This is a genomic window from Oceanobacillus piezotolerans (assembly GCF_003665065.1).
Taxonomy (GTDB): domain Bacteria; phylum Bacillota; class Bacilli; order Bacillales; family Amphibacillaceae; genus Oceanobacillus; species Oceanobacillus piezotolerans.
The window spans coordinates 346,029-403,699 of record NZ_RCHR01000004.1 but is presented as its reverse complement, the minus strand read 5'-3'; the positions used below and the strand labels follow the sequence as shown (position 1 = coordinate 403,699).

Genomic DNA, 57,671 nt, shown 5'->3' with positions numbered 1-57,671 from the left:
AATCCAACGAACCCAACCACGAATAGTTGATGCACGTCTTCCAAATGTGCTTTCTTTGCTTATGTGATATAGTTTATGATATTTCATTCTTGATATTATAAAATGTGTAGGAACAATTTTTCTTCCTTTTTTCTTTGTGCTTTCTATCTTTACTGTCTCATCATATATTTCCTTAAAGATTTTGTGCTGAAGTATCTTTTCAGCTAGTGTTAAGTATTTTTGTCTAAAAGGTAGTTCCATAACTCTCCTACCTTCTTCATTCAAAGCAATATAGGTATCTTTTCCGAGCGAATAACTTTCAGCTAACCCTAAATAAATACAACTATTTGCATAATAGTCACTTTGTCTTTTGTGAAAATCAAATAGGTCTGAAATTTCTTGTTTATTAATATCCCTATCATATAGAAATCCTAGTAAATCTACTACTTTCTTAAATTTATCCGCTTGTGGGAATGGAACTTCTGGCTCTGGTACAAACTCAGTAGCATTTTGAACAACAGCATCTATATCCTTTATGGTTATCGATTCGTGTGGGATAATATAATCTTTTTGTTTAATTAATTTAAACGAATTAAATGTTTCTTCATTTGAAAATTCATACATAAAAAAACTAAATTTATCATTTGAATATGTAAAAAATACCGGCACAACATCTTTATCTATCTTATTCTTCCATACACGATAAGGATAGAATAATTGTCTTACATTGAAATCTGTAACGGTTTCATTTTTGGCTTCTATGACTGCAAATTTAGTTCTTCCCTCATAACCGCCATCAATTTCAATCTGGGCCGATTCAACATTGATGAGTGTGTGACCCACACCATTCCATATGCGGAATTTGAACTTACCAGAACCCATTCTATTACTAACAGTATGTTTAGTCTCTTCACCTAAAAAGTCATCAATCATTCCACTATGATATGCAAAGTGTAAAGACGAACTTTCACTATACAGGTTTTTTGCATCAATCGTTTGAATTGTATAAGGAATGTTTAACTCTACTGGTTCCATTTTTTTATATGTTACATCAGCAAACATTTGAAAACTACCAATTATATATTTACTTCTTGAAATCGGTAAAATACTTAAATTATTTTCTTTAAAAATATCTGGTAAATTATTTTCGTGGTCAAACTTACACATTAATCGAGGTTCTCTATACTTTCGTATAGAAGACGCCTCAATAATGTAATAACCATCTTTATCGATTTCAACAAGAATATTGTATTCTTTAAAAATTTTGTTCCAGGCTTTATCGTTCTTTGTTTGTGCCATCTGCAATCACCATTACCTCTGTTATTTTCCCTCGTCCTTCTTTTTTTGAATTTACGTTTCTACTTGCTTCGACTTTAATAATTTGTACACCAGGATAATTATAAAGTTTATTAATAAATAAGGTATCGCTATTACTTAAAATTACATAACAGCCCTTTTCGTACAATTTAATAAATAAATTCCTTAACCTTACTTGATCCCAATCACCGAAGGAATCCTTAGTATAACTTGTAAAAGAGGATGTTTCATTCAAAGGGTCATAAGGTGGATCAAAGTAAATTAAATCTCCGGCTTTTGCCCCTTTTACAGCAGACTCAAAATCTTTATTGGTAATACGAACATTATTTTTATTTAGGTATTCATGGCATCTTCTAAGAACTGATTCGTTAACATAATCAGGATTCTTGTATTTACCAAAAGGAACATTAAAATACCCATTACTATTTACACGATATAATCCGTTATAACCGGTTCTATTTAGATAAATAAAACGAGATGCTCTATCTACATCACTTTTAGTAAAATAATCATCACTTCTGTCTTCTGCTCTTACCTTATAGTAATATTCTTCCTCGTTTCTATGCTCTTTTAATTTCCTTATTAATTGTTCAAGTTTTCTTTTACTTTTAATAACTTTATATAAATTAATCAGCTCTGCATTTGAATCGTTAATAACCGCATTCTTTGGTGCTAAATCAAAAAGCACAGCACCCCCACCAACAAAAGGTTCGTAGTAAGTGCCAAAAATAGACGGGACATATTTTCTTATTTCATGTAAGAGCTGACGTTTTCCTCCTACCCATTTAATAAATGGTTGTAAATTGTCCATCTTCGTACCTCTTCTCAATAAAAAAATTGGTAATTCTATACATTACCAACAAGTGACTAGTTTTATTATTTTATTATACAGTAAGATTATCTAGCTAGCAAAGGAAACGGAACTGATGTTCGTTAATCGTGTATTAGTATGTTTGAAAAAATTTGATTTTTTCATGGTTTTAATAAGGTTATTATATTTTTACTAACCTTCTAGAAGTTCCTATTCTGTCCCAATTAAAAATTACTGTAATAGTGGTAAGTATAAAATAAAAATACTATATTATCAAAAATTAGACTAACGTTAAGAAGTAACTATTAATTTTTACTAAAATCTAATGACTCTGTACATCTTTAAGTTAGAACTTATACCTGAAGCTAGATACTTACTCTCGATGAACAAATGGGATTTTAAGGTGGTCTTCTTGATTAGGAATTAGTATGATAAAATGGTTGTTGAGCGAATTCCTTTTACATAAAATAGAGATAGGAGAAGGTGTGCTTTGTTGATAGATGTATTAAGTATTGCGTATAATACGGTCTCAAAAGAGGAAGATCCTAACATTCCATTTCCACAAGCTGATACTTTCGATAACATAATAAAATTATTAAATCTTTTATATAAAGGAGATTTAAATAAGTACAAAATAACTGACCATTTTAAATTCACTTCAAGACAAACAGATTATTATACTAACTCTGCTATTTACTTAGGATTTGTAGAAAAAAGACATATTGAAAAATCGGTATATTTTACCCTTTCAGAAAAAGGTTATCAAACTTTTTCTTTACCAGAAAAAGAAAAACACTTGGCAATCATTAAATCAATCTTTGAGCACTCTGTCTTTAAAAGGGCATATATAGAGTGGTATGAAGAAAAATTTATCACAAAAGACCGTGTTGTTGAAATTATGTTAGAAGAAGACTTGAGAGTAGCATCTGATTCCACTTTATATAGAAGAGCAAGAACCATTATCTGTTGGATTGAGTGGATTAATGATATTGAAAATAAAATGATTAATAATTCTAGCTTGTAAAACAATTGTTTTCAAGCCTTTTTTAATTCACTGAGTATGAGAGGGTTGACTACTTTATGTACACCCAAGATTAAACTCCCAAGTTTTTTTTAATTATATGTTAAAATAATTATATACTTTAGACCTAGAAATTTTATTAAGCTCAATGAGGGGTGAGTATTTGAGTTTTAAGGAATTAGATATTTCATTCCAATACCGTTCTGACAATGAAAGCGGTAATATAATAAATGACTTTTATATACCTGTCCTTGCTAAGTCAGTTAATTACAAGAGAGCGGTTGGTTACTTTACTAGCCACTCACTTTCACTTGCTGCTAAAGGAATTATCGAATTAATGAATTGTAATGGGAAAATGCAATTAATTGCATCACCGAAACTCAATGAGGAAGATATAGAATCTATACAAAAAGGGTACGCAGCAAGAGAAAATATCGTAGAGAAATCTTTATTAAGGGAAATAAACAATATAACAGATGAATCATCTCTAGAACGTTTGAACTACCTGGCTTGGTTAATAGCAAATAATCAATTAGATATTAAGATTGCAATGTTAAGAGATAAAAATTCCTTTGGGATTTTCCATGAAAAAGTAGGGATATTGGAAGATAGGGACGGAAATCATATCGCTTTTACTGGATCTTCTAATGAAACAGAGGGAGGGCTTCACAGTAATTTTGAATCAATTGACGTTTTTTGTTCATGGAGAGGGAATGAGTTGCACAGAGTTGAAAAGAAACTGGAAAACTTTCAATCATTATGGGAAGACAAAACAGAAATGGTTCAAGTATTTGAATTCCCAGAAGCTGTAAAAGAAAAACTGTTAACATATAGAAAAACAGATTATAAAAAACTTGACCCAGAAGCAAATAGAAGGAACGAATTGAAAATAGAAGGTCTAAATCATCCTAAAATTCCTGATGTAATTAAGTTACGAGACTATCAAAAAGAAGCCATTATCAGTTGGTTTAAAAACGATTGTCAGGGATTATTAGAAATGGCAACTGGTACTGGAAAGACTATTACTTCTATTACAGCTGTAACTAAACTCTTCGAAGTAACAAACAGACTTTGTGTCGTTATTGTCTGTCCTTATACTCATTTAGTAGACCAGTGGGTCAAAGATTTAAAACTTTTTAATATGAACCCAATAGTTGCCTATCACTCTAGAAGCTTATGGGAAGAAGAGCTAAGGAATAATATTTCCGCTTTTAATGCGAAGGTAACTGATCATTTTTGTGTTATTATGACGAATGCGACTTTTTCATCACCAACTATGCAAACTTTACTAAACGAATTACATGCTGACACAGTATTTGTCGCCGATGAAGCCCATCACTTAGGTGCTGTTAATCAGAGAAAAAGATTGATTAAATCTATCCCGTATCGACTAGCTCTAAGTGCTACCCCAAACCGCTGGTATGATGAAGAAGGTAGTAATGAATTGTTGGCATATTTTGGAAACAAGGTCGTTTTTGAGTTCGGCCTCGAAAAAGCTATTGGAAAATTTTTAACCGAATACTTTTATTATCCTGTCCTTGTAACATTAGATGAAGACGAAAGTGAAAAGTATTTTGAAATTACTAGAAAAATAAGTAGAATTTTTAACCAAAAAAATGAGGATAAAGAACAAATTCTAGAAAGCTTATTGATAGAAAGAGCAAGAGTGCTAAGTGCAGCTCGTAATAAATTATATAAGCTTAAAGATTTGTTTAGCGAATTTAAGGATAGTAAATATAACATTGTATATTGTGGGGATAGTACAGTTGATGATGACAAACAAATTGACAAAGTAGTAAAAGTATTAGGGAGCACTCTAGATATGAGGGTACACACGTTTACTTCTAGAGAAGACAAAGAAGAACGAAAAGTTTTACTCAATAGATTTGAATCGGGTGATTTACAGGCATTAGTTGCAATTAAATGTTTAGATGAGGGCGTAGATGTTCCTGCTACACAAAGGGCCTTTATTCTTGCAAGTAGTACTAATCCAAGAGAATTTATTCAAAGACGTGGGAGAGTTTTAAGAAAGTATCCTGGAAAAAAATATTCCTATATATATGACTTTATTGTAATTCCTAGAAATTTGGAAGAAATTCAGAGGATAGAGCCCGAACTCTTTAACACTGAGCGTAATTTAGTCAAAAGAGAGTTAACAAGAGTGGTAGAATTTGCAGATTTAGCAGTAAATGGGCCAGTTGCCCATGAAACCCTTAACACACTGAAAAAAAGTTATAATTTATTAAATTACTAATGGGGTGCTTTAGATGGAAAATGAGAAGGAAAGAATACACAATCTTTTAAACGAATTACCTGATGAACATACACTAATATTAAAAGAAATCTTACAAGCAGAGAAGGACCTTCTTCATAAAAAATCGCTACAAGGAACAACGATAGTAAGTGAAATAGTTAATATTATTAAAGAAAGGATAAAAGAATAATGCTTATAGAGTCCATTAAGTTACATAACTTTCGACAGTATTATCAGACTCAAACGATTGATTTTTCGACCTCTCTCACAAGAAATATTACTGTTATACATGGTGAAAATGGTTCCGGTAAAACTGCATTATTAAACGCGTTCGGCTGGTGTTTATACGGTATTTTAAATTTACCTAACGAAGATAAAATCATAAATGAACATGCACTTAGTACTGCTAGAAAAGGCGAAATAGTTGAGGCCTTTGTATTGATAAAATATAACCATAATGATAAATCATATACTTTGAAAAGAAGTGTTAAGGCTGAAGTCGGAGAAAACGAAGTTTATTATTTTGAACCTGAGCTTTTATTAGAATATAAAAATAATGGTTTATCAGATATTATAAACAATCCTCAGATTGAAGTGGAAAGAACTCTACCTTCGGATTTACGTTCCTACTTCTTCTTTGATGGTGAGAGAATTGATAATTTATCAAAGGAAAGTGGTACAGATGATATCAAAAATGCAATTAAGTCCATTATGGGGTTAGAGATACTTGAGCGTGCTATATCACATACTGGAAGTGCAAGGAAGAAATTTAGAAGTGAAATGAAGAGATTTGGTGATACAAAAACCAATACCTTAATAGAGGAAATAGAAATTCTAGAAAATAGAGAAAGTGAAATTCTATCCGATTTAGACTTACAAAAGCAGAATTCTATTCTTAATGATAAACATATCAAAGAACTAGAAGCGCGCTTAAAAACAATTGAGGGTGCTAAACAACTTCAAGAACTTCGAGATAAAAAAAATCTCGACCTTAATGATGTCAAAAAAGAAATTTATGGTATACAAAATCATCTTAATGAGGTAATAGCTAAACAAGGTTACTTAGCGTTTAGCTACCCTGCTTTACAAAAAGCCGAACGAATTCTTAAAGAGAAGAAAAGTGATGATGTTATTACAGGAGTTTCAGAAGACTTTATTGATAATTTAATAGAACAAGGTACATGTATATGTGGAAACCATATTAGAGAAGACTCTGTTCACTATAACCATTTGATTACTGCAAAAAAATTAATTAATTCTACTCCTATTGAGCAAAAGGTTATGGATTCCTTAATGAATCTTGGAGTTATTCGTGAGAAGAAGGAATCATTATTTAAAGAAATTAAACAGCTAAAAGAAAATGAACTAATTAAAATCCAACAACAGAAAAAGTTAACTGAAGAAATTGAAGAAATTAGTCTAAAGTTATCAGAAAAAGATTCTGAGGAGATTAGTGAGTTAGAAACTAAACGCGTGAAATTAACTCGACAAAAATCAGAGATTGATAGAAAAATTGGCCAGTTAGAAAATGAACAAAGGAATGTTCAGAGAGAATTAAAGGAAAAGAAATTAGACCAGTCAAAATTAGATAATCAGGCAGACAAAGCTAAGTTAACGCAAAAACGCATAAGTGCTTGTGAGAACTTAGAAGAAGTTATGAAGGAAATTTTAAGGATCCGAGAGGGGTTAGTCCGAGCTGAACTACAAGATAAAATAAATGAAGTTTACAATAAATTTCTTCGCAAAGATTACAGTATTGAGCTAACCGATAATTATGAACTTCAAGTTATTAACCCAAAAGGAAATATTGTAGGGATGTCCCAAGGAGAAAGACAGATAACAAGCTTGTCCTTTATTGGAGCTATCGTAAATATTGCGAGAGAACAACATAAAAAAGAAGTGAAAAATGAATTTGAAGATGGTGGAATATATCCTATAGTAATGGACTCCCCGTTTGGAGCTCTTGACTCGGATCACCGAGAGAGAGTTGGGCAAAACATCTTTAAACTAGCGGACCAGATTATTGTTATTGTTTCTACTTCCCAATGGCGAGGAGAAGTGGAAAAGCAAATGCATAGTCAAATTGGCAAGGAATATAATTTGGTATATAACGACCCTAGGATTAATAAGGATAAACCATATGAGTTTACTGCTGTTAAGGAGGTAAAATAAGGTGATACGACGACGAATTAAACGCCCAAAAGAACAAGATTCTACCTATCGAAGATTAACAGATAAAGATGAATTCGGTTTATTTAACTCATATAAAGAGGTCTTCATGCTTGCTGGAACGATTGGATTCCTTGAGAAGAAAAGAAAACCTTTTACATCTTCAGCTGAGGGGCTATTATGGGATAATTTTAGTTTAGAAACAGATGAACCTACGATTAATATGGTTGCCCTTACTGAAACACAAGATGTAAACATATTGCAAGATGATGATGAAACGTTTGATAAGAAATTAAGGATATTTGAGGAATATGCAGCTGGTGGAATTGAAATCCTTGAGCAAAAACTATTAGAACAACCAAAGTACATGTTGAATAACCTTTTTGACATGATTATGAATATGGAAAATGATGCTTCTGAAAAAGAGAGAAACTTAAAGGGTATTGCAGATATGATTTTTTAGTTAGAGTTGGGAAGTTTATATAACTTCCCTATATCATTTTGTGATTGGAGAATGATATGGATATTTTAGATATTGTGAATAATTTTATTAAGAAGAAACAGGAAGTTAGCCCAGAAATTATAATTTCGAAACTAAACAATGGTGTTTCAGAAGAAGAACTCCTTAAGGAGTATGATATGACAAAAGAAGCGCTTGCCAAAATGTTTAGTGAAGCGGGCTATTTTTTTAATTCATCAAAGAGAATATGGTCTAAGAGAGCTGATACTCTCACACTTGATGATTTATGTAACATTGTTTCAAAGATGTACAATGAACAAGTTTCATTATCTTATATTGCTGAGAGCTATAAATTATCTGAAAAACAACTAATACAGGTACTAGAAGATAATAATTTTAGAAATAGATGGACCGTTACCGGAAATACCTTACCAATAAATGATTCTTTCGGAAAGGCAATGCGTTATCTTCACCAATTAAATATTGAAAGAAAAAGTGTTGAGGAGATAGCTAGAGGTGAAGGCAAACCAGTCTCGTATATTGAAGAACAATTAAAAAAGGCAAATTATAGGAAATTCTGGGTCTTAGAGGGTAATACTACTGCTAATTATGCAATACCTACTATAAAAGATAATAAAGTTCTCTTGGATTTAAAAACTGGTGAACCGAATGTTTTATATATAAATGGAAGAAACTTCTTCACTTTAAAACAAGTAGCAAGAACTTTAGGAATAAATGCAAAATTAATAAGAGAAAAATACAATGATGAATTTAATAACAATGTGCATTACGTGACTCCTATGAAATACTTTAATACTGATGAAATCGAAATCTTTAACGCTTGTCCCCATATAAATTATATTCGATTTGAAGCATTATATACTGAGATAGGATTATCTCTTTTCGCTTCACTTACAAATACAACAAGCTTATCTCGTAGAAAAATTGTAGAATTAGAAAATCTATTAATGAATTCACGAGGACAAGAACAAACAGAAGAAAAGTCTACGTTATCAAACGTGGCTACTATTTCTGATAACCAAGGTAGTAACAAAACATCTGATACAAATAATAGTGATAATGAATTAAATCCGAAAATAATTGTTCAAACAGTAAATGCTGGTGAAAGTCTTACAGTAATAGCAAAAAAATACTCGGTTCAGGTAAGTCAAATTACTAAATTGATAAGAAATGCTGGATATCAATTTAATTCATTCTTTAAAGTGTGGACCGAAAAGAAGGAGAACACACTTATAGAAGCTTCGATTAGAGAGCTAAACAAGGGTATTACTCTATACGATTTCTCCGATAAATATGTGAAAAACAAAAAAGAGAAAATTCTATTTGCAGACGAGTTAAGAAGAAAAATTGAGGATCTTGGTTATAATTTTGACCAAAAAACTAAAAGATGGGTCTTGAAAAGTAATAAATCTTTAACGAATCAAACAGTTAAAGATGCAGCTACTAATTCATCACCATTTAAGGAAACAACAGGTGAAAGATTGGTTAAACCAAATAATACACCGTTAAAAAATGAAGAAGATGCTAGCGGGAATAACAAGCCTATAATTTCTACCGAAGAAATTATTGGAAAGTTGTACAGTGGGTCTACTTTAAAGACTATTGAGGAAGATACAGGTATTGCAGCAAATCAGTTAAGAATTCAACTGAAAGCAGATGGATATAAATATGATAGTTTTTTCAAGACCTATATAAATAGAAACAAGGCAGTATTCCTTAAGAATATTGCTGAAGATATCATTAATGATAAAACCTCTGTTGAGCAAGTTGCTTCTAAATTTGGTGTATCAAAAGACGAGCTAGAAGAATTATTGGAAGCATATGGATACAATATTAAAAATAAAAATGAGCCAGAAACAGAATCAATTGAAGGAACAGTAGTTGAAACTAAAAAAGCAATTCAATACCAAGAGAATGAAGATGATGCTGGTTTAGTAGAAAGTAAAGATATTATTAGAGCTACTGAGACTGTCATTGACATGAGTCTTTCTCGGGAAGAAATACTTCTTATAAAAGAGCTTTTAAGGGATAAAGAGAAGGAAAAAGATGAGGTCAATTCCGGTAAGCAATCAGTTAAAATTTATTTAAACCAAAAGCTACTTGAGAAGGTTGAAGAATTTACAGAGAGAAACAATATTACAAAATCAAATCTTGTTGCAAAGGCCCTTGAAGAATATTTGGATAGGTTAGATTTTAAGAATGAATTTTAGGAGTCTCAAACTATAGAGATAACGTTCAAACTAAATTGAATATCAACACGAGATCCATTCATCTATATCTTCAAAGACTATTAATCCTAGAGATTGAGATAAGGTTAAGAAGAATTTTCACTTTAATGCAGTGTTAGAAGGGACACGTAGGAGCCGAACGCTGGGTTCTATTATTGTAGAGGATTTAGGTAGAGAGATTGGAATCCCAGCCTCAAAATGACAGTCTTATTGGTACTCCTATGCAATCAAATCTGCCAAAAGGTTCTAGCCTTAATCAGGCAAGAACCTTTCTTATATCTTTTAATATAACCTAAACAACTAAATTCTCCTTTTCCATCATCAAAATCAACTCCAAAGCAGACATCTCAGGCAAGTAACTTAAAAATTGTTCTGCTTCATTGAACGAAGAGAAAGAAAATACTTGTAACTCTGCTTGCGAGTAAAACTTTCCATCTGTTTCTTTATTTAATCGATAAACTCTCAGAATAACATTCCGTGATACTTCATGATAATTTTCCCCTAATATCAAAACGCCAAGAGTTGTATTGCTTGGACTAAAAAACGTGGATAGAAGGGCATATTCTTCTAATAATTCGTTATCAATAACTACTATTGGTTCCATAAGGCACCTACCTTTAATTTTAAGTATGTACTCCTATATTCGGCAGATTATTAGAGTATCCTTCAAAGAGAATGTAAATTTAAATTAATATGTCTAAAGTGAATCTTAAGATATTAGTAATCCTTCCATATTTAGACAAATATCCTGAGAATTACTTAAAAATAACTCCAAACACATTTCTGCTCTTTTATATTGTTTTCGTAAAATATAAGGTGAAACATCTATCAAAAGTTGGGTGTCGTTAGAAAAAGTGATGATGGAGGAATCAGATTGGTTCTTAAGAGGATGTTTTTCTATCTCTTTTACATGCTTATAGAATATCCAACAACAATTGGAGTGGGAAGTTGAGTGAGTAGGAAAGGAAATAATGTGAAGGCTTGGATTAATTGGAATAGGGATTTTACGTTTATAATTCATTTGGTGCATTACAGCTTTTCTTCTTCCTTCATAGGTTGAAAGATAGACTAGGCAAGCCTTTTTAATTAAATCTATTGGTGTTTGATTAATGAAAAGCTGTTTGTCTTTTTCGATAATAATGGTCTTATAATCTTGATGCATGATTGGTATTAGAGCTGCGGTTTGCGGGTTAATGCTGTAATCAAGGATAGTTTGCTTCATTTGAGGACACTCCTTATTTTTGAGGTTTTTAAACAGGAAAGAAAGAGGAAGTGTTCAGGTGATTATTCATTTCTGTGAATCGTTTCGAACACTTTTGTGGTTATATTTAGGATTTGCAGATGTTAATAATAGACTGGAAAGATCAATCGTCTTCGGCTTCTCTTCTTGCTTTTTCAACCACCCATTCAAAATGGTCGGTTAATTCCTTTAGTTGTTTAGCGTTCAGTTTTTGCCATTTCTCAAGATGGAGAATGTATGGAGAAGTGATGCCTACCTTTTGAAAAATGGCAAGCAGTTCATTCAATTTATCTACCTTAGCAGCTTCTTTCTCGTCTTGCTTATACTCTACTCCTGTAATCAACTTATCCAGAGAAACGTTGAAAATCTCAGATAACTTGATAAGGGTTTCGATATTAGGAGTTCGTTCTCCCTTTACATATAAGCCAAAAACATTGTCGGAATAGCCAAGCATTGTGCTTACTTCTTTTTTACTATAGCCAAACTGGTCCGCTAACTTTTCTAATCGTAATCCTAAGTCATTTACCATTCATACCACATCCTGTTTGACTAAAAACTACCATAATCTTCTATTAATATTCGGAAAACACACAAACTGTGAGTTAATAGATTTTTTTCTTTAAAAACACACAAAATGATATTTTTTTTAAAAATGCTCTAACTTAATGATTTAGGTACAAAATTTAATTTTGTACCTGCTTTTTTGTGCCTTTTTCTTTTTTTGTCAAAAGAACGAGAAGTTAGGCGATTTGTGATAGGGATGGTATTTTTCTATGGTATGGGTAACAACGAGAAATACAACAGGATAGAAAAAGTAATAGAAAGGATGATTGAATGGACAAAAACAAGGTAACATTTGAAGAGGTTTTTAAACAGAATGAAAACAGAATCCACTATCATATCCAAAAGCTAGGTATTCGTGATTCAAACCGGGAGTTTTACACGGGAGGATTATATGCCATGTGGATGGCTTATAAGAAATACGATCCAAACAAAGGACCTCTCTCCACTTACTTTAACTACACCATTCGTAACCATCTCATCGATATGCTCCGGAAAGAAACCATAATCCATGAGAATAACAAAAAGCTTAAGCAGGAAGTTATTACAAAAAGATATAAAGGGAATCACAACAGTAACACCAACCTTCCAATTATGAATCCCTCTGGTATGCATATAAAAGGGCAAGATGAATGGAAACCACTCTTTTCATTGCTAACCCAAAAGCAACGAAAGTGGGTGAATTATCACATTATATTAGGACTTTCCATAAAGGAAATTGCGGAACGAGAAAGTGTAACTGTAGAAGCAGTGAAAGGATGGGGAAAAGAAGCTAGGAGGAAATTAAGAACTTGGGCAAAAGATAATGAAAATATGCTGAAATAGGGAGTGAAATGGATTACCTACTCCCTTTTAAAACATCTAAAAATTAATATTCGGAACTCGGAAAGGATGTAAGATATGAATTATTTAAAAGAACTCAAAGCTTTTAAAGAATGGGTCACCTATCAAGAGATTTCAACAAATTCGATTGCACTATGGCATACGCTCATGTTAATTAACAATGCAACGGGCTGGAAAGAGCGATTTAATGTACCTAGTATAACAATTACACAGCATTGTCGATTATCAAAGCAACGCTTGTCTGAAGCAAGATTACAGCTTGTAGAACTTGGTCTTATCAAATACGAATCTGGTAGAAAAGGGAAAGCTCCTGTATATGAAATGATTCCTATTGAAGAGCCTTTGTACAAACGGGCAAGTGACCTGTCCGCTGATCAACCTCAACAAATTTCTAGTGAAAATGCTGGACTAATATCGGACAATTCTATACTTAAATTGCATCAAACATACGGAGCAAATTCGGATCAATCCCGGACTATACTTAAACATAAACCAAAACAAGACAAAAACAAAAATAGCAGCGACAGCAATGGGCCAGAGAATAAAAATCCTTTTATCGTCTATGAACAAAACTATGGAATCCTTCGACCTTATTCAAGAGAAGCAATGATTTCATGGTGCGATGAGATTGGGGATCAAATTGTTATTCATGCTATTGAACTGGCAGTGAAACGTGGCGGGAGGTCTTTTAGCTATATAGAAGAGATCTTGAAAGACTGGTCAAATGCAAAATTAGAAAGTATCGATCAGGTCCTTGCTTATGAGCAAGAGAAAAAATTAAATAAGAAAAATATGAGACCTTTTGAGCAGCGTAAGAGTGGCAAGCAGGAAGCACTTTTCACAGAGTTAAGAGAGGAGGCGAAGGTAAATGATGCAAAAAGAAGCAGTTGAGATTTTAGAAACAATTTCTGAGTTTTATCCAACGTTTGAATTAACTAAACGTAAAGCAAAGGTATTGATCTCGCATTTATTGCTAATGGATTACGAAGGGGTAAAAAACAACTTGATTATCTATATTGCTAAATCTCCATATGCACCGAAACTGAGTGATATTGCAGTGTACCCACCAGAACCGAATATGCATCTAGAGAAGTGGAAGAAGTGGGAGGAAGAAGCAAAAAAAGTACCTGAAGAAGTAAAACAGAATTTTCGAGAGCAATTTGACAAATTACTGAAGGAGATCTCTCCTAATGAATAACGTAAATTATGAAGCAGAAGCTGCAGTGCTTGGAACAATTCTAATTGATGGGACACTTTTTCAAACTTTGGAAGTACAAGAGGAACAGTTTTATTTTACAAAGCATAAGCGAATCTATCAGGCTATGAAACAGGCTATTGTTAAAAGAAAGTTTATTGACTTGGTAATGGTAACGACAATGCTCGGTGATGAAATCAAACAGGTGGGCGGTACAACCTATCTTCTCGAAATGGCAGAATCTGTAGCAAGTACAGCTAGCTTGAAACAGCATGAACAACTACTCTTTGACGCCTATCGAAGAAGGCTATCGCTATCTGCAGTGAAAAAATATACAGATGAACCGAGTGATGAAGCATTAGATATACTTCTTAAAGAGTTAGAATCCTATCGGGACATTGGGGCGTTTTATGAAGAAAAGTCAACAAGAGACCATTTACTAGAAATCAGTAAAGAATTGAGCAATCCAAGTCCTGAAGAATTGGGATATAAGACAACATTATCTTCCTTTGATTTAATGACGGGAGGATTACAAAAGGGTGACCTTATTATTATTGCTGCCAGGCCTTCTGTGGGGAAAACTGCATTTGCACTGAATCTCGCGGCGGGTCATTGTAAAAATAGGGGAAGGTCTATTATTTTTAGCTTGGAAATGGGGGTCAAGCAACTGTTAAGAAGAATGATTTCTGCGGAGGCAATGCTAGATGGATCGAAATGGCGTAAAATCCATTCTGTGTTTTCAGCGGAGGATTATGAGCATGCAATAAGTGCCATTGGTCTTCTTTCTACGTGGAAGCTGGAAATCATCGATACCAAACGCACAATAGCAGCTATTCGCTCAACTATTCGGAAAAGGTATCATGATAACCCCAAGGAAAATCAACTTGTTATTATTGATTACTTACAGCTAATCACCCCAACAACTAATCGAAAGGAACGGCGTGACTTAGAGATTGGTGAGATTACAAGAGAACTAAAACTGCTTGCTGTTGAGTTGCAAATCCCCATCATTTTACTTTCACAATTATCTAGGGGCGTGGAATCGAGAAATAATAAGCGCCCACTCATGTCAGACCTTAGAGAATCAGGCAATATCGAGCAAGATGCCGATCTCATAACCTTCCTTTACAGAGATGATTATTATGATAGACAGTCAGGAAAGGCGAATATTGTTGAGGTTAATATAGCAAAGCATCGGAATGGGCCTACTGGGACGGTGGAGCTAAAGTTTAGGAAGGAGTTTGGGAGGTTTGGGGAGTTGGGGGAAGGCTAGAGTTTTAGAAAAAGATAAGTTCTTTGATATATTTTGTTCAGTCTTAAATGAGATTTTTCTTATGAATTTCTTTCTAATCAATTAAAAATATAAATACAGCTCCATATAGAATTTCATAGTGAGTCCCTTATTAAATCCCTCCATTTAAACATTTCATTGGAAATATTAAACTTAATTCGGCAAAACGTGGGTAGGCTTTAAACGAACAAAGCTTTTTCCCATAAATACATGATTTCGGATTTGGAGTTTCACAACTTTTTAAGCTTGATATCACGTTTTTAATATATTTTTTGATTTTACTACTACAAATATCAGTAAATTTATCCAACAAGCTAATTAATCGAACAAAGAACCGTATTTTTGGTACAATAGATATTACTTAGAAAGACAAAAGGAGAAATATAATGTACAACATCATAGATTTGTTTTGTGGTAGTGGTGGTTTGTCATATGGATTCAACTTAGCTGGATATAACACTTTATTAGGAATAGATAACGACAAAGCTGCAATTAAAACATTTGAAGAAAACCATAAAGGAAGCAAGGGTATTTGTGGAGATATTACGAAAATAACTACCGAGGAAATTTTAGAAGCGGTGGAAGGGCAAGAAATTGATATAATTGTTGGTGGTCCACCCTGCCAAGGCATGTCTTTAGCAGGTCCTAGAAAACTACAAGATCCCAGAAACAAGCTTTATCTTTCATTTATTGATAAAGTTAGAGATATTCAGCCCAAGGCTTTTGTAATTGAAAATGTTCCAGGTATGATTAGCCTATTTAAAGGAGCAATCAAAGATAGTATAATAGAAGAATTCGAAAAGCTAGGTTATACCGTGAACTACCAAATATTAAACGCTGCTGACTATGGGGTACCACAAACTAGAAAGAGAGTGTTCTTTGTTGGACTAAAAGATGGAGAAAGATTCTCTTTTCCAGAACAAGAAATTCTTTTTGAAAACGATTGGATTACTGCAGAGCAAGCTATCAGTGATTTACCACTCCTAGAAAGCGAACTGGGTGAGGATATACAGGGTTATATATGCCCACCTCAAAATGATTTCCAAGAATATTGCCGAAAAGAGTCAGACGTTGTTTATAATCACATTGGAACTAACCATAATGAACAAACAAAGAAGATAATTAGCCTAGTTCCTGAGGGGGGTAACTATAAAAACCTTCCTGAAGAATATAGGAATACTAGAAAATTTAATGTTGCATGGACAAGATATCATAGTAAAAAGCCCGCACTAACAATTGATACTGGTCATCGTCACCATTTTCACTATAAAGCTAATAGAGTTCCCACCGTTAGAGAGAATGCTAGATTTCAGTCTTTTCCTGACCACTTTATTTTTTACGGTAATAAGACTGAGCAATCTAGACAGGTAGGTAATGCTGTACCTCCTCTACTTGCTAAATCAATAGCAGAGCAGTTACTTCAATTATTAGATAAAGAGGTGTTAATTAAAAATGGCGGATTACAAAATACCAGATGAGTATTTTTTTCGACTACATCATCCTAGACCTCGCTTTAAAACTGATATTGAAAATGTACTAATATATATAGCGAATGAAATAACTTCCATAGGAAGAAAAAATGCAGATGAATTTGTCCGAAAACTTAACGCTTCAATCAGAAGATATCCTGGTAATCTGTCAAAAACTCAAAAGACAATTGATAATTGGAGAACAGAGATAGATGCTTTATTCTGTTTTATTGAGCAGGATGGGTTATTCTTACAACCGAGTAACAGAGCTATTGAACTAGCAGCTAATCAGGATCTTGTCAAATTCTTTAAGCTTTTCTGTTATCATTTCCAATATCCTGGAGGTTTTGTAAAACCAAAGGTAAACCTTAAATATTTGAAAGCTGGCATAAATTTTCGCCCTGCCTCATATCTGCTACAAATGATGCATTTTGTTGAAAATGAATTCAATGTAAGGGCAGGAATATCAAAATCTGAAGCAACTCATTGTATTTTTAATGATCTAAGGGTGACAAGAGACGGCCGTTCAGTTGAGAAAACATGGGACTTAATAGTTAATAATAGAAGAAAAGAACTCGATTATGATTGGACTGGAGATGTAGTTCGTTATGCTGGAGACATACTTGATTACATGACTCAAGCCAATTTGCTTGTTAAAAGACCTAACGGAAAATATTATATTAATCATGTTGAGGATTTAGCTGTACAAAGATTTATTAATCATACAGATGATCTTTTTGATTATTACAATTACTTACCCTCCTCCATAGAAAATATTACACTTAGAGATGTAAAAGAAATAGAGAACGAATGGATTCAATATTTTAATACAGAACGAGAAGATAGCTTTTTCGATACAGACATTCTAGCCTTGATGACAGAATCGTCCGATGAATACAATGAATTAAAAGCATTGGTCGATCTTGATAAACTTATCGAAGAGAACGATTTATCAACAACAGGTGCTATCGGGTCTATTGGTGAGAGTTTAATTCTTAACCATGAGAAAAAGAACATTTGTAACATGGGACGTTCAGATTTAAAACACTTAATACAGCGTATTCCTACAATTCTAGCAATTGGTTATGATATTAATTCACGGGAAATTGATGAAAAGCACAAACATATTGAAGTTAAAACAACTGCTAGTTCTACCCCAGTTGATTTTTATAGATTCCACTTAACGCCTAATGAATGGACGGCAGCTGAGAGTAGTAATGATAGATATTTTGTATATAGGCTTATGGTTAATAAAACTGGAGCAAAATTATTTGTGATCCAAGATCCGGTTGCCGAATACAAAACTGGTAATTTATCTGCTTCACCTCGTAATGGCATGGATATATATTTTGATCCAAATAAATGTGGTAAAGAAGTAAAGTTAATATTGTAAGATAGGAATGATAATAGAATGTATAACGTAGTTTCATTATTCTCTGGTTGTGGTGGTGGAGATGTTGGTTTAAAGGGTGGATTTGAATTTCTCGGCAAAAAATACGAAAAACTACCGTTTAAACACGTTTATGCTAATGAATACGATGCAAAAATTGCTGAAATATTTAATGCCAATTTTGATATAGAAGCTGATGTTAGAGATATCAGAGAAGTACCTGAGGAGGATATCCCACAACACGATATTCTCGTCGGAGGCTTTCCCTGTAATTCCTTTTCTATAGTAGCGCAAAATCCAAAAAGATTAGGAATTAAAAATGATGATGGAAAGCTCTTTTTTGAAATGGTTAGAATGCTTAAAAAATGGCAACCAAAAGCATTTATTGCTGAAAATGTTAAGGGTATCTTATCTGCTAACAAAGGAGAAGCATTCCCTCTAATAATAAAGGAGTTTGAAGAAAGTGGCTATATCGTTAAGCACTGTGTTTTAAATGCTGCAGATTTTGGCGTTCCTCAAAGAAGATATCGAGTTATAATTGTAGGCATTAGAAAAGATATTGAGACTGAATATGAATTTCCCCTGTTCACACATTCAGAGGATGATGGTTTATTTGGAGAAAAACATATCCCATTAAAGGAAATTATCTTTCCCGAAGAAGAAATAGATGAAAAATATTATTTTAGCGAAAGAGCGGTACAAGGCATGTTGAGGGCTAAAAAAGAAATGAATAAAGGGCGAGCTCAAGATATAAATAAACCCTGTAATACTGTCGGAGCTCACTTGGCAAAGGTTAGCTTAAATAGTACAGATCCTGTATTGAAGATTAACGGCCGTTATAGAAGGTTTACTCCTAGAGAAGTTGCTAGAATTCAATCGTTCCCAGACACATTTAATTTAGTTAGAGCTGAAGGTACTCAATACAAGGCTTTAGGGAATGCCATTCCTCCAGTGCTAATGTGGCATGTTGCTAAGAAGCTTGCAGAAGCTCTAGGAAAGGAAAATATTATTCGTGAAGCAGCAGTCCTATAAGGTTCTGTTGCTCTTTTCATATAATTATTAATCATCTGTCTGCTATCCACTTTTGTATAAAAGATAGAGAAAAGCCAACTTCCTATTATGGTATATTTAAATATGCGAGGAAATAATTTAAAAAGAAGTTTAACAACTGCTCATATAATACTTGTGTATATAACGGAGATAGATTGCATTTTACCTTTGAATGCGGAGATATTAATTCCAATAGCAATTGAGAAACTTCCTTTCAAACTATCTTTTTGAAAAAATCTAACATATGAACGAGTTTGTTATGAGAATGCCAAAATTGTATTGAATTTATTATTCACAGCCATATGATAACAGTTAGCGCCAGCTCAAATTGATAAAAGAACAGAATAATTGGGTCTTAATAATGATAATGGGGGAAAAATATGCAACCGATTAATCACGATATTAAATTGGAGTTATTGAAACTAGTTAAGAGAGCTGAGAAATATTCTAAAGATCATTTAGTAAATACATTTGTTGATACAGGAGCATTGGCCACCCTTCTTACAACGATTGATAATCAAATCCTCTATGGTCGAAGAGGTACTGGTAAAACACATGCTTTAGCATATCTATCCAATGTTGCCGATGGACAAGGAGACTATGTTGTTGACATAGATATGTCAAATATTGGTTCAACAGGTGGAATATATGGAAGCTTTGATATTCCTGTGACTGAAAGAGCTACCCGTTTATTAGTTGACACCCTTATACAGATACATGAGAACTTATTAAATAAGGTTATGGATGATGTGAATAAGGAGCTTGATCCAAATCTCCTTCCTTTACTTGATGAATTAGCAGATGCTTTATCACAGGTTTATGTTGAAGGAAGTACTGAAATAACACAGGGATACGATAGAGAATATCAAGATACAACTAACGATAGCATAGATGGCAGTGTGAATAAAAAGGGTATAGAACTAAACCTTTCCATGCAACAAACAACTAACCAGAGACACAACCAGAGTGTTAGCAAAATGCAATCAGGGGTTATTAGGCATAGAGTACACTTTGGAAGTGTGCAATCTGTTATGAAGAAGATATTAAAAAAACTTAATGGTAAAAGGCTCTGGATACTAATTGATGAGTGGAGTGAGATTCCCTTAGAATTACAACCATATCTAGCGGATTTATTAAGGCGGTCTATTTTTCCGTTATCCGATATTACTGTCAAAATTGCAGCTATAGAACAAAGATCTAAATTTAAATCTAAAAGTACGAATAGAGATTACATTGGGTTAGAAATTGGTGGAGATGCCTCTGCTATCCTTAATTTAGATTCAATTATGGTATTTAACAATGATCAAGAAAAGGCCAAGGATTTCTTTGAGCAGCTGCTTTATACACATATAAAAGCATTAATCGAAAGTAAAACAGGTGAAGCATTTGAATTAAATAGTGAGAAAGTAATTAATGAAATATTTACACAACAAAAAGCTTTTGAAGAATTTGTAAAAGCAGCAGAAGGAGTACCTAGAGATGCAATAAATATCATTGGAATAGCGGTACTAAACTCGGGAGATAACAAAATTTCTATACCAAATATACGTTCAGCTGCAAAATCATGGTACAATCGTGCTAAAGAAAGAGATATTATTAATGCCGAATCAAAAAAATTATTACGCTGGATAATTGAAGAAGTTATTGCACATCGTAAAGCGAGAGCCTTTCTTTTAAAAACAGATACTTATGATGAATTAATAAATGATTTATTTGACGCGAGGCTCATACATGTTTTAAAAGAAAATGTTTCAGCAAGGGATAGAGTAGGAGAACGCTTTGTCGTATATTCAATAGACTATGGGTGCTATGTTGATTTACTTCAAACAGCAAATGCTCCTCAAGGGTTATTTGAAGCTGTAGTTGATGATGAAAGTGAAGTATACGTTGAAGTTCCTAGTGATGATTATAGATCAATAAGAAGAGCAATCCTTAACTTAGAAGAATTTTATGAATCAACGAGTGAGCAAGAATAGGTTGCGTGCAAATATAAATTATCAATTAATATTGGTCACCAAAATGGTCACATACATTAAGAAACATCAGTTAACAAATAATTATTTTAAGGCTCTTTGGGTAACTGCTAGTAACTAACGGAAATATCACAATGTAAATTGACAGGGTAGAGGTAGTTGGTTCGGGTCCAATCGGAATCACTAATCTAGAGAAGCGTCAATCCTCTGTATAGCAAGGGGATGGCGCTTTTTCTTTGTTTCTTGAAAATGTAATTTTCAGCCTGTATATTTATGCATTGTACAAAAATTGTACATACCATGCTCATAAGGTTAGCTCATCCAATGATTCCATGCGGTTTACCCGGGTCCATTAATTCCAGAAATTCTTATCAAATCTGTCCGCCGATCGTCGCTGCATTTCTTGATTCGTGTGTGAATAGATATCTAATGTGATACCAACTCGCGTATGGCCCAACCGTTCACTGACGATTTTTGGATTTTTATACATTCGCATAAGGATTGTTGCATGTGTATGCCGCAAATTGTGAAAGGGGATATAAGGGACATTTGCTTCCTCAATCAATCGTTTATATTTCCGAAGCAGATTTCTTGGATCAAGATAGTTACGATTTCTCAAAGTAACGACTAAATCAAATTCGGTAGTCTATTGATGTTTTTATCCCCCACAGACCTGTTCACTTTCCTCTCCTGCTGTGTTTAAAAGGCTAGGAAGGACCAGATTTTTATTTAAACAAGCTAGTTCCTAAGAAGCAATTATAAGACCACCTGTTTGATTTTATGCACAAAGGGAATTGAATAATAAGAGCCAAAAACACTAGAAAGGATGATTTCATGCCTAAGAAAATTATTGGCGGTGTATTCGCAAACGCTCAAGATGCAGAGATGGCAATAAATCAATTGAAAGGTCTTGGATATCAAGGAGAAGATATCTCTGTTTTTGCAAAAGATAAGGACGAAGTAAAAGATATCGAGAATCACACAGATACAGACGTAACACCAGAAAAAGGTGGGCGAGGCAAAAATGCTGGGAAAGGGGCAGGTATCGGAGCAGTTTCCGGTGGTGTACTTGGCGGGATTGTCGGGTTAATTGCGGAAGCTGGACTGTTAGCCATTCCTGGGATTGGACCTCTGGTAGCGGCAGGACCAATCGCAACGACACTTGCTGGTCTCGGAATTGGAGCAGGTAGTGGAGGAATAGTTGGAGCGCTTGTTGGATTAGGAATTCCGGAAGAACAAGCGAAAGAATATGAAGGATTCTTAAAAGACAACCGAATCATCGTGATGGTGGAAGCAAACGAAGAAAATCAAAGTGATGTATACCGTATTTTCATTTCTAACAAGACAGAAAATACAAGCATGTATCCGGAAGAAATACTTATTACTGAAAACAGAACTTACTAGACATCTGTAAAAGCAAAGAAGTCAATTAATATTCTTGGAGAGATTAGCGGAGATGCCAGCAGTCAGCGGACTGCTGGCATCTTTATGTTTAAGCGAAAATGGATGGTTTAACAAAATTGTAGATACCTGCTTCGATTTGTTTTAAAATTACATCTTAATAAAGAACCCGGGCTTTTTATCAGCCGGGATCTTATCTATTAAGTAGTTATTCTCTTATCTGAACGTTTATTAAGGAAGAGACAATCCTACATTAGGACTAAATTCCTCATTTTAAGGCAATATCCCATGTTTACTTGTCATATTATACCCTCTTCATGTTTAAATGCCACTTTTCCTCCTAAAGTAACCGTTTTTATACAGTTTTAACTGTACAAACGGTATTTGTAATATTTGCTGAAACTGTTAGAATAATAAGGTGATTAAATATTTTGGGAGTAGACAACAAATATAATTTTGTTCAATATTTCACTATGAACTAAAAGAGAAGAGGCAGCAGAAAATTTCTTAGCAGGAGGTGTTAACTATTATCGATTTCTTTCAATATTTTAGTAATAATTACAGTCAAATTCTGGAATATACGGTGGAGCATGTTCAATTAGTGGGACTTGCTATTATTGTTTCCATCCTTATTGGTGTGCCACTTGGTGTTTATTTAACGACAAATGAGTACTTAGCTGAATCTGTGTTACAGATTTTTTCTATTATCATGACTATTCCCAGTATCGCTCTATTTGGTGTTATGATTCCTATCTTATCCACCATCGGACAGGGTATTGGATTTCTCCCCGCATTTATTGCACTAGTTTTATACTCTCAATTGCCTATTATCCGGAATACATACACAGGTATCAATGAAGTAGATCCAAATATTCGAGATGCAGCGAAAGGGCTTGGGATGACGACGCTCCAACGACTAATAAAGGTGGAGATTCCAAATGCAATGCCACTTATTATGGCTGGAGTTCGTACAGCAACCGTTCTGAACATTGGGGTTGGTGCAATTGCAGCATATATCGGAGCTGGTGGCCTTGGCTCGTTAATCAACCAAGGAATCTCAAGATCAAACACAACGATGGTCCTTGTAGGTGCAGTTGTCGTATCCATTTTGGCCATTGTCGTTGACCAGCTATTAAGATACTTCGAGAAAAGGTTTACTCCTAAAGGAATATAAATAGGAAGTTAGGTGATAAGGTGTTAGAATTCAAAAATGTTTCAAAGATATATAACGGAAATAAAAAAGCCGTTGATCATGTGAATTTCAATGTAGATGAGGGGGAACTTGTTGTCTTGCTCGGTCCTTCTGGTTGTGGAAAAACTACCCTCTTACGTATGGTAAATCAGCTGGAGTCCATTACAGAGGGAGACATTCATCTGAATAACAAAAGTGTAAAAGAATCCAACAAGATTGAGATGCGCCGTAAGATTGGCTATGTCATTCAAAGTAATGGCCTGTTTCCCAATATGACGATTGAGAAAAATGTCATGATTGTTCCTGATTTACTAGGCTGGGACAGGAAAAAGCAACTGGACCGATTTAATTATTTAATGGAGCTTATCGGTTTGCATCCTGATGAGTATCGCAAACGCTACCCTCACGAATTATCAGGTGGACAGCAACAGCGTGTCGGAGTTGCACGGGCACTTGCAGCGGATCCGCCAGTCATGTTGATGGATGAGCCTTTTGGAGCACTGGATCCAATTATTCGTACAAAGATTCAAGATGAGTTTTTACAGATTCAAAAGGAAATTAAGAAGACTATTTTATTTGTTAGTCATGATATCGATGAAGCGGTAAAAATGGGGGACAAAATTGCGTTGTTTCGTGATGGGCAACTGCAACAGTACAATCATCCTTTTGAAATACTTCATCGCCCTGCCAATGAGTTTGTTTCCGAATTCGTTGGACAAGATCGAGTATTAAAAAGCACTAGCCTATATTCCGTCAAAGACCTTGTTGACAGTGTTTCATTGACTGGCTATCAAAAGGCGGGCAGTGTACAAACGGTTCAGGAAGATACTTCATTGCGTATTGTCATTTCAAAACTCTTGAATCAAGAGGCAGAACAATTAGCCGTAGAGGATACCAAAGGAAAAATTAAAGGGATTCTAACCCTCGATTTAGTAGAAAAATTCCTTTACAAACAAATAAAGGAAACTCCTAAGAGGACGGGGTGACATCGTGAAAACTAAGAAAAGAATCGCTTGGATTGTAAAAATTCTGTTTTGGCTGATTGTCATCACCTTTTTTACATGGACCATCATGAATGATATGTTTCGCCCTATTGTCGAGGACTTTGGTGAATTTACCCATTTACTTGGTCAGCATATAATCATTGTTTTTATATCGGGATTACTAGCTATCTTGATATCCATTCCACTTGGTATTTTGGTAACAAGGAAAAGCTTCCAGAAGTCCGAGTTTTGGATTGTAAATATGGCAAACCTTGGCCAAACCATTCCGAGTTTAGCAGTTTTAGCACTTGCGATGGGATTTTTGGGTATTGGGATGAAAGCAGCGATTGTTGCTTTGTTCATCTATTCCCTGCTGCCAATTTTACAAAACACCATTGCAGGTATACGGTCTGTAGATAAAAATACGATTGATGCTGCTCGCGGAATTGGATTAACCCCTTTTCAAATATTAATAAAAATTGAACTACCAAACGCGGCATCATCGATTATTGCTGGAATCCGTACTGCCCTTGTCATCAACATTGGAACGGCAGCACTTGCCTACCTTATTGGTGGTGGCGGACTTGGTGCATGGATTTTCACTGGAATTCGGTTATTTGATAATGCTTTCTTAATTTCTGGCGCAGTTCCAGTAACATTGCTTGCTATATTAGTTGATTACTTCTTTAAAATCATGCAGCAAGTTCTTGTACCAAAAGGATTGCGACTAGCTAAAAAATAATATTTTGGAGGACGAAAATGAAGAAATTAAAATTACTTATTACGCTATTGATAGCAGGTCTTGTACTAGCAGCCTGTGGTGGCGGCAGTGATAAAGAAATTACAATTGGATCGAAAAACTTTACAGAGCAATACTTACTTGCAAAAATGACGACATTTATATTAGAAGATAATGGATTTGAAGTGGACGAAACCACCGATCTTGGTAGTACTGCCTTACGACAAGCATTAGAGAACAAACAAGTCGACCTTACTTGGGACTACGTTGGTACCGGTCTTGTTACATATTTAGGTGAGGAACCAATGACAGATCCACAAGAGGCATATGAAAAGGTAAATGAAATTGACCAAGCAGAAAACGACATTATCTGGACAAATCTAAATGATGTAGATAACACATATACTCTTATGATGCGCCAAGCTGACGCAGAGGAGTTAGGAATCAAATCGATTAGTGATCTTGCTGCTTACATTAACGAAAATCCAGGCGAACTTACTATGGCTTCTGATGCTGAATTTTCTAACCGTGATGACGGTCTTCCTGGTGTAGAGGAAATGTACGGATTTGAGTTCCAAAAAGGGAATGTCATTGACATGGAAACAGGCCTTAACTATAATGCACTACGCGACGGCGAAGTGGAGGTATCTGTAGGTTTTGCAACCGATGGTCGAATTGAGGCATTTGATTTTATCAACCTAGAAGATGATAAAAGTTTCTTCCCTTCCTATAACGCAGCGGTAGCCATGACTACTGAAACGAACGAAAATTATCCTGAACTAGAAGAGATTCTTGCACCTCTATCCCAAACACTAGACAGCGAAACGATGAGAAAGTTAAACTATGAAGTCGACATTGAAGAAAGAAGCGTCGACGAAGTAGCTAAAGAGTACTTAACGGAAAATGGATTGATTGAGAACTAATTTATAATTATAAGAGAATGAGATGGAAAAATGAAAGGGTAGTCGTCATTATGACGGCTACCCCTAATTTATTATTTTTACTTGGATGAAATTAGTTCTGCGACGAGGATATAACGTTCCGGTGCTGCTCCGATAAAATCAAACGGGTAACAAGTGGAAACAGTTAGTGTTGCTCTGGGTTTGGGTACGATTACGGTCCTGTCATTCGCTTCAACAATCCGTACTTTTTTCACTTTATACGTAAATTCTCCAGCAGAAGTTTGAACTATAAGCAGGTCACCTTTACCAACCTCACCCAGCTCACGAAATATGGTATCACGATGCCCTGACAGGACTGAATTATCTTCTTCACCAGGCAAAACACTACCTGCGAAATGTCCTACTCCTTTTTCCAGTTCATCTTCATCTGTTCCATGATAGATTGGCAGCTTTGCCTCCAACTTTGGAATAATGAGCTCACCAATATTTTCTCCCTGTTCAGGACGTTCAGAGTAAAGAGGAACCTGTTCTTGTTCTTCAATTTGTTCCTCCTCGATAGTTGCTGCTTTCAAATCTGACTTGATTTCATAGTCTTGAGCATCTACTTGACCTGTTTTAAAGAGCAAATAACCTTTTAAAAAAGTATAGGCATTCGTACTGCCAAACCATAGTCCAAATACAATCAACATAATAGATAGTGAAAGAAGAAGAATGTGCTTGCTTCTTCTTCTTTTGTTTGGCTTTCTCATTCTTTAGTTTCCTTTTATACGAAGACGTCGGAATAAGAAAACGCCAGCTAAAACAAATGCAAGTCCAACTAATGCATTTCCAGCATAGTCAGAAGCTGTCGCTGGAAGCTCGCCGCCTTTGACTGTTTTAACAGGTGGTTTAGCAGTTTTCGCCTCTTTTGCCCCTTCAGCTGCTTTTAAGGCTGGAGATGCTTTTTGATTTTCCGTCAGGATTTCCTCAGCTTGCTTTATGTCTTTACCAGTTTCCTGAATTAGGTCGGAGCCAAACATGTCTGCTGTTAACAAAATATCAGCAAGGAACTCTCCTTGCTTGTTGTATATTTCGATTAACAGATCATAACCTTTTGTAGTGTCCATTGTCATCAAAGTCTCAAAAGATACGGTTTGTTTTTCACCGTCTTTTACAAGATAATACTTCGTTTCTACTTCAAAGAGATTCAGCATGTCATAAAAAATATCAAAAAGCTCTGCAATTTGTTCTGCCGAAAGTTCTCCAGCAGTTTCAAAATCTTCAAACGCCATCATTCTTTCGCTTAGCTCTATTAGTTTATCTAAAAAAGCAGGGTCTTCATAATCAAGCGTTTCAAGATGTGCAAACAGTTTCTCCAGTTCCTCATTAGTTAGACCAATTTCAGTGAAAAGACCATATATTTCGTCTAAATCTAGATCGTCTAAATGAAAATCAACAGCAAGGTAAAGGTCTTCAATATACTCATAGTTTTCAATTGAATCGTCATTTTCATTTAAAAATTGTTCTAATGCCTCTTTTGACTCAAAGCCATAATCATCTAGAAGCTGCTGAAGATTGTCTTCATCAATCGGAGTACCTTCCCATCCGTTTAAATAAAAATCAACATATTCATGAAGTTCTTCAGAAAATATAATCCATGTGCCTTCCAATACATCCTGTCCTTCTTCTAAATCACCATACTCAACAAGAAGTTCATTTAACTCTTCCCGACTTAGGCCGAATTCTTCTAGTACTAGCTGTACAGATTCTTCCGAAAGTGGTGTACCAAGCTCGTCCACTGACTCAAAATATTCTAAATCCCATTCTTTGCTTTCTAAATAATCGACATAATCTTGCTTATCCCAGCCAATATCCTTTAAAAACTTTTCAAACTCTGGTTCATTAAGCTCAATTGCATAAGTCATAACAGGTAAAACACCAATGCCAATAACAATAGTCAAAAGTACTGAAAATAAGTGCTTCATTCCTTGCCCCCTAGTTTTTATATCATTTATAGAGAATAGTATAATTCAAAAAAGTAAATTTTGGTATCATATTTTTTTAAAAATCAAAAAATAATTTATCTAAGGGAAAAAGAGTCAGACGCCCGCCTCGTTAAAAGTGAGGCGGGCGTCTGACTCTGTCAACCTTCAAGGAGTTATAAGGGTCGGTACCCCTATCATCTAGTAATTGCAAAGTAGGGGAATGATACCAAAGCTAAAGCCTACCTCTCCCCAACAAACCTAACCGCAGCAATATGCGTCCGCGACAACCGAATAACCTCCTCAATAAACTCCTCCTGAGAAGTCTCAAACCCCGTACTAATCCAATTCGATAGTAAACCAAAAAATCCATATGCCGTGTAACGTTTAAAATAATCCATATCTACCGGCAAATGATTAATCGTCTCAAACTCAAACTTTTCCTGATAGATTTTTAAGATTGTCTCTGGAAATCTGGTATGCAAATCTGGTATGGTATCCTGATAGGTAATCAATTCGAAAAAATTCCGGTTCTCATAGATATAGGAAATAATGTTAAAGGATTTTGCCGTCAGATGATCGGTATTTACTTTTTGTTTCAATTGATAAGGTTCTCCGACCGCTTCCATTAACCCATCGAGCAGGCTGCAAAGTAGATCTTCTGCTAATTCGTATTTATCCTGGTAATGCGTATAGAAAGTGCTTCGGTTGTATTTTGCCTTATCGACGATATCTTTGACGGTAACAGAATGGAAACCTTTTTGTTTTGTTAAGTCAGTAAGTGCTAATTGAAAATGTTCTTTTGTTCGGTTTTTTCGTGGAGTGGATAGTTGTTCTATCATTCTTGGCTGCCCCCTATAACATTATGATATTAAATATCTGATAAATAGACAAAAACGCATCAATTGTCTATTAAATAGACAGAAAAGAAAACATTGATGGTTGGCTTACTAATAGTAACCTACTATAATAAAGATGTAAACCTTTTCAAAGAGGAAGGTTCATAATTTTATTATAACAGGGAGGATCAACAATGGGAAAACTACAAGATAAAGTAGCTGTTATTACTGGTGGAGTATCAGGTATTGGGGCGGCAACAGCGCGTCTATTTGCGGCTGAAGGAGCGAAATTAGTTTTAGTAGATTTTAATGAAGAAAAAGGTGCTGCATTTGAAGCCGAATTAAAATCTGAAGGTACAGAAGCTGTTTTCGTGAAAGCGGACGTAACGAATGAAGAAGATGTTAAAAATATATATAGTACTGCTCTATCAACATATGGTAAAGTTGATGTTCTATTCAACAATGCTGGTATCGGTGCAGTAAAACCAACCGAAGAATTAACGTATGCTGAATGGAGAAAAACGGTAGAAGTTGACTTAGATGGTGTATTCTTAGTTGCACAAGGCGCTATCAAAGAATTCTTGAAATCTGGTGGCGGTGTTATTGTCAACACAGCTTCTATGTACGGCTGGGTAGGATCACCTGGTAGTGCGGCATATAACGCAGCTAAAGCTGGTGTGATTAACTTAACTCGTTCACTTGGCTTAGAATATGCTGAACGCAATATCCGCGTAAACGCACTATGCCCAGGATTTATCGAAACACCAATCTTAGGTGAAACAGATAGACAATTCCTAACAAACGCAACACCAATGAAACGTCTTGGAAAACCAGAAGAAATGGCGAAAGCAGTATTATTTATGGCTAGCGATGATTCTAGTTTCATGACTGGTAACAGTTTAATTGTTGATGGTGGTTATACAGCACAATAATAGATTGATAAGAGAAAAGAATCCGTTCTGAATTTTATTCAGGATGGATTCTTTTATTGGGAAATAGTAGTGAACGGTCTTCGGAGGTAGGGGGCAGATTATCGTAATCACAACCGTCAACAAGAGATAATGAGTTTTTCAGTGTCTCTTTTATTCAATAATTGATTATAGTCAACGCAAGGTATCATCGTTGACATAGTTTTTACCACTGAATGATGAAAAATATACCAAAGAATGGCAGGCTGTTACCAATTCAAATTTCTAGTGTTAAAAATATAATTTGAGAAATAAAAATGTTCTACTAGTTATAAAAATTTGACTGATTTTCAATTAGATTAGTCTTCCACAAACGGGCCAGATAACTTACCACTATATGTTATATATATAATCCTCAGGCAAAACTCTTTTAAGAAATCGTTGTGTTCTTTCTTCTTTCGGGTGTTGGAAGAATTCATTAGGTGGGCCTTCTTCTACTATAACGCCACCATCCATAAATATAACTCTATTTGCTACATCCTTTGCAAACGACATTTCATGGGTCACGACAAGCATGGTTGTTCCTTCTTTTGCGATTGTTTTCATTACTTCTAGCACTTCTCCAACCAATTCTGGGTCGAGTGCTGAGGTTGGTTCATCAAAAAGGATAATGTCAGGATTTAGAGAAACGGCTCTTGCAATGCCAACTCTTTGCTGTTGACCACCAGATAATTCTCCAGGATAGGCGTCGTATTTTTCGAATAAACCAACCTTATCTAATGCATCTTTTCCAATTTTATTTGCTTCTTCTTTCGTCATTTTTCTTCCGATGATGAGTCCTTCTGTTACGTTCTCCAATGCTGTTTTATTATTGAAGAGATTATAGTTTTGGAAGACGAAGGCCGTTCGTTTTCTTATTGAATAAATTTGTTTCTTAGACGCTTTTTTGAGATCCACCTGAGTATCTCCAAAAATGGCCTGTCCTTGATCCGCCTTTTCTAGAAAGTTGATGCACCTTAGTAATGTTGTTTTACCAGACCCACTTGGTCCAAGGACGACAACGACATCCCCTTTTTCAATCTTTAAATCTATTCCATTCAAAACGATATTATCTCCGAATGATTTGTGTATATTCTTAATCTCTAACATGATTTCACCTCCGAAAATAGATCTATGCAGTAGGTGCGATTTGGTATTTCCTTAAACGTTTTTCCAATCGTTTAAACAAGTATTCTACTAAACTACAAATGATGAGATAAATAATAAAGATATCGAGATATGCTTCAATATAGTTATAGCTTGCATTTGCTGCGACTTGGGCTTTTAACGTAATTTCTGGTAAGGACATGGCATAGCCTAATGATGTTGCTTTAATTAGATTGACGGTTGCATTACAAATGTTAGGTAATGCAACAACTAATGTTTGCGGAACGATAATTCTTCTAAATGCTTGAACGGTTGTTAACCCAACTGAATGGGCAGCTTCCAATTGTCCTTTACTAACAGTGTTAATGGCAGAGCGGAATACCTCAATTAATGTTGCTGTCGTATTTAATGAAAAAACGATAAGTGCATACCAAATTGGATTTACATCATATACATCCATTTGGATGTTATATTTTTCAAAGATGGATGCAAGCAATAGGGGGACACTATTATAAATGATAAAAATTTGTACGATGACAGGTGTCCCTCTTACAAAGGAAACGTACACACGGGAAAATTGATTTAAGACCAGCATTTTATTTATTCTTGTTAAGGCAAGTATAAAGCCTAAAGGCAAGGCAATAGCTAATGAAACTACTGTAATAAGTATTGCAACTGGAACCCCTGTTAAAGCTACAAAAAAAGTATCTATTAGAAACTCAAAGTCCAATCCATTTGACACTCTGTCACCCCCTGCTTATGCTGCTTTTAAGCCTTTATTCCCTTTACTAAACACTCTTTCCAATTTTAAGAAAAATTGTTCGATGATAATTGACAGTACCCAGTAAATGATAGAAAGTCCAATATAGATTTCAAGTGCATGGGAATTGTAGTTACTCGCAATAATAAGGTTTGCTTTACCCATCACGTCAATTAGCCCGATAGTGTATGCTAGGGCACCTTCTTTCATTAATTCTAGCAGCGCATTCCCAAAGTTAGGTAAAGCGACAACAAACGCTTGAGGGAAAATAATTCTTCGGTAAGCTTGCATGTTACTCAACCCAACGGATACAGCCGCTTCATATTGCCCTCTATCAATAGATTCATAAGCTGAACGGATGACTTCAGACATTAATGCTCCAAATTGAAGGGTGAACGTAATCACAACAAAAAAGACAGAGCTCATATCGTTGAGATTGACACCAAAATTCATAGCTATAGCTGGAACACCGTAGTAAATTAAGAATAGTAGAACGATCGATGGTGTACAACGTAATACAGTTGTATAACCATGGGCGATGTTTTGAAAAACTTTATTTTCTCCGAGTTTCATAATGGCTAAAATTAACCCTAGCAGGCTTCCGAATAGAACGGAAAGGCCTGCCACGAAAAATGTCATTTTCAAATAGGGAAGTAGCGCCGGAATGGATTCCCAAATATAAGTTGAATCGAAATATTCCTCCATTTTTGCACCTCTAGTTTTCGATTATCTATCCACAGATTCTAATACTTCAAATAGGTCTCTGCCATAGAATTCTGTACTCAGTTCACTTAGTTTCTTTTCTTCCTTAAGCTGTTTGATTGCTTCGTCATAGGCAGCTGCAAATTCTTGTTCATCTAAATTAAATAATGGCCATGTTTTAATCACGTCGAATTCATTATAAACAACGTCATTTATTAAATTATGATATGGACCATCCTCTGCTATTACTTGTTTTTGAAAAGGCCCCTCTATGGTGACACCACCGTCGACACGACCTTCATTCACCCATTGAATAACGTCAACAGAGAATTGGTCTCCAGCTTGTAATTTGACCGGATTGTCTGGATTTTCTTGATTGTATTCCTCAATCACTGTGTACTGTGCATTGTTTGCTGCGATTGGTGCTAGTGTAAAGCCTTCAGAGGCAAAATCTTCCAAAGTTTTTATATGGGCGTTTTCATTCGTTAAAACGAGACCTATACTACTTAAACCAAGAAATTCCTCAGGATAAAGAAAGTTTTCAGTTCTTTCCTCTGTCCAAAATGCATTTTTAACCCCAACTTGGAATTTCCCTTGTTGAACACCGATTAGTAAGTCTTCACTTGTTGTCCCAACATACTCAAATTCATATTCTGGTAGTAATTCATCAACTAATTTCATCACTTCTACATCATATCCAGTTGCGTTTCCATTATCGTCTAGGTAAGAAATAGGCTTTGACGATTGATCATAGGCAACTTTTACCGTTCTAACTTCCGAAGCACTATCCCCATCTGAACTAGAGGCAGTACCCGACTCACATCCCGCAATGAATGTAACTAATGCTAGACCTGTTACGAAACCTTTTAACAATTTCCCTTTTTTCATTGATCATTACTCCTTTGCACTTTTATAAAAAACTTAATAACAATTTCATTCTTAAAAAACAGCTATTTAATCGAATCAATAGAAAGAGGAGACAGGCTCTCTGTCCCATCATCTATTGGAAAAACTTACAGATGATCTTTCATTGATTTTCCAGCAAGATTTATGATGGTCATGTCATCCATTGGTGGGTTGTGAAGTCCTGCCCGAACATCACGGTAATAGAGTTGTAGATTATTTTTCTCGGATAAGCTTCTTGCACCAACAACTCTCATTGCCAAATCAACTACATGAACTGCTTTGTTTACAACAGATAATTTAACTGCTCCAAGTTCAGGTCCCATTGTGTTCCGTGTTTCTTCGTCGCTTTCATCCCACTTTTTGGCAATGGAGTATAGGAAATGTTTTGCTTCTAATATGCCGAGTTCGATTTCCCCAAGCTTTTGTTTCACATTTGGTAATTCCGAAATGGTTCCCTTAATGCTGTTAGGGGAATAAGTGGTTGCGAAATCTAGTGCAGCTTGTTGTGCGGCTTGTGCAATCCCTAAATAGCAAGCAGGAATATGTAAAAGCCAGCCAGCAGGTTTCTTTTTAGCAGATGATAGGATTTCAACCAGATCGTTTTTGTCAACATGAACATTTTCTAATACAAGATCATGGCTGCCAGTTCCACGCATTGCAATGGAATCCCATGTTTCATCAACTCTTACACCATTTCTTTCCCGTTTAATTAAGAAGTTTCCTACATCATCGGTTCCTTCTATGGAAGCACTAACTATAAAGTAACTAAGAATAGGAGAAAGGGTGGTGAATGTTTTTCTCCCGTTAATAACCCATCCCGTGCTATCCTCTTTTGCAAAGGTTTCCGGTTTACCGCCACGAGTGGGGCTGCCAGTAGCTGGTTCTGAAGCAGCACTGTTAAGTAATGCACCATTTTCTTTAACGTCTTTAGCAATGGATGCAAATTTTTCCTTCTCCCAAATTTCATTTTCTCCAAAATGTTTCATTAGCCCCATATGCCAGCCAATCCCAAGCGAGGTAGAGCCATCTGCTTTTCCGATGATTTCTTGATGGCGTATCATTTCGTACAATGTAATCCCCAATCCCCCGTATACTTTAGGTAATGTTAATGCTGGATACCCGATTGCTATTAATTCTTGAAAGTTTTCAAAAGGGAATGTTCCATTTTCATCATGTTTTGATGCTCGTTCTGCAAAAGGTTCTACGGTTTTAGATAATAAATGAATTCGTTCCTCCATCGTATTTAAACTTAATAAATTCATTGCGGTTCCTCCATTGCATAATTATATTTAACCATATAAACCTTATTGGAATTATATGAATTATTATTCCTAAATTCGGTGATGATGTCAATAGTTTTTTTATTTTTTAAAAAAATTCAGTAAAATTTGTGTGTTATTTGACAACCGGGAAGGGTGCTGATGTTAAATATATTGTTAAGTATGTATGAGATTCAGAAGTGAAGGGGACAGTGGTTGGCATGAGTAAATTTTATGAATTTGTGCCTATGACTTATACAGTTGAGATTCGTGTTAGCAATAATGGTTCAGCACCACCGAATCCACAAGCATATATCGAGGACATATTGCTTTATGATAAAACCATCATTTCGATAGGGATTAACGGTTGTTTTTGTATCCACTCTGGTTCCTTTAATAGACATATTTTTCTCCTCGATTTAAGTGATAGATAAATGTAAACTCTATTATTCATCACCATAAAGTTAAACTCTAGACCATCCATATCATAGGAAATAACAGGATCAATAATTAGATCCTGGTATTTATGACGAATTCCTAATGCATTGGATATCAATTGATTTAAGTAGATTCCTAGTCCGCTTGAATAGATGAGCCAATTCTTAATTTAACAAAATATCCTTGAGCATCATATCTTGTATTTAATTTGCCGGGATTAATAAATGTATCCCCATGTGTCATCACTTTGATGAAAGCTAAACTGGAGATCGTCTGCTTGTAAAGTAACTAATGAATCTACCCAATACATTTGTGCACACCTTCTTTTGCTATTTTATTAATCGAAAAGGAAGTGATTGTACATCACAACTGTTTGGACCGACATAGACTTCAAATGTACCTTCATCACTTTCAAAGCTTAAGTCGGAATGGTAATAACGTAATTGTTCTTCGGTTATTTCAAACGTTACGTTTTTCTCTTCTCCTGGTTCTAAATGAATCTTTTCAAACCCTTTCAGTTCCTTTACTGGTCGAACCACTTCACCAACTAAGTCACGAACATATAATTGAACGGTTTCTTCGCCAGCAATATTTCCCGTGTTTTTTACAGTAATCGATACCTCTAATTTATCATCGGGTGTAATTGTATCGGTAGATAGTTTCATATTTTGATAGCTGAATGTGGTGTAACTTAACCCGTATCCAAATGGGAAAAGGGCTTCATTTGGGATATCGAGATATTGGGAAACATATCTTACTTGCGCATCTTCGGCACCTTGTGGGCGTCCAGTATTATAATGGTTATAATAAACTGGTACCTGACCTACAGAATAAGGGAAAGACATGGATAATTTTCCAGATGGATTAACATCCCCATATAAAATATCCGTAATAGCTCTACCACCTTCCGTTCCAGGGAACCAAGCCTCTAATATCGCATCTGTTTTATCGTAGACGCCATGTAAATCAAGAGGTCTGCCATTGAATAAAACGGTTATTGTTGGTTTCCCTAATCCATGGACTTTTTCAACTAATTTCAATTGGGAGTCAGGTAGTTTTATATTGGAACGAGAACCAGCCTCGCCACTCATATCGGAATGTTCTCCTAGAGCTAATATAATAACGTCAGCTTGTTCTGCAGCTGTCATTGCATGGTTAAGCTGTTCATCTGTAATAGATTCTATTTCGCAACCTTTTTTAACGATTAATCGATTGTTACCTAGTTTCTCTTCTAGCCCTTTTCGTAGTGTGATAGCAGCATTTTTATCACCCTTCCATGACCAAGGGCCAAGGATATCATTGCTCTCAGCAAATGGACCAATTAGTGCTATTTTTTGTGAAGGGTTGATTGGTAAGATGTTATAGTTATTCTGTAACAGAACACAAGATTTACTTGCTAACTCTCTTGTTGCTTCACGATGCTCCTCACTTAGAATTACTTCCTTTTCTTGTACTTCATCTAATCCGCGGTATGGATTTTCAAACAATCCTAACTCGTTTTTTAACTGTAAAATGCGAAGGGCTGCTTCATTTAGTAATTCTTCCGCTACGTGACCGCTTTCAATAAGCTCTTTCAAGTGGTTAGGGTAGCACGTTGTCATCATTTCAATATCTACCCCAGCTTGAATGGCTTTGTAAGCAGCTTCTCTCTCATCCTCAGCTACTCCGTGTGGAATAAGTTCTTTTACTGCACCCCAATCGGAAATAACAACCCCATCAAATCCCCATTCATCCCGTAATAGATCACGCATCAGCTTTTTATTCCCAGTTGCTGGGATTCCATCTACCGTATTAAAGGCTGTCATCACTAATTTACTTCCAGCGTCCAGTGCTGCCCGGTAAGCCGGTAAATAAGATTCTCGTAATTGGCGTTCAGACATATTGACTGTATTGTAATCTCTTCCGCCTTCAGGAGCACCATATGCAGCGAAATGCTTCACGCATGTAGCTAATCGATTAGGGTCGTTCTTAAGATCTTCTCCTTGAAAACCTTTTACTTGAGCCTTTGCAAATTCACTATTCAAATAGGAATCTTCTCCAGTAGATTCCATTACGCGTCCCCAACGTGGGTCTCTCACTAAATCAACCATAGGAGCAAATGTCACATGAGTACCAGAAACGGCCCCCTCTTTGGCCGCAATTTCTGCGCTTTTTTGTGCCAAATTTAAATCCCAGGAGCAACCGATAGCTAACGGTATTGGAAAAATAGTTTCATAGCCATGGGTGATATCTGCCATAAATAATAAAGGTATACCTAATCGGTTATCTTTTAAATGTTGTTCCTGAATACTACGAATTTCTTTTGCTCCAGAAGCACCTAGTACAGACCCTGTATTCTTCACGATATCATCAGAAATCTTTAATTGTGCTAAAGGTCCAGTAATTTTGCCGTGTTCAGAAGAACCCTTAAAAAAAGGAGGAGTAAGTTGTAATAATTGTCCTATTTTTTCATCCATCGTCATTTGTTTTAGTAACTCTTCTATTTGTTGGTTTTCCAAAGATATTCACTCCTTACTTTGTTATTACAGTTATTTACAACTAAATCGAAACGCTCCCATGGAAGTATTAAAAGGGACATAAATATATCTTGCTTTATATGAAGGTATGATCATGATATCCATTACGAACTATTTATTTGACGATATAATTAATGAATACTTTCATCAAAATTAAAATATTCAATTCCTTGAAGATTTGTTGATAAGAGAGAAATTTTTGTTCTTATAAAGTTTCTTCATATTTAACTTTCATAAAATCACCTCCTAGTTAATTGTATCTAATTAATGTATACAACCTTTTGTACGATTTGTTAGAATATTTATAAAGGTTGATAATTTTGTTAGAGGAATATTAATTAATTGCAAGTCAATAAGGAGTGGCTTAATGAAAAAGCAAAATCTAGATTTAATGCAATTTTACGAAGGTTATGTTCGCAATTATAGGAGGTTAAACTTATCCTCTGAACACAATCGTTCTATGTTTACTAAAAGAGAAGTAGATTACTTCGCGAATGTAGGTGAGTACCTGGGTTTCTATACTTTTGTAGAGGATTCGAAATACGACAGATTAAAAGGAAGATCTCGTCCTATGGATTTATCTTGGTGGAAATGGGATCAGAGGAAAGACAAGGTTAATTATTTGTATCTTGCTTTACATCTTGAGAGGGAAAGTTTACCTAATAAGGATTTGGAAACAATTGAAAAGCTTTTCTCTGAAACAGAAGATGGATATGTTCCCCATAATGTCATTGGCATACAGTACATAGAGACATTGGAAAAGATAACTGTTTTAAATGAAGTGATTAAAAGGAAAAACAAGTTACAACAATCTAATGTTCTAATGATTTATCGATGTTATGACTCTATGGGAAGCATAGAGAGGGTAGAAGCTTATTATTTTAATTCCTCTGGTTTAAAAGAAAGCAGAAAAGCAATTGCAAAAGTGGATGAAACAGGTCATTGGTTTATGAGTTTTGAGGAAGAATGGTTGGATAAACAAAGTTGAATATATATGAAGATGTTTAAATAAGAAAAACAGGAGGGTGCGCTGAAATGAAGAGTAAACTTATCACTCATGAGACAATTATGACTTATTAAGACTACACTCCTTAAACGAATAGCCCTTCATAAATTGATGGATTTGAAAGTAGATTATGCTTTAAACAACTTTTTGGAAATGAGCAGAATAAAGCGATTACAGTCGTATTTTTAAATGCTATTCTACAAAGAACGGACAGAGAGCGCATCAAAGATATTTCTTTTTCAAATACGGAATCAGGTGGTGAGTATGTAGAAGATAAACAGTCCCGGTTAGATTTATTAGTTGTTACCGACGACGGAGAAAGGATGAATGTAGAGATTCAGTTTACCAATAAATATGATATGATTAAGCGTTCTATTTACTATTGGTCTGGGATATACCGTAATCCATTACAAAAGAGGATGAGCTATAAAGAGTTGTCTCCCGTAATCTCCATTAACATTCTGAATTTTAACGTGTTTCATCAAACAGAACGATTTCACACAACGTATCATCTATTTGAAGATGAAGAGAAATTCAAGTTGACAAATGTGATGGAATTTCATTTTATCGAAATGCCTAAGTTAATAAAATCCTGGAAAGAAGCAAAACTGGATCCATGGAATGACATTTTGGCCAGATGGCTCTTAATGCTTGGTATGGTTGATCACAGAAATGAAAAAGTTTATGAAGGTATTTATCTTGAATTGGAGGAATTAGCCATGAAAGACGAATTACTTAAAAAAGCCTTTCAAAACTGGGAAGAGCTAAGTATGACTCATGAAGAATATCTTGCTTACGAATCACGTTTGAAACATATTATGGATGAAGAAGCTGCCAAACGCGAGGCAGAACTTCGGTTACAGGAAGTAAAAGAAGAAGCTGAGAAAGCAATAAAAGAAGGAAGAGAAAAGGGATTAGAACAAGGATTAGAAGAAGGTAGAGAACAAGGAAGAGAACAAGGAAGAGAAGAAGGAAGACGCGAAGGCGAAAAAATAGGGATGGAAAACGAAAAAGAAACAATTGCCCACCGGCTTTTAGAAACTGGAATCAATATTGAAATTGTGATAAGTTCGACGAAGCTTCCAAAAGAGAAAGTGATGGAAATTCAGCGTGAAATCCGTGAATAATATATAGGAGCGGGAGAGGTAATTTTAACTGTGTAAGTAAGAGAGCGTACGGCTCTTACTTCGCAGTTTATTTTTTTACTGTTACTATAAATATATATTAGGGAGTTGTTTATAATGGCGAAATCTCAACGTAATCAAAAATCAGGAGAATTAGCTAATAGAATTATAGAACAATACCAACCAGAGTCCGTATAGGACATACAAATGCTACGCTAGCACTATAGAACAGTGGAATCTGACCTTTTAGCTGCGGGCCCCGATTGGTTTAGCTATTATTGGGTTCTTGCCAAATGGAATGTTTGACGGGATGGTTCGTTAATTAGCGCTACTTTTAACAAGAGTAATTATATGACCTCTGGGTTATGATTTACTCTTTTTTGCATTGAAATTAAATTTTTCTCACTTACCTATTGAACCACACGTAACGTATTGTTTTATACTAAAGAAAATAAAGAAGGGGTGGGGAAAATATATACGATTGGGAAATTGTCAAAGAGCACAGGGGTAACAGTAAGAACATTAGATTATTATGATGAAATTGGTTTGATTAAACCTTCATCAAAAACGAGTGGGGGGCATCGTTTATATAGCGAAGATGATGTGATGCGTTTAGAGCGAGTTTTAGCACTAAAATATATGGGATTCTCACTGGAACAGATTAAAGACATATTGATAAATACAACTTCGAACTGGCAGGAGTCAATCCAACAACAATTAGAGTTGGTGAAACGAGAACAGGAACGTCTAAAAATGTTAGAACAAGCACTTCTTGGCGTATCGTATTCAATTGAATTTGAAGGGGAAATCAATTGGCCTATTATTTTCAGTATTATTCAGTTGTATCAACAAGATCCAGAAGATGCCTTACAGCAATACAAAGAGTACCTAAGCGAAGATGAAATGAAGAAAATTATGGACATGAATGCCGGAAACATGAGTGAGGAAGACATCAAGGAATGGTTAAAGGTTGTTGGTGATATTAGAAACAACCTGCATCTTGATCCATACTCAGAAAAGGCAGAGCAACTTGTTATAAGCTGGGCAGACCAAGCAGATAAAATGTTTGGTCAGGATGAAGAATTACTAGGAAATATGTGGGAAGCTCTACAAGACTTAAAGGAAGGTATTGCATTTTATCCAATGGACAAAGATGTAATTGATTTTATCAAACGTGTCGCCATTGCAAAGGGGGAAGAATAATGATTCTTGATGTAAATAGTGTAACAAAAGTGTTCACTGGTCGAGGGAAAAATAAGATGGTCGCTAACGATAATATCTCCCTTCGTATTGCTGAAGGTGAAGTATTTGGACTTCTCGGACAGAATGGAGCTGGGAAAACGACATTGGTGAACCAGATATTAGGGTTAATAACTCCTGATTGTGGTGATATTCAGTTGTTAGGGAAATCGGTACTCGGGTCACCTGCTCGTGCTCGCTCGATATGTTCTGTACAGCCACAGTCCCAAGTACCACTAGGTTTTCTTACTCCGAAGCAGGCAGTTACATTGATTGGAAAAATGCGTGCAGGGAAACGCTTTGATCCGAGGCGGGTGGAGATGCTTTTTGAGGCGTTAGATATGGGGGAATGGGCAAATAAAGAAGGCGAGAAATTATCGGGCGGTGCTAAGCGTTTAACCGCTTTTTGTATGGCAGTCATTGCCCCTGGTAAGTTAGTGATTCTGGATGAACCTACAAATGATGTGGATCCGGTTCGTCGGCGTTATCTTTGGCAGGTGATACGCAATTTAACTAATGATGGCACTTCTGTTATTTTGGTGACACATAACGTGCTGGAAGCTGAAAAAGCGGTTGATCGTGTGGCGATTATCAATAAGGGGAAAATTCTAATGCAGGGGACCCCATCAGAAGTAAAAAGCTCAGTAAGTAATCAAATGCGTATGGAGCTTAGTTTAGCTAGTGAGTCAGATTTTGAGATTCCTAGCTGGGCACTTTCCTCTCAAAAGAATGGATCTCGATTAATTATTGCTATAGATCCCCAAGAAGTAACATCAACGATTGAATGGGCAAAGGAGCATGTGGATAACGGACTTATTATGGACTATTCCTTATCTCCAGCTACGATTGAGGATGCTTATATTGAGTTAACTTCTAAAAAGGTGGTGGGATTATAATGAATTTATTAAGCCATTACAAGTACGTATTTCAAATGCAATTTCTTAGGAATGCAGGCTTTTTAGTGTTTATGATCCTTATTCAAATATTGATATCGATTGGAATTGTTATCGGCTTTACCTATCTCATCCCCGTCCCAGATAAGGATACGATTCTATTTTTAGCAACAGGAGCTCCAACGATCATTCTAATTTTTACGGGCTTAGTGATTTTGCCACAACAGATTGGTACTGCAAAATCAGATGGATATATGGAATTCATGCGTACATGGCCAGTGAATCGTGGTGTTATTCTTGGAGCCGATACAACCATTTGGTTAATCATCACGATACCAGGGATTATTGCTTCCTCTGTTGTCGCACACCTTATGTTTAGTCCAGGGTACGACATCTCTTGGACTGTAATTCCAGCTCTGCTTATGATTGCCTTAACTTCCATTGGTGTTGGATATGGTTTTTCTTATCTCTTGTCACCAACAGCTTCACTTGCTCTATCACAAGTAATTGTCTTTGGTGCCCTAATGTTTTCACCGGTAAATTTCCCAATGGAGCGGCTGCCAGAATGGCTGCAAGCACTTCATGAGATATTGCCAATTTACTCGATGGCAGAAATTATGCGAGCCTCTCTTGCTGCCTCTACTTTTGAAGCGACTGCAGGTAATTATATTAACTTAATGATATGGTGTGTATTGGGGTACGGTGGAGCTATTTATATTTTGAATAAGAAATGAAAATCAAGGGGTCATTTTTCCCCATAGCTTGTAAAGACTTTTAATGGATTAATTTTCATATAACGGAAATCAGGCACTTTTATCCGAATGTATAATTCTAATATTAATCATGCGCCATACAATCAAGTAAGCTTTAATTAAAAAAGTCTAAATGATATAATACTACTAAATTTACAAAATATTGGTGAAGAATAAAAGTTAGTTATAAAGGTTGAGGCAGAGGAAATGAAGAGAGTATCATTACAAACAAAGATTCTAGGATTAGTATTAACCCTAAGCTTATTTTTAGTTTTTCTATTAACTGCGTACTTCACATACATGGAAGCCAGGCAAATTATTGAAGATAGGGGCCTTCTGGCTTTAAATCTTTCCAAAACCATTTCTTTCATGCCTTCCATTATAGAAGCATTTGAGTCAGAGGATCCCCCTAAAATTATCCAGCCCATCGCGGAAAGAATCAGAATGGAAACAGGTGCTGAATTTGTTGTTGTAGGAAATAGAGATAGAATCCGTTATTCTCATCCAGTAGAATCACAAATAGGAAAACAAATGGTTGGCGGTGACAGTGAGAGAGTATTCCAAGAAGGGGAATATTATATTTCAAAGGCTCAAGGGTCACTAGGTCTTTCTATTAGAGGAAAAGCCCCTATATTTAATGAGAATTCACAGATTATAGGAATTGTTTCGGTTGGTTTTTTAGTAGAAGATGTAAGAGAACTTGTCGTAAAGAATATTTCTAAAGAACTATATATTTCCGTAATCGCTGTCATTATATCCATCCTATGCAGTTATTTTCTTGCAAAGAGTATTCGAAAAGATATATATGGGCTAGAGCCCTTTCAGATTGCGAATCTTTATAAAGAAAAAAGGGCGGTTTTACACGCTGTAAAAGAAGGGATTCTCTCTACGGATCACCACGGAATAATTACTTCGATGAACCAGCAGGCAAAGGAGTTATTAGACATTAAGGGATCCGCCAGAAATATCAAAGTAGAAGAGTTTCTTCCTGCAGATTATATATATAGAGTCTTACAATCCGGGGATCCGGAAATAGATAAGGAAATCCAATGGAAAGATAAAATGATTATAGTCAGCTGCACTCCGATTTTTGGCGATAAAGGGGTAAGTGGTGCCGTCGCATCTTTCAGGGATAAGACAGAAATTGTTCAAATGATGAATACGTTATCGGAAATGAAGGAGTATTCGGAAGGATTAAGAGCTCAAACCCATGAGTATGCGAATAATCTATATGTGTTATCAGGTTTATTGCAATTAGGAGAGTATGACGAGGCGCTCACAATGATCCAAAGCGAAACAGCAGAGCTTAAAGAGCAGAATCGGATTGTTTTTGAACAAATAGAGGATATAAAAGTTCAGGCAATCCTATTAGGTAAGTTAGGAAAAGCGTCCGAGAAAAAGATAAAATTCGAAATTGATGCCGAAAGCTATATTGGTAAACTTCCTGAACATATTCAAATGTCTCAAATAACCATTATTCTTAGCAATCTGATTGATAATGCATTTGAAGCAGTATATGGTTCAGATGAACCTATCGTAAAATTATTTGCTACGGACCTTGGGGACGATATCATTTTTGAAATAAGTGATAATGGAAAAGGGATAACAGACCAAGAGGTACAAAAACTTTTTGAACGCGGATTTACCTCAAAAAGTGGTGAATTGCCAAGAGGGTATGGATTGCAAAATGTAGAACGAGCTGTTAAAGAACTCAAGGGTATTATTGAAGTAACAAATGGAACAAAATATACTGTATTCGCAGTATATCTTCCAAAAGAGTTATAGAGAGGGGAGAAACGTGTACATTAGGACAGTTATTGCAGAAGATGATTTTCGCGTAGCTAACATCCATGAGAATTTTTTACAACGATATGAGGAAATTCATGTAGTAGGGAAAGCGTTGAATGCAAAAGAGACGATGGAGATTTTAAAAAAAGAAAAGCCAGATTTACTTTTACTTGATGTTTATATGCCTGATAAATCTGGTGTTGATTTGCTTCCGGAAATTCGTAAGGAGCATCCTGATATAGATATAATAGTAATAACAGCATCCACAGATAAAGATATTCTAAATAAAGCTCTTCATTATGGGGTAGAATCTTTCTTAATTAAACCGGTTAAGATGGAACGATTCTCTGAAAGTATTGAACAATACCTTAGAAAAATCAGTGTTATGGAAGATAAACAAGAAATAAATCAGGAATTGGTAGATATTATCTACAGTAGAAATACACTTTCTATTACTGAAAAAGAAAAAGAAGCGGACCTGCCTAAAGGAATAGATGAGATTACTTTAACTAAGGTAAGAAACGTACTTGACGGAAGTAAGGAAGGATTGTCTGCGGAACAAGTGAGTGACCAAATTGGTGCTTCAAGAACTACAGCAAGGCGCTATTTAGAGTATTTAATATCGAGTAAAGAATGTAAAGCTGAGGTCGTGTATGGATCCATAGGCAGACCACAAAGAAAATATTTCAGACCCTAAAAGAAATGTCCGTTATGACATTTCTTTTTTTGTTGATTCTAATCTCTATTATTTCCAAGCGTGAACATTATGAACAAAATGGTCGCAAAGAAACTTATATATTATATGTTGCAAACGCTTACAAAGAAAAGGTTATCGATTAGAATTTATAGTATATTGAATGTTTTAAAAAGTTTAATTAATAACAGTGGGAGGAATTAGATGTTAGCTGTCTTAGGTTTTTTAATGATTATTACTTTTATGATTTTAATTATGACTGGAAAACTTGCTGCCATGATTGTACTTATTGTTATTCCAGTAATATTTGCAGTGATTGGTGGCTTCGGTCTAGAAATTGGACCTATGGCTCTAGAAGGAATACAGAGTGTTGCTCCAACAGGGATTATGATTTTATTTGCAATCCTTTACTTTGGAGTTTTAATTGATGCTGGTGTATTTGACCCAATTATTAATACCATTCTAAAAGTTGTAAAAGGAGACCCTGTAAAGATTGCAGTAGGAACTGCCGTATTAGCTCTTTTTATTTCATTAGATGGAGATGGTACGACTACCTATATGATTACGATTTCTGCAATGCTTCCGCTTTACAAGAGAATTGGAATGAAACCACTGATATTAGCGGGAATTGCAGTTTCGGCATCAGGTGTTATGAATCTACTTCCTTGGGGAGGCCCTACAGCACGGGTAATGGCTTCTTTGAATCTAGAGTTGTCTGAAGTCTTTACTCCAGTTATCCCTGCAATGATTGGAGGAGTTGTTTTTGTTCTGATCATGTCCTATATCTTTGGAAGAAAAGAAAGAAAAAGAATTGGTGTAGCTGAAATTGATACTAGAACAATCGCACAGCACGCAGCTACAGTAGAAGATGCTGCTCTTAAACGTCCAAAACTGATTATTTTTAACTATACATTGACCAGTATATTATTAATTGCATTAATTTCAGGATTACTAGCACCAGTGGTCTTATTTATGGTTGGATTTGCAATTGCAATTACAGTAAATTACCCAAATTTAAAAGAACAAAAAGAGCGTATAGCAAATTATGCTGACAATGCTTTATCTGTCGTTTCTATGGTTTTTGCGGCAGGAATATTTACAGGGATCCTTACAGGAACTGAAATGGTTGATGCGATGGCAAATGCACTCATTAATTACATCCCAGTATCAATGGGCTCACAAATGGCAGTCATTACCGGGATTTTAAGTGCTCCACTTACTTTCTTTATGTCAAACGATGCCTTTTATTATGGTGTCCTACCCATTCTAGCTGAAGCAGGTGCTGCATATGGAATTGATCCTGTCTATATTGGTAGAGCATCACTCTTTGGGATGCCTGTCCATCTATTAAGTCCACTAGTTCCATCCACCCTTCTTTTGGTTGGAATGGTTGGAGAAGATTTAGGTGACCTGCAGCGCACGTTCTTGAAATGGGCATGTGGTTCCACACTAGTTATGATTATTGTTGCAGCTTTATTAGGGATCATTCCTTTTTAAACTATGGAGGGAGATATTCCGGGCAAGGATAAACTCAGAATCTGTTTGGGATCATTTCAAAAAATTAAAGAGCAGATACTGGGTAATCGATTTTCCCAAGGTACTATTAAAAAGACTATGGAAACTTCTGGTATTGCTCGATTCGATTTACACTCTCACATGCAGGAGGAATTTAAAACAACCAGCCAAGTTGTTGTTGATACAGCAAAAATAATAGATAGAAGGTATAGAATCCATTTCGAATTTTAGTTCTGAATGGGTTCTATTTTAGTTTAAATACCACTAAAAGATTTTATGTTGTGGTATTAAAAATTTTTATCCTAATAATTTGTTAAAAATGGAAAAGAATAGAAGAGGAAAGGAGGGATACATATGTCTATAAAAAATAGGTTGACAGGATTAGCTGTTTTACTTGCGATGCTGATCGTGATGTCTATCTCAGGCCCACTTCATGCACAAGCAAATTCCAATATTGAAGAAGAGCCTATGCAGACGGAAAATGAAATAGTGGTCGAGTTGAACGACGATTACTTCAATCCCAACGCAATCACAATTTCCAAGGGGAAAACGACAAGGCTGCTGCTGAAAAATGCAGGTCAGAAAGAGCATACCTTCACCGTGAAAAAGCTTGGTATTGATGTCGAACTCCGACCTGGAGAAGAGAAAACCATCACTGTAAAACCGCAAGCGATTGGTACGTATCAATTGATATGTCGATACCATCAACAGGAAGGTATGGTTGGAGAAGTGATTGTGAAATAGGATTTTGTTTTGGAGTAAAAAAATTGCAAATAGAACCCTAAAACGCAACTGAATTAGCATCCAACATAACATGAGAAATCACAATATAATTAGCATTAAAAACGCTTAGAAGTGAAACCAAAAAGTTAGACAATTTTTTATAGTAAGCAGCTTGTAGGGCAAGAGTTCGGTATTGTATTGGACTCTTGTCTTTTAATTTTGCCTTAATACGTTTGTTGTTATATTAATCCATATATTCCTCAAGTTCTATGGTCACCCGAGTTGCTGTATCATATATGACACGACCTAAGCCCGGCCGAACAAGCACCAGTTAGTTGAATAGTGTATAGTGAATATATATAATATATAAAGTAAATACGCGAATTGATATATAAATTAAGTTGGTTACAAGATAAAAGTTTATTTTAATTATATTTTCAACGTTTTCCATGCCCATGTACAGTAGATACAAATATTGATGAAAAGGAGGTATCTGCATGCAAATCATTATTTCTAACAGTTCAAAAGAACCGATCTATGAGCAGATTTTCAAACAAATACAAACTAAGATATTTTCAGGTGAGTTAAAAGAAGGAACAGCTCTGCCTTCCATCAGACAATTAGCCAAGGATTTAAGAATTAGTGTTATCACTACAAAACGGGCATATGAAGAGTTAGAGAAGGCGGGGTTCATCTACTTAATTGCTGGGAAAGGTTCATTTGTAGCAGAGCAAAATTTAGACGTGATTCGAGAAAAAAAACTGCGAGTGATTGAAGAGCAATTAACTGCGGTTATCTCCAACAGTAAGGAAATCGAATTATCTTATGAAGAATTACAAGATTTATTAAAGTTGCTGTATGAGGAGTGATGGGAATGGAAAATGTAATTGAGTTACATGGCGTTTCTAAAAAATTTCAGACATTCTCTATTGATGATATAGATTTACAGATGAAACAAGGGTACACAACTGGATTCATTGGTGCAAATGGTTCTGGAAAGTCAACTATCATTAAGTTAATGATGAATCTATTAAAACCGGATAAGGGAAAAGTAAGAGTATTTGGAATGGACTATGCGAACCATGAAAAAGAAATTAAAAATCGAATAGGCTTTGTCTACGATAGCAATATATATTATGAATCTCTGAACTTGAAAGATATTAGTAGAATTGTTGCTCCGGCTTATACACAGTGGGATGATAAGTTGTTTATTAAGTATGTTAATCAATTTGAGCTACCTATCAATAAATCTATGAAACATTTTTCTAAGGGAATGCAAATGAAGGCTTCTATAGCTATTGCTTTATCACATCATGCAGATTTAATTATTATGGATGAGCCGACAGCAGGATTAGATCCAACGTTTCGAAGAGAATTATTAGATATTTTTCAAGAAGTTATGGTAAATGAGGGGAAAAGTATATTTTTTTCAACGCATACTACAAGCGATTTGGAACGTTTTGCTGATTATATTGTATTATTTAATAAAGGGGAAATCCTTCTTAATCAACGATTGGATGAGCTGCAGGAACAATATATCTTAGTAAAAGGAAGTACGGATTTACTTGATCGGGACACGGAAACACACTTCATCAACATAGAACGCTCCCAAGATGTCTTTCAAGCTTTATCAAAAAATATTCAAGAGGTACAAGAAGTATTTCATGATCATGTTGTAATAGAGAAAGCTTCTTTAGATGAAATGATGTTCCATATGAAATCTGCACACAGGAATCAGGGTAAACAATTAAATATATAAATATATAACAATAGCTGACCATAATACCTCTATTTTTCTATCAACTGATTCTCAGATAGTTTAGTTACCAGTATTTAGACCATTACATAAGTAAATGCAATTGTAGTAAATAGGAACATGCTTTAAAGACTTTAATAAAATATTAGGGTCTTTTTTTGTTAAAAAACCAAGGAATTAAAATTCACTATTGTACATACTGTTAATAGAGTATATAATGTATATATAACAGATATACACCTTTTTATTTATGAAAATATAAGTGGGAGAGGTTTCTGTACAGCACAATAGGAGTTAAATGTTAACAACTTTTTCAAAGCCTAATTCTAAAAAAACAAAATTAATTTGAAAATGATAATAAGGAGTGAGAAAAATAGAAAACATAGTAGAATTTAATAACGTAAACAAATATTTTAAAGACTTTTCTTTAGAGAATATTAATTTACAAGTTAAACAAGGCCAAATAACTGGTTTTGTCGGGGCGAATGGAGCAGGGAAATCAACCACCATGAAGCTAATGATGAATCTTTTACAACCAGATACGGGCGAAATAAAGGTATTTGGAAAGGATTATGCCAATCATGAAAAGGAACTCAAGGAGCGCATAGGATTTGTCTATGATAGTAATGTCTTTTATGAAAGCTTAAATCTAAAAGATATTCGTAAAATCATTGGCCCTGCCTATAAAAATTGGAGCGACAGTAAATTTTATGATTATATCAAGAAGTTTGAACTCCCATTAAACAAGGCGATTAAAACCTTTTCTAAAGGAATGCTGATGAAAACTTCTCTAGCAATGGCTCTATCTCACGAAGCTGAATTTATTATGATGGATGAACCGACAGCTGGTTTGGACCCTGTTTTTCGAAGAGAATTGTTGGATATTTTAAAAGAAATGATGGAAGATGGAAGACGAACTATCTTCTTCTCCACTCATATAACCAGTGATTTAGAGCGGATCGCAGATAATATTACCTTCATCCAAAGTGGAAAGATTCTTTTCAACGAGTCAATAAGGGATATACAGGAGCGTTATGCCTTAGTTAAAGGAAATGCCAATCTAATCAACCACGACATTGAAAAATATTTTATAAGCATGGAACGTTCTTCGACTGAATTTCAAGCTATAACAAATAATGCAGAAGAAGTAAGAAGCTTATTAGGAGATCAAGTGGTTATGGAAGAAGCCTCCTTGGAGGATATTATGTTTTATACGAAAGGAGCTAGCCGACAATATGTTTAACTTGATAAAAAAAGATTTCGTTATACAAAAAACACAGATACTGCTTTTTATTCCGTTTATTATCTTCTTTGCCATTTTTGGTGATCATATGAGTCCAGCCTTTATATTTTTGTTGGCCAGCACGTACATACCTTTGAATGGATATATTTATGATGAACAGGTAGAATCTAATATCCTTCTTAATTCTTTGCCATATACGAGAAAAGAGATTGTTTCCGCCAAATACATCGGTGCGATTGCATACATGATTTTAGGAATAGGGGTAGCTAGTGTCATTCTATATCTATTTAATTTTGGCTTTATGATAAGGGATATAACCATCGCAATGGGACTATTCTTCGTCTTTTCAGCATTTGCTTTTCCTTTATTTTATGTATTAAAACCCGGTTATATAGGTGTAGTGGTTATATTCGGAATGATCCTTCTAGCAGGTGTTCTGCCGCCCCTATTCCGATTGCTGACAGAACATCTTACCACTATTACTGATTTTCTTACAAGCTTATCTACAACAACACTTTACCTTAGTGGCGCAGCTATTTCTATTATTCTTTATCTAACCTCCTGGATGGTCAGCCAACTTATTTATCAGCGGAAAGTGTTTTAAAATTAATTCAATTACTCCCTTATTAGAGAAGCAGTTACAAAATTTATTATAATAAATGAAAAAAACGGCATCCATCTAATCTGGAAGCCGTTTTCGCTAATAACGGGAACATAGAAAATCTAATCTGCATGATTACTTCAATAACTTGATTAGCATTCATTTCTTCTCCACAATCTGGCCCGATTGTTGAACGGAGCAATCTAGAATCTTTGGCTGAACTGCTTTTTTATTACGCAGTAAACCTAAAGTATGCAGTAAAGGGGGCGAGATTAACAGAGTTATTTATGAATAGAAACACTAGTTCCAATTGGAACTCTAGATGATAATTCTAGAACATCATGATTAAACATTCTAATACATCCATGTGAGACATTCCTACCGATTGAAGCTGGGTTATTTGTTCCGTGTATACCGTAATGAGGTTTTGACAATCCCATCCAAAGCACTCCAAATCGTGCGGGTGGATGGAGTTGTTTATTGATAATCGTGTATGTCCCAGAAGGTGTTGGTGACAATATTTTCCCAACTGCAATTGGGTAAGCTTTTATAAGCCTATTACCATCAAAAAGTTTTAATTGATGCTTTGATGTAGATACGTCAATCCGTCTCGCCATGAAGATCAACTCCATTTTATTGAATATTGTATGAAGTAACTCAGGCATTTGTTAATTAACAGAGACTGATTGAACAGTTAATGAGAAAAGAAAGTAAAACTGCTTAATAAACAGTTCGACGAAAATGTCCATCTTCAAGTAAACTGCCCCTTGAGTACACTGACTTCTACATAAAATAGCGTTAATCCTTCTAGAATTAACGCACCCGTTAGTTGAATAAGGCCTATACACAAATTTTAATAATTTAACAGAGCCAAAAATAGCCTTCGTCTTTTTGATGATAGCCTTTACGAAAGGCAGTTATTGGAAATTGTTTTTTTCTCGATTTATACACTCACTATATGAGTTGACCATTAAATTTTTATACTTTGGTAAATCTTCTATACTTTGTAATGCAGATTTCCATTGTATCTGAGTTTTCTTTTTCTGAGCTTCAAAGAGTGGATTATCTTTATAAGCTGCACGGTCAGTCTTTGAAAGATTTAAAGCTATCCATTTAGTTCTATCTGTAAACTTGAATCTTACAAAATCAAAATCCCAATCATTCCCACGCAAAACTATAGTCGCATAGCTGTCACTCTTTCTAGTAACTTCAAGTTTGTCGATATTAATAACAGTGTCTTCTAACATCTCAAATATTAATTTAACTGCTTGGGTTTCATCTTCATTTAAATTAATATCTCGTTCTTCACCATAGTGACTTAATTTTATTCCCGAATCCATTTTTTTACCTCCAATTCTTGTATTCTAACTAAATGATAAAGTAACTTCCTACTGTCATCAAAGTTAACTCAGCAGACAAAAAGGTATTCCTTACTGTATTTTAAATTCTATGTATCAATTAGTAATTCCTTTTACATTGAACTAACCTGCCCTTTAATCAAAAAAGAGCGCCATAGTGAGGATCTTGTTGTTGTGTTAAAGCCCCCGATAGCTGAAGAGTAACTATTGCTTATTGCTCGGACAAATTAATTGACAACCCATATTGTAAGCCCTATCATTTAATTGTAATTAATAATTAATCAATTAAATATATAAAGAAGGGATGATATGATGGGAATTTTAGATGGCAAAGTGGCTGTGGTTACAGGTGGATCAAGAGGAATGGGTGAAATTCATGTTAGAGAACTCGTAAATGAGGGAGCTAAAGTGATTATTTCTGATTTAAATGAAGAATTAGGCGAAAAAGTTTCTGAAGATATAGGGGATAATACTATTTTCGTAAAACACGATGTAACTAATTTTGATGATTGGGAAAATATAATAATCAAAGCTAGGGAAACTTTTGGATCAATAGATATTTTGGTAAATAATGCAGGAGTCGGTGGTCCACATAAAAAAATTAATGATTTATCAATTGCTGATTATAAGACTACTATTGATGTAGATTTAAATGGAGTATTTTTAGGTATGAAAGCTCTTATTCCTCATATGATCGATAACAATGGGGGTTCAATAATAAATATTTCTTCTGTTGCTGGACTAAGACACGATGATGTTACACCTAACGCTGCTTATACAGCCGCAAAACACGGCGTAATTGGATTAACAAGAGCTGGTGCAGTAGAATATGCAAATAAAAATATAAAAATAAATGCTATTTGTCCTGGGACAGTTCTTACACCATTATTAGAAGAAAATTTGAGTGAAGAGGAATTAGAAGCAGTAGGATCAACCTCACCAATCGGCCGATTTGCCAATTCAAAAGAAATCTCTCAAGCAATTATTTTTCTAGCTTCAGATAAATCCTCTTATATTAATGGGGAATATATAGTTGTTGATGGGGGAACTGCAGCTAGTTAAAACAATATAATTGCTAGAATCATGTTTACTAAAAGTTGGAATAAGTACTAAATCTAGAATGTAAAAGTATGTAGAATGACTTAGTTTAACAAAAGAGCCATTTTATTATGAATTTTAATTGTGAAATTCTATTTATATTTAATCTACGAATCAATGGAAATAAAAAATCCCAACCTTAATCATAACCGCTTATGGTTATAAATTAAGGATGGGATTTCCGCGGTACCACCTATATTCATGTTTTTTTTACAAACAACAACTCTTTAAGTGCTCAAGATAAACTCTTTTTGAGAACTCCGGCTATAATAGGAAAATTTAATTGCCTTGCCTATAACTTAACAATCCCACTCAAAGATCATTTTCCAAATGATACCCTTTCCACATTTCACCTAAACTGAGAGTTTCTATGGGTTCATCAATTTGAACTTTTCATATTATAGTGCTTACTTTTTTTCATTTATTGTTTAATACAATACATTGATTTAAAAACCTAATAGGCGACTTATAGCTCTTATTTATCATCTCAAATACTTGGTACCTAAGTGTTTAAGGCATAGAATATGATACTTTCCTATGCATCAAAAATTCCATTTCCTAGCTGGTTAACAGCTAAGAAATGGAATCGGTAACCAGAGATGAATTTATATCACTTTTCTTTAGGGATAATTGGTAAAAGGATGTGAGAGTTACCGAAATGAATCTTATGTGTTACAGTTTTCATGAATGGTAACATATAATATCCCCAAGTTCCTAATCTACTCAATACGTCATCTTGATTTCTAATAATCACTTCAATTGAGTGTCCTTTTTTAAAGACGTTGGCAGTTGGCATCATTTCGATAGAATACTCAGTAACTTCTCCAGGTGTAACAGGTTCAGGTTCTTGACGTGGATGAATTGGTTGCCAAGGTTTTGAATTCTCTTCGTCTAAAGCTCTAAATTGTGCTTTTAAGTACCCTTGACTAAGCAATTGTCTATTTCCATCTGGATCTACATCAACAAGGTCAATCATCCAGTTTGTGTCATCTGTGTCAATAGATGCTTCAAAATGAATAGCGACCGGCCCGGTTACCTCTGAATCTTGCTCCATAGGAGGTGTTAGATATCTTAAGCAATAGACAGTCGGATCTTCATAGGGAGCCGGCTGAGTAAGCGTGTCCGGTTCAGGGCTGCCTTCTACTTCTTCTGTTGAAAGTTTACCTTCTGGATGTAAGTAAAATTTAGTATATTCTGTCCTTCTTAGTGGCCATTCATTCTCAAACCTCCATTTATTAATTCCCATCACAAACATTTTGATTGGAGGTTCGTCCATAATTCCATTATCAATGCCTTTAAGCCAATAGTCATACCACCTTACAATCTCATCGTGATATAGAACATTCGGTCTTGGAGGGAAACCAGGAGGATACATAATCATTTTCTTTTGTTCCTGTGGTGTACTAGCTTTATCTAAAACATGGAAAGCACCCCATATATAAAGTCTATTACCCCATGATGTCCCTAAATAAATAGGAATGTTTATACGATGAGCCTTGCTTTCTACAGATTCTGGATGAAATGAGTTCAATAATCTGTCAAAAGTTGAAGGGTCTTTATATGGATACTTAAGAAAAGAGTACCATTTCGAATTATATTTAATATCTGGATGATCCAATGCTTCTTGTAGTCTTTGGTTCAATTCCTCTTTCGGCAAATCAAACATCTTAGGAGATTTTACTTCATACGGTCGATTTGGCCTTGGAAACGTACTGTCATTTCCATGTCGACCAGATTCTATATGATATGGTAGAGTGTCAAACATACCATGGAAATGAGGGCCATTAAAGTAGATTTGCTCATCTGGATGAATAGCGATTAGTGATTCAGGTGGGTCATTCTCCGCAATACTTGCCTGAGAAACAGAATAAGAAGATGGACCTAGCATTCCAACTTTTCCATTAGACCAAGATTGATCGGCTATCCATTCGATTGTGTCATGGATATCATCTGGATTATGGACAGATTCAAAATCTGGCATAGTACCGTCTGAATTTCCAATTCCTTTTGGATCTGCAATTACATGAATGTATCCTCTAGCAACTAAATATTCAGAATGGCCTGCTTCCATCACTCCATCCCAAAATGGACTGTTATAATAAGATTGTAATTTATCAGCATTCCAAGCTACGGCCTGTTGGGCATCTTTCCCCCAAAGACCCCAAGATAATAACACAGGGAATTCCTTATCCTCCTCAATATCAGGTCGATAAATATCTACTACAATCTCTTGCCCGTCTCGCATTGGCACCTTAACGTTTTTTTCTATTTTGACATCATAAATTGGTTGAGACATTTTCTCTTTTTCAATTTGTGGATAACCATCAAAATAGACATTTTTAACGTCTGTTCCATAAGGTACAGCCTGACCTGAAGGTTTGTCATAATCCGGCATGGTTAAGTTTAGGGAATCTCCCTTGTAAATGGATTTCCTCGTAGTTGACATATATTTATTCCTCCTTAAATCAAATTTTCTCTAAAACAATTATTCTTTCAAAATGTCTACAGAATTTGTAATTTGTATTTAGACGTATCTCATTTACGTTTTACAATATCTACCTTACTCTCTCTTTTTCGTCTTCAAAATATGGTTCATTACAATCATTTCTGATGTTTTTCACCTACTGATCTTCACCGTCCTTAAAGTTAGAAGGCCAAATTCCATGACTTCCAGGGGAAAGTATCCCTTTCGGATCGAGAGCATCCTTTATTTTTGTATAGAATTTATGCAAGGCATGGTCATTAAAGTCCAATTCTTTAGCGATGTCATCCATGAGTGAAACATGAGCACGATATTCTGTATACCCTAATTCTCCGACTTCTTTAACCAACCGCTTAGCTGCTTCGTATCCTGCTTTCACTTGATTTGGATCATTAGTATCGAAGTATATCATTGTAATCGGCACCAAGCTGCGCGTATGCATGGCTGTACCAGTCATACCAAATAATCCATACTCTTCAAGAACATTCTGAACTACTTCTTCAACTTCCAGGAGTTCTTTGCCATCGAATGGAATGACCGGCGCAAACTCAATGTGCCCTACACTGTCTCCAAAGCTGTTTTTAACTTGTTCTAACATTAGCATATTTGGGATACCAGCAGGCACAAGATGTTCAGGTTTAACATCCTCTTTTTTCACATTACCAACATAGGTTTCAACTTCGATTTTAACTTCAGGTAAGTTTTCAAAAGCTTTTTTGACATTCTCAACTCTGGCATTTACCATGTTTTCTTGACCATAGAACTGAATTCTAAAGACCCAGCGAGCAGGCATTCTCATACCGCCATCTTCAGCTTTTTGGAATAAATCTTTACGATTATCTCCAACTTCTCCAATTATGAGATTTGAATAAAGAAGTGGTACACCTTGGATAGTTTTATCCATAACTAAAGGCTTAATGACATCAACTACTTTTTCAATATCTTTACCGTCATAATAAATATAACCTGCTGTAATTTTTTCTGGTTGAGGTTCTAACCTAACTCCCATTTTTGTGATAATTCCAAAGTTTGATTGTTTAAATAAATCATCTAGATGAGGACCAAAACCACGGTCATGTCTTTGCCACATTTTACTGTCTGCCTTAGCTCCTTGACCCGTACGTAATACTTCTCCGTTTGCTAAGACCACTTCCATTCCATTAATCGCTTTAGCATGTTCCCCATTAATGGTATAGCCATAACCATGTTGAGAGGAGTTACCAACGATACTTCCCCATCCTAAATCAGGGACTGACATCATGAGTTTGTATCCTTTAGATTGAATTTCTTTATATAATTGATCAAAACTAACTCCAGGTTCCACTAAAGCATATCCATCTTCTTCATTAATTTCTAAAATCTTATTCATCCGTCTAAAGTTGACAATAACGGACCCACTGACTACTGGAGATGACCCACCGTACCCAAAGTTACGGCCTTGACCTGAACTCCATAAATGAATATCCAACTCATTA

Annotated in this window: 54 protein-coding genes (2 of these 54 cut by a window edge); 35 read left to right on the top strand and 19 right to left on the bottom strand. The window is 35.2% G+C overall.

Annotated features, from left to right (window positions below; genetic code table 11):
* Both D8M04_RS13550 and D8M04_RS13545 read right to left on the bottom strand, forming a co-directional pair.
* Positions 1-1,278, bottom strand: the 5' portion of a protein-coding gene (locus D8M04_RS13550; RefSeq protein ID WP_121523854.1) for a type II restriction enzyme. 15 nt of this gene lie to the left of the window's left edge; only the first 1,278 of its 1,293 coding nucleotides appear in the window; it begins with the start codon at positions 1,276-1,278; its stop codon lies off the left edge, out of view.
* Entirely contained in the window at positions 1,256-2,107 is an 852-nt protein-coding gene (locus tag D8M04_RS13545) for a DNA adenine methylase (protein ID WP_121523852.1), read from the bottom strand. The genes D8M04_RS13550 and D8M04_RS13545 overlap by 23 nt, the downstream gene beginning before the upstream one ends.
* A 490-nt stretch (positions 2,108-2,597) precedes the next feature.
* Between D8M04_RS13545 and D8M04_RS13540 the strand changes: the two genes are divergently transcribed.
* The 6 genes from D8M04_RS13540 (at position 2,598) to D8M04_RS13520 (ending at position 10,242) form a co-directional block, all read left to right on the top strand.
* Complete coding sequence (locus D8M04_RS13540) at positions 2,598-3,131, top strand: DUF7226 domain-containing protein (RefSeq protein WP_121523851.1); 534 nt, start codon at positions 2,598-2,600, stop codon at positions 3,129-3,131.
* A 160-nt stretch (positions 3,132-3,291) separates the two neighbouring features.
* The gene (locus tag D8M04_RS13535; protein ID WP_158595130.1) at positions 3,292-5,382 is read left to right on the top strand and encodes a DEAD/DEAH box helicase family protein; all 2,091 of its coding nucleotides are present in this window, start codon (positions 3,292-3,294) and stop codon (positions 5,380-5,382) included.
* A gap of 13 nt (positions 5,383-5,395) precedes the next feature.
* The gene (locus D8M04_RS20035) at positions 5,396-5,572 is read left to right on the top strand and encodes a hypothetical protein (protein WP_158595129.1); all 177 of its coding nucleotides are present in this window, start codon (positions 5,396-5,398) and stop codon (positions 5,570-5,572) included.
* On the top strand, positions 5,572-7,554 hold the full coding sequence (locus D8M04_RS13530; RefSeq protein WP_121523847.1) for an AAA family ATPase: 1,983 nt from the start codon (positions 5,572-5,574) through the stop codon (positions 7,552-7,554). The genes D8M04_RS20035 and D8M04_RS13530 overlap by 1 nt, the downstream gene beginning before the upstream one ends.
* Position 7,555: 1 nt before the next feature.
* The gene (locus D8M04_RS13525; RefSeq protein ID WP_121523845.1) at positions 7,556-8,014 is read left to right on the top strand and encodes a DNA phosphorothioation-associated protein 4; all 459 of its coding nucleotides are present in this window, start codon (positions 7,556-7,558) and stop codon (positions 8,012-8,014) included.
* A 56-nt stretch (positions 8,015-8,070) separates the two neighbouring features.
* The gene (locus D8M04_RS13520; RefSeq protein ID WP_121523843.1) at positions 8,071-10,242 is read left to right on the top strand and encodes a LysM peptidoglycan-binding domain-containing protein; all 2,172 of its coding nucleotides are present in this window, start codon (positions 8,071-8,073) and stop codon (positions 10,240-10,242) included.
* Positions 10,243-10,552: 310 nt separating this feature from the next.
* Here D8M04_RS13520 and D8M04_RS13515 read toward each other — a convergent pair whose 3' ends face one another.
* The 3 genes from D8M04_RS13515 to D8M04_RS13505 all read right to left on the bottom strand — a co-directional run bounded on the left by D8M04_RS13515 (position 10,553) and on the right by D8M04_RS13505 (position 12,029).
* A complete protein-coding gene (locus tag D8M04_RS13515) occupies positions 10,553-10,864 on the bottom strand; it encodes a hypothetical protein (RefSeq protein ID WP_121523841.1) in 312 nt (103 codons plus the stop codon).
* 105 nt (positions 10,865-10,969) lie between these two features.
* Positions 10,970-11,482, bottom strand: a complete 513-nt coding sequence (locus D8M04_RS13510) for a competence protein ComK (protein ID WP_121523839.1) — start codon at positions 11,480-11,482, stop codon at positions 10,970-10,972.
* Between the two features lie 142 nt (positions 11,483-11,624).
* The gene (locus D8M04_RS13505; RefSeq protein WP_121523837.1) at positions 11,625-12,029 is read right to left on the bottom strand and encodes a helix-turn-helix domain-containing protein; all 405 of its coding nucleotides are present in this window, start codon (positions 12,027-12,029) and stop codon (positions 11,625-11,627) included.
* 305 nt (positions 12,030-12,334) lie between these two features.
* On the opposite strand from D8M04_RS13505, the gene D8M04_RS13500 reads away from it, so the two are divergent.
* The 8 genes from D8M04_RS13500 (at position 12,335) to D8M04_RS13465 (ending at position 21,275) form a co-directional block, all read left to right on the top strand.
* Complete coding sequence (locus D8M04_RS13500) at positions 12,335-12,886, top strand: sigma-70 family RNA polymerase sigma factor (RefSeq protein WP_121523835.1); 552 nt, start codon at positions 12,335-12,337, stop codon at positions 12,884-12,886.
* A gap of 75 nt (positions 12,887-12,961) precedes the next feature.
* Complete coding sequence (locus tag D8M04_RS13495; RefSeq protein ID WP_121523833.1) at positions 12,962-13,795, top strand: DnaD domain-containing protein; 834 nt, start codon at positions 12,962-12,964, stop codon at positions 13,793-13,795.
* Positions 13,773-14,102 carry a hypothetical protein gene (locus D8M04_RS13490; protein ID WP_121523832.1) on the top strand — a complete coding sequence of 110 codons (330 nt, stop codon included), beginning with the start codon at positions 13,773-13,775 and terminating at the stop codon, positions 14,100-14,102. The genes D8M04_RS13495 and D8M04_RS13490 overlap by 23 nt, the downstream gene beginning before the upstream one ends.
* Positions 14,095-15,372, top strand: a complete 1,278-nt coding sequence (dnaB, locus tag D8M04_RS13485; protein ID WP_121523830.1) for a replicative DNA helicase — start codon at positions 14,095-14,097, stop codon at positions 15,370-15,372. Before D8M04_RS13490 ends, dnaB begins: the two co-directional genes overlap by 8 nt.
* A gap of 404 nt (positions 15,373-15,776) precedes the next feature.
* Positions 15,777-16,868 (top strand): DNA cytosine methyltransferase, encoded by a 1,092-nt coding sequence (locus tag D8M04_RS13480; protein ID WP_121523828.1) that lies wholly within the window; start codon positions 15,777-15,779, stop codon positions 16,866-16,868.
* Positions 16,843-18,252: a protein NO VEIN domain-containing protein gene (locus D8M04_RS13475; protein ID WP_121523826.1), complete on the top strand. Its 1,410-nt coding sequence runs from the start codon at positions 16,843-16,845 to the stop codon at positions 18,250-18,252. The genes D8M04_RS13480 and D8M04_RS13475 overlap by 26 nt, the downstream gene beginning before the upstream one ends.
* Positions 18,253-18,270: 18 nt before the next feature.
* Complete coding sequence (locus tag D8M04_RS13470; RefSeq protein ID WP_121523824.1) at positions 18,271-19,281, top strand: DNA cytosine methyltransferase; 1,011 nt, start codon at positions 18,271-18,273, stop codon at positions 19,279-19,281.
* 398 nt (positions 19,282-19,679) lie between these two features.
* A complete protein-coding gene (locus D8M04_RS13465) occupies positions 19,680-21,275 on the top strand; it encodes an ORC-CDC6 family AAA ATPase (protein WP_121523822.1) in 1,596 nt (531 codons plus the stop codon).
* Positions 21,276-21,624: 349 nt separating this feature from the next.
* Here the strand turns inward: D8M04_RS13465 and D8M04_RS13460 are convergent, their stop codons facing one another.
* Positions 21,625-21,891: a tyrosine-type recombinase/integrase gene (locus tag D8M04_RS13460; RefSeq protein ID WP_121523820.1), complete on the bottom strand. Its 267-nt coding sequence runs from the start codon at positions 21,889-21,891 to the stop codon at positions 21,625-21,627.
* Between the two features lie 215 nt (positions 21,892-22,106).
* Between D8M04_RS13460 and D8M04_RS13455 the strand changes: the two genes are divergently transcribed.
* The 5 genes from D8M04_RS13455 (at position 22,107) to D8M04_RS13435 (ending at position 26,510) form a co-directional block, all read left to right on the top strand.
* The gene (locus D8M04_RS13455) at positions 22,107-22,676 is read left to right on the top strand and encodes a general stress protein (RefSeq protein ID WP_121523818.1); all 570 of its coding nucleotides are present in this window, start codon (positions 22,107-22,109) and stop codon (positions 22,674-22,676) included.
* A gap of 514 nt (positions 22,677-23,190) precedes the next feature.
* Positions 23,191-23,847: an ABC transporter permease gene (locus tag D8M04_RS13450; RefSeq protein ID WP_281277130.1), complete on the top strand. Its 657-nt coding sequence runs from the start codon at positions 23,191-23,193 to the stop codon at positions 23,845-23,847.
* Positions 23,848-23,867: 20 nt separating this feature from the next.
* Complete coding sequence (locus D8M04_RS13445) at positions 23,868-24,851, top strand: ABC transporter ATP-binding protein (protein ID WP_121523816.1); 984 nt, start codon at positions 23,868-23,870, stop codon at positions 24,849-24,851.
* Between the two features lie 4 nt (positions 24,852-24,855).
* On the top strand, positions 24,856-25,590 hold the full coding sequence (locus D8M04_RS13440; RefSeq protein ID WP_121523814.1) for an ABC transporter permease: 735 nt from the start codon (positions 24,856-24,858) through the stop codon (positions 25,588-25,590).
* A 17-nt stretch (positions 25,591-25,607) separates the two neighbouring features.
* Positions 25,608-26,510 (top strand): glycine betaine ABC transporter substrate-binding protein, encoded by a 903-nt coding sequence (locus D8M04_RS13435; RefSeq protein WP_121523812.1) that lies wholly within the window; start codon positions 25,608-25,610, stop codon positions 26,508-26,510.
* A gap of 77 nt (positions 26,511-26,587) precedes the next feature.
* Here the strand turns inward: D8M04_RS13435 and D8M04_RS13430 are convergent, their stop codons facing one another.
* The 3 genes from D8M04_RS13430 to D8M04_RS13420 form a co-directional block, all read right to left on the bottom strand.
* On the bottom strand, positions 26,588-27,238 hold the full coding sequence (locus D8M04_RS13430; RefSeq protein ID WP_121523810.1) for a class D sortase: 651 nt from the start codon (positions 27,236-27,238) through the stop codon (positions 26,588-26,590).
* A 3-nt stretch (positions 27,239-27,241) separates the two neighbouring features.
* The gene (locus D8M04_RS13425) at positions 27,242-28,453 is read right to left on the bottom strand and encodes a processed acidic surface protein (RefSeq protein WP_121523808.1); all 1,212 of its coding nucleotides are present in this window, start codon (positions 28,451-28,453) and stop codon (positions 27,242-27,244) included.
* Between the two features lie 239 nt (positions 28,454-28,692).
* On the bottom strand, positions 28,693-29,292 hold the full coding sequence (locus D8M04_RS13420; protein WP_121523806.1) for a TetR/AcrR family transcriptional regulator: 600 nt from the start codon (positions 29,290-29,292) through the stop codon (positions 28,693-28,695).
* A gap of 191 nt (positions 29,293-29,483) precedes the next feature.
* Between D8M04_RS13420 and D8M04_RS13415 the strand changes: the two genes are divergently transcribed.
* On the top strand, positions 29,484-30,221 hold the full coding sequence (locus tag D8M04_RS13415; RefSeq protein WP_121523804.1) for an SDR family NAD(P)-dependent oxidoreductase: 738 nt from the start codon (positions 29,484-29,486) through the stop codon (positions 30,219-30,221).
* A gap of 369 nt (positions 30,222-30,590) precedes the next feature.
* Here D8M04_RS13415 and D8M04_RS13410 read toward each other — a convergent pair whose 3' ends face one another.
* The 5 genes from D8M04_RS13410 to D8M04_RS13390 all read right to left on the bottom strand — a co-directional run bounded on the left by D8M04_RS13410 (position 30,591) and on the right by D8M04_RS13390 (position 34,973).
* On the bottom strand, positions 30,591-31,346 hold the full coding sequence (locus D8M04_RS13410; RefSeq protein WP_121523802.1) for an amino acid ABC transporter ATP-binding protein: 756 nt from the start codon (positions 31,344-31,346) through the stop codon (positions 30,591-30,593).
* Between the two features lie 22 nt (positions 31,347-31,368).
* On the bottom strand, positions 31,369-32,085 hold the full coding sequence (locus D8M04_RS13405) for an amino acid ABC transporter permease (RefSeq protein ID WP_246001250.1): 717 nt from the start codon (positions 32,083-32,085) through the stop codon (positions 31,369-31,371).
* Positions 32,086-32,100: 15 nt separating this feature from the next.
* Positions 32,101-32,808 (bottom strand): amino acid ABC transporter permease, encoded by a 708-nt coding sequence (locus D8M04_RS13400; protein WP_121523800.1) that lies wholly within the window; start codon positions 32,806-32,808, stop codon positions 32,101-32,103.
* Positions 32,809-32,829: 21 nt separating this feature from the next.
* Positions 32,830-33,693, bottom strand: a complete 864-nt coding sequence (locus D8M04_RS13395) for a transporter substrate-binding domain-containing protein (RefSeq protein WP_121523798.1) — start codon at positions 33,691-33,693, stop codon at positions 32,830-32,832.
* Between the two features lie 125 nt (positions 33,694-33,818).
* Positions 33,819-34,973 carry an acyl-CoA dehydrogenase family protein gene (locus tag D8M04_RS13390; protein ID WP_121523796.1) on the bottom strand — a complete coding sequence of 385 codons (1,155 nt, stop codon included), beginning with the start codon at positions 34,971-34,973 and terminating at the stop codon, positions 33,819-33,821.
* A gap of 218 nt (positions 34,974-35,191) precedes the next feature.
* Between D8M04_RS13390 and D8M04_RS20475 the strand changes: the two genes are divergently transcribed.
* Entirely contained in the window at positions 35,192-35,404 is a 213-nt protein-coding gene (locus tag D8M04_RS20475; RefSeq protein ID WP_246001248.1) for a hypothetical protein, read from the top strand.
* Positions 35,405-35,737: 333 nt separating this feature from the next.
* Here D8M04_RS20475 and bglX read toward each other — a convergent pair whose 3' ends face one another.
* Positions 35,738-37,906 carry a beta-glucosidase BglX gene (gene bglX, locus D8M04_RS13380; RefSeq protein ID WP_121523794.1) on the bottom strand — a complete coding sequence of 723 codons (2,169 nt, stop codon included), beginning with the start codon at positions 37,904-37,906 and terminating at the stop codon, positions 35,738-35,740.
* A 385-nt stretch (positions 37,907-38,291) separates the two neighbouring features.
* On the opposite strand from bglX, the gene D8M04_RS13375 reads away from it, so the two are divergent.
* From D8M04_RS13375 to D8M04_RS13310, 13 genes are all read left to right on the top strand, one after another.
* Positions 38,292-38,912: a hypothetical protein gene (locus D8M04_RS13375; RefSeq protein ID WP_121523792.1), complete on the top strand. Its 621-nt coding sequence runs from the start codon at positions 38,292-38,294 to the stop codon at positions 38,910-38,912.
* 125 nt (positions 38,913-39,037) lie between these two features.
* Complete coding sequence (locus tag D8M04_RS13370) at positions 39,038-40,057, top strand: Rpn family recombination-promoting nuclease/putative transposase (RefSeq protein WP_121523790.1); 1,020 nt, start codon at positions 39,038-39,040, stop codon at positions 40,055-40,057.
* A 459-nt stretch (positions 40,058-40,516) separates the two neighbouring features.
* On the top strand, positions 40,517-41,257 hold the full coding sequence (locus D8M04_RS13365; protein WP_246001245.1) for a MerR family transcriptional regulator: 741 nt from the start codon (positions 40,517-40,519) through the stop codon (positions 41,255-41,257).
* On the top strand, positions 41,257-42,189 hold the full coding sequence (locus D8M04_RS13360; RefSeq protein ID WP_121523788.1) for an ABC transporter ATP-binding protein: 933 nt from the start codon (positions 41,257-41,259) through the stop codon (positions 42,187-42,189). Before D8M04_RS13365 ends, D8M04_RS13360 begins: the two co-directional genes overlap by 1 nt.
* Complete coding sequence (locus D8M04_RS13355; RefSeq protein WP_121523786.1) at positions 42,189-42,920, top strand: ABC transporter permease; 732 nt, start codon at positions 42,189-42,191, stop codon at positions 42,918-42,920. The genes D8M04_RS13360 and D8M04_RS13355 overlap by 1 nt, the downstream gene beginning before the upstream one ends.
* Before the next feature lie 225 nt (positions 42,921-43,145).
* Positions 43,146-44,723, top strand: a complete 1,578-nt coding sequence (locus D8M04_RS13350) for an ATP-binding protein (RefSeq protein ID WP_121523784.1) — start codon at positions 43,146-43,148, stop codon at positions 44,721-44,723.
* Positions 44,724-44,742: 19 nt separating this feature from the next.
* Positions 44,743-45,423, top strand: coding sequence for a response regulator (locus D8M04_RS13345; RefSeq protein ID WP_246001269.1), 681 nt, complete (start codon positions 44,743-44,745; stop codon positions 45,421-45,423).
* Between the two features lie 201 nt (positions 45,424-45,624).
* A complete protein-coding gene (locus tag D8M04_RS13340) occupies positions 45,625-46,917 on the top strand; it encodes a CitMHS family transporter (protein WP_121523780.1) in 1,293 nt (430 codons plus the stop codon).
* Between the two features lie 372 nt (positions 46,918-47,289).
* Complete coding sequence (locus tag D8M04_RS13330) at positions 47,290-47,679, top strand: cupredoxin domain-containing protein (RefSeq protein ID WP_121523776.1); 390 nt, start codon at positions 47,290-47,292, stop codon at positions 47,677-47,679.
* A gap of 476 nt (positions 47,680-48,155) precedes the next feature.
* On the top strand, positions 48,156-48,527 hold the full coding sequence (locus tag D8M04_RS13325) for a GntR family transcriptional regulator (protein ID WP_121523774.1): 372 nt from the start codon (positions 48,156-48,158) through the stop codon (positions 48,525-48,527).
* 5 nt (positions 48,528-48,532) lie between these two features.
* Positions 48,533-49,417 (top strand): ABC transporter ATP-binding protein, encoded by an 885-nt coding sequence (locus tag D8M04_RS13320; protein ID WP_121523772.1) that lies wholly within the window; start codon positions 48,533-48,535, stop codon positions 49,415-49,417.
* Between the two features lie 370 nt (positions 49,418-49,787).
* Positions 49,788-50,657: an ABC transporter ATP-binding protein gene (locus D8M04_RS13315; RefSeq protein ID WP_121523971.1), complete on the top strand. Its 870-nt coding sequence runs from the start codon at positions 49,788-49,790 to the stop codon at positions 50,655-50,657.
* A complete protein-coding gene (locus D8M04_RS13310) occupies positions 50,650-51,261 on the top strand; it encodes an ABC-2 transporter permease (RefSeq protein ID WP_121523770.1) in 612 nt (203 codons plus the stop codon). The genes D8M04_RS13315 and D8M04_RS13310 overlap by 8 nt, the downstream gene beginning before the upstream one ends.
* A gap of 278 nt (positions 51,262-51,539) precedes the next feature.
* On the opposite strand, the gene D8M04_RS13305 is transcribed toward D8M04_RS13310, so the two are convergent.
* The gene (locus tag D8M04_RS13305; protein ID WP_121523768.1) at positions 51,540-51,875 is read right to left on the bottom strand and encodes a L,D-transpeptidase; all 336 of its coding nucleotides are present in this window, start codon (positions 51,873-51,875) and stop codon (positions 51,540-51,542) included.
* Positions 51,876-52,175: 300 nt separating this feature from the next.
* Positions 52,176-52,598: a hypothetical protein gene (locus tag D8M04_RS13300; RefSeq protein WP_121523766.1), complete on the bottom strand. Its 423-nt coding sequence runs from the start codon at positions 52,596-52,598 to the stop codon at positions 52,176-52,178.
* Between the two features lie 330 nt (positions 52,599-52,928).
* Here D8M04_RS13300 and D8M04_RS13295 point away from each other — a divergent pair, with 330 nt between their 5' ends.
* Complete coding sequence (locus tag D8M04_RS13295) at positions 52,929-53,678, top strand: SDR family NAD(P)-dependent oxidoreductase (RefSeq protein WP_222928591.1); 750 nt, start codon at positions 52,929-52,931, stop codon at positions 53,676-53,678.
* Positions 53,679-54,324: 646 nt separating this feature from the next.
* Here D8M04_RS13295 and D8M04_RS13290 read toward each other — a convergent pair.
* Positions 54,325-56,160: a CocE/NonD family hydrolase gene (locus D8M04_RS13290; protein ID WP_121523762.1), complete on the bottom strand. Its 1,836-nt coding sequence runs from the start codon at positions 56,158-56,160 to the stop codon at positions 54,325-54,327.
* Between the two features lie 175 nt (positions 56,161-56,335).
* A protein-coding gene (locus tag D8M04_RS13285) for an FAD-binding oxidoreductase (protein WP_121523760.1) crosses the window boundary here: on the bottom strand, positions 56,336-57,671 show its 3' portion. It continues 203 nt past the right edge of the window; the window shows 1,336 of its 1,539 coding nt (coding positions 204-1,539); the start codon falls outside the window, past its right edge; it ends in the stop codon at positions 56,336-56,338.

Excerpts from the sequence above, each read along its gene's own strand:
- dnaB (WP_121523830.1), top strand. The coding sequence starts at position 14,095 with ATGAATAACGTAAATTATGAAGCAGAAGCTGCAGTGCTTGGAACAATT.
- D8M04_RS13410 (WP_121523802.1), bottom strand. The coding sequence starts at position 31,346 with ATGTTAGAGATTAAGAATATACACAAATCATTCGGAGATAATATCGTT.
- D8M04_RS13295 (WP_222928591.1), top strand. The coding sequence starts at position 52,929 with ATGGGAATTTTAGATGGCAAAGTGGCTGTGGTTACAGGTGGATCAAGA.
- D8M04_RS13300 (WP_121523766.1), bottom strand. The coding sequence starts at position 52,598 with ATGGATTCGGGAATAAAATTAAGTCACTATGGTGAAGAACGAGATATT.
- D8M04_RS13515 (WP_121523841.1), bottom strand. The coding sequence starts at position 10,864 with ATGGAACCAATAGTAGTTATTGATAACGAATTATTAGAAGAATATGCC.
- D8M04_RS13480 (WP_121523828.1), top strand. The coding sequence starts at position 15,777 with ATGTACAACATCATAGATTTGTTTTGTGGTAGTGGTGGTTTGTCATAT.
- D8M04_RS13360 (WP_121523788.1), top strand. The coding sequence starts at position 41,257 with ATGATTCTTGATGTAAATAGTGTAACAAAAGTGTTCACTGGTCGAGGG.
- D8M04_RS13435 (WP_121523812.1), top strand. The coding sequence starts at position 25,608 with ATGAAGAAATTAAAATTACTTATTACGCTATTGATAGCAGGTCTTGTA.
- D8M04_RS13350 (WP_121523784.1), top strand. The coding sequence starts at position 43,146 with ATGAAGAGAGTATCATTACAAACAAAGATTCTAGGATTAGTATTAACC.
- D8M04_RS13430 (WP_121523810.1), bottom strand. The coding sequence starts at position 27,238 with ATGAGAAAGCCAAACAAAAGAAGAAGAAGCAAGCACATTCTTCTTCTT.
- D8M04_RS13470 (WP_121523824.1), top strand. The coding sequence starts at position 18,271 with ATGTATAACGTAGTTTCATTATTCTCTGGTTGTGGTGGTGGAGATGTT.
- D8M04_RS13375 (WP_121523792.1), top strand. The coding sequence starts at position 38,292 with ATGAAAAAGCAAAATCTAGATTTAATGCAATTTTACGAAGGTTATGTT.
- D8M04_RS13305 (WP_121523768.1), bottom strand. The coding sequence starts at position 51,875 with ATGGCGAGACGGATTGACGTATCTACATCAAAGCATCAATTAAAACTT.
- D8M04_RS13505 (WP_121523837.1), bottom strand. The coding sequence starts at position 12,029 with ATGGTAAATGACTTAGGATTACGATTAGAAAAGTTAGCGGACCAGTTT.
- D8M04_RS13475 (WP_121523826.1), top strand. The coding sequence starts at position 16,843 with ATGGCGGATTACAAAATACCAGATGAGTATTTTTTTCGACTACATCAT.
- D8M04_RS13330 (WP_121523776.1), top strand. The coding sequence starts at position 47,290 with ATGTCTATAAAAAATAGGTTGACAGGATTAGCTGTTTTACTTGCGATG.
- D8M04_RS20035 (WP_158595129.1), top strand. The coding sequence starts at position 5,396 with ATGGAAAATGAGAAGGAAAGAATACACAATCTTTTAAACGAATTACCT.
- D8M04_RS13510 (WP_121523839.1), bottom strand. The coding sequence starts at position 11,482 with ATGAAGCAAACTATCCTTGATTACAGCATTAACCCGCAAACCGCAGCT.
- D8M04_RS13415 (WP_121523804.1), top strand. The coding sequence starts at position 29,484 with ATGGGAAAACTACAAGATAAAGTAGCTGTTATTACTGGTGGAGTATCA.
- D8M04_RS13320 (WP_121523772.1), top strand. The coding sequence starts at position 48,533 with ATGGAAAATGTAATTGAGTTACATGGCGTTTCTAAAAAATTTCAGACA.
- D8M04_RS13545 (WP_121523852.1), bottom strand. The coding sequence starts at position 2,107 with ATGGACAATTTACAACCATTTATTAAATGGGTAGGAGGAAAACGTCAG.
- D8M04_RS13310 (WP_121523770.1), top strand. The coding sequence starts at position 50,650 with ATGTTTAACTTGATAAAAAAAGATTTCGTTATACAAAAAACACAGATA.
- D8M04_RS13425 (WP_121523808.1), bottom strand. The coding sequence starts at position 28,453 with ATGAAGCACTTATTTTCAGTACTTTTGACTATTGTTATTGGCATTGGT.
- D8M04_RS13530 (WP_121523847.1), top strand. The coding sequence starts at position 5,572 with ATGCTTATAGAGTCCATTAAGTTACATAACTTTCGACAGTATTATCAG.
- D8M04_RS13465 (WP_121523822.1), top strand. The coding sequence starts at position 19,680 with ATGCAACCGATTAATCACGATATTAAATTGGAGTTATTGAAACTAGTT.
- D8M04_RS13490 (WP_121523832.1), top strand. The coding sequence starts at position 13,773 with ATGATGCAAAAAGAAGCAGTTGAGATTTTAGAAACAATTTCTGAGTTT.
- D8M04_RS13455 (WP_121523818.1), top strand. The coding sequence starts at position 22,107 with ATGCCTAAGAAAATTATTGGCGGTGTATTCGCAAACGCTCAAGATGCA.
- D8M04_RS13395 (WP_121523798.1), bottom strand. The coding sequence starts at position 33,693 with ATGAAAAAAGGGAAATTGTTAAAAGGTTTCGTAACAGGTCTAGCATTA.
- D8M04_RS13325 (WP_121523774.1), top strand. The coding sequence starts at position 48,156 with ATGCAAATCATTATTTCTAACAGTTCAAAAGAACCGATCTATGAGCAG.
- D8M04_RS13400 (WP_121523800.1), bottom strand. The coding sequence starts at position 32,808 with ATGGAGGAATATTTCGATTCAACTTATATTTGGGAATCCATTCCGGCG.
- D8M04_RS13390 (WP_121523796.1), bottom strand. The coding sequence starts at position 34,973 with ATGAATTTATTAAGTTTAAATACGATGGAGGAACGAATTCATTTATTA.
- D8M04_RS13355 (WP_121523786.1), top strand. The coding sequence starts at position 42,189 with ATGAATTTATTAAGCCATTACAAGTACGTATTTCAAATGCAATTTCTT.
- D8M04_RS13500 (WP_121523835.1), top strand. The coding sequence starts at position 12,335 with ATGGACAAAAACAAGGTAACATTTGAAGAGGTTTTTAAACAGAATGAA.
- D8M04_RS13340 (WP_121523780.1), top strand. The coding sequence starts at position 45,625 with ATGTTAGCTGTCTTAGGTTTTTTAATGATTATTACTTTTATGATTTTA.
- D8M04_RS13495 (WP_121523833.1), top strand. The coding sequence starts at position 12,962 with ATGAATTATTTAAAAGAACTCAAAGCTTTTAAAGAATGGGTCACCTAT.
- D8M04_RS13520 (WP_121523843.1), top strand. The coding sequence starts at position 8,071 with ATGGATATTTTAGATATTGTGAATAATTTTATTAAGAAGAAACAGGAA.
- D8M04_RS20475 (WP_246001248.1), top strand. The coding sequence starts at position 35,192 with ATGAGTAAATTTTATGAATTTGTGCCTATGACTTATACAGTTGAGATT.
- D8M04_RS13420 (WP_121523806.1), bottom strand. The coding sequence starts at position 29,292 with ATGATAGAACAACTATCCACTCCACGAAAAAACCGAACAAAAGAACAT.
- D8M04_RS13290 (WP_121523762.1), bottom strand. The coding sequence starts at position 56,160 with ATGTCAACTACGAGGAAATCCATTTACAAGGGAGATTCCCTAAACTTA.